We start from the raw sequence: 57671 nt of genomic DNA, 5'->3' as shown, positions 1-57671 counted from the left end.
ACCCCCTCCCCAAACCACACCTTCGAGGGAAGATCGCACGATCATGGACCTTCAGCACTGGCTCCGCGAAGCCGCCCGTTCCCAGCAGCGGTGGGCGGACGGCTTCGGCCCGTACGCGACGCATCCGTCACTCGCCGTGGACGACACCCGATTCGCGGAGGTCTTCGGCGAGTTCACCGAGCGGCTCAGGGACAACTACCCCTTCTTCCATCCCCGTTACGCGGGCCAGATGCTCAAACCCCCGCATCCGGCCGCCGTGGTCGGCTACACCACGGCGATGCTGATCAACCCCAACAACCACGCTCTGGACGGCGGTCCGGCGACGGCGGAGATGGAGAAGGAGGTCGTCCGGCAATTGGCGGCCATGTTCGGCTTCACCACCCATCTGGGACATCTCACCACCAGCGGCACCGTCGCCAATCTCGAAGCCCTCTTCGTCGCCCGTGAACTGCACCCGGGCCAGGGCATCGCGTACAGCACCGAGGCCCACTACACCCATGGCCGGATGTGCTCGGTCCTCGGCGTCGAGGGCCATGCCGTACCGGTGGACGACCGGGGCCGGATGGATCTCGACGCCCTGGAGGAACTGCTGCGCACGGGCCGGGTCGGTACCGTCGTCCTCACCGCGGGCACCACGGGCCTCGGCGCGATCGACCCGGTCCACCGGGCGCTGCCCCTGCGCGAGAAGTACGGCGTACGGATCCATGTGGACGCGGCCTACGGCGGGTTCTTCACCCTGCTGGCGGGCGCGGAGGGCCCGGCCGGGCTGCCGGAGGCCCCCTGGCGGGCCGTCGCGCGGTGCGATTCGGTGGTGGTCGACCCCCACAAGCACGGGCTCCAGCCGTACGGCTGCGGTGCGGTGCTCTTCGCCGATCCGGAGGTGGGCCGCTTCTATCTCCACGACTCCCCCTACACGTACTTCACCTCCACGGAACTCCACCTCGGCGAGATCAGCCTGGAGTGCTCCCGCGCGGGCGCCTCCGCCGCCGCTCTGTGGCTGACGTTCCGGCTGCTGCCGCCCACGCGGGACGGCCTCGGCCAGGTCCTCGCCGCGGGCCGCCGGGCGGCGCTGCGCTGGACGGAGCTGATCGACGCCTCGGAATTGCTGGAGGTCTACCAACCCCCCGAGCTCGACATCGTCTCCTTCTTCCCCCGTGTGGAGCCGGCCGCGCTCTCCACGGTCGACGCCGCGTCGGAGCGGATGCTGCGGCAGGGCATGTCGGAGGACGACCCGGTCTTCCTCTCCACCCTCCGGGCGTCGGCGGGGGCCTTCGCCGCCCGCCATCCGAAGGTCACGGCGGACGCGGACGGGGGACGCGTGCTGCGCAGTGTGCTGATGAAGCCGGAGTCGGAGCACCGGGTGGAGTGGCTGCACGAGAGGGTGGAGATACTCGCGGGCAACCCGGAGTAGGGAAACCCGGCCGGGCACAGGCGGACATACGGGTGCCGGTTACCCGGACCACCCACCTGCGGGGTGCCGACCCGCGCCCCCTTTGAGGCATCCGGACATCAACAGACGGGACCGGCGCCCAAGAACCGTCCCCTGGAGAACCCGGTCCGGGCCCCGCAAAACCGGCAACCCGGACCACGCCCCGGGAACAGCTCGCGCTCCCCGCCTCCCGGGGCGGGGAGCCCGTCGTTCACGCCCTGCCGGTCGCCCGGTCAGTCCTGCCGGCCCTCTCAGTCCTGCTTCTTACGGCGGGTCCCGAACACGATCTCGTCCCAGCTCGGTACCGCCGCCCGGCGGCCCGGACGGACACCGTCCGCCTCCGCCTGGCGGTCCGTCGTACCGGTGAGGCGATCACGGTGACCCGCCACCGACCTCGGCATCAGGACATCCGCGTACGCCGAACCCGCGCCCGCGGAGGCCGCCGGGGCGACCGGTTCCTCCGCCTCGGGCTCCTGAACCGGCTCCGGCTCGGGCGGAGCCGGTCGCTCCGGTACCACCATGTCACCGCGGAAGCTCGGAACGGCCTCCAGCAGACTCGTCAGGGAGTCACGCTCCCCGCCGGGACCGGGATCGTCACCGCCGCCCGGAGGAGCACTCGCTCCACCGCCGGGCGCCGGACGGTCCGACGGCCGGTCGAGAGCGCGGTCCAGCGGCCGGTCTCTGGGCAGACGCGCGATCCTCGGCACAAAGGGAACGCTCGGTTCCTGCGCCTCGATCGTGTCGTCCGTCTCGCCGATGAGCGCGCGCGCCTCGTCGTCGACGGCCTTGACCAGCCTGCGCGGCGGATCGTAGGTCCAGCACGCCGAGTGCGGTTCACCGGCGACCCGGTAGACCAGCAGGACTTCCCAGGTGCCGTCGTCCCGGCGCCAGGAGTCCCACTGCGCGGTGTCCTTCTCGGCGCCGCGCAGCGTCAGCCGCTCGTGCACCGCCTCACCCAGCTGCGGTCCGGTGTTCTCACCGGGACGTCGTACAGGGGTCTTCCGGGCGCGCTCCGCCATGAACGCACGCTCCGCGAGCACCGGCCCCTCGAATCGGCGCACCCGCTCGACCGGGATCCCGGCGAGCTGGGCGACCTCTTCGGCGGACGCACCCGCACGTATGCGGGCCTGGATGTCCCGGGGGCGGAGGTGGCTCTCCACCTCGATCTCGATCTGACCGAGGCGGGCGCGGTCGTTGCGTACGGCCGCACGCAGCCGTTCATCAATCGGAAGGGTGTACTCCGTGCTGTCCGCAGCCTTGAGCACCAATCGTGTGCCGTCGTTGGAGACGGCCACGACACGCAGTTCGGGCATGGGGACCTCCCGGGTGGTGCCTGCCGACGTCACCTGTGCGTCGCTGCTTCCGCTAGTCGAGTGTGGCCTGCCCGGGTGCAGCCTGCCACAACCTTGCCGAGTTGCCCGGCGTGTCGGGCACAGGCCCTTGTTCGCCGTTATGGCACGGTTACCTGTTGGCCACCCAGTGTGACGACTCAGTCACTCTGCGTGCAGATACCCGTGCGGTATCACGGCGCCGCCGGTTCGAGCGCCGCTTCGGGCCCCCATCCCAAGGCCCGGACACCCGCGAGGGAGCCCAGGCCCAGGGCTCGCCACAGTACTCCATTCGGGCCATCGGGGTGGACTGCCGCGCCATTCAACTTCTCTGCGGGCACAGCAGTTCGCCGCCGGGGCTGGGGTTACGGGTGTTCTGATTCACAGAATCTTCCCAAAGGGAACTAATCAGATCGCTCATTTGTCCCTCATGGGTGCAAGCAGGGATGAAGGGCAAGCAGGGACTGAAGATGCATCAGAGGCCGGATACCGGAGCAGACCAGGGTGACCGGGACCGGGACGAGCGACCGGAACAGCGGGAGCGCCGTATCGATCTGAGCGTCCCCCAGGTCGCCGGCAGCGCCCTCGCGGCGGTCGCGGCGGCGGTGCTCGCCTCCCGGCTCGGTGTCTACGGCACGATCATCGGGGCCGGTGTCGTCAGCGTGGTCGCCACCTGCGGCGGCTCGGTGTTCCAGCATCTCTTCAGCCGTACCGGCGATCAGCTGCGCGAGGCCACGGCCCCGGCCCGGCCGAGGGACCGCCGGGTCCCGGCTCCGTCGGCCACACACCCGATGCCTCACGGGGACACCCCCACCCGGGCCCTCCTGGCGCCCGGGACGCCTGGGGCTCACGGGACGCACGGTGTCTTCGGCGAGGCCACGACCCACGGCACCCGGGTCCGCGGCTGGAAGCGCCCGGTCATCGCCGCCGGGGTCGTCTTCGGCGTCGCGATGGCCGGGATCACCGGATTCGAGCTGCTGTCGGGCTCCGGGCTCGACGGGGGCAAGGGCACCACCGTCGGCTCGGTCGTCCGGGGCGGCGACGACAAACCGGCCGACGACCCCTCGCGGTCTCCCGACCACCGGCCGGAGCCCGAGCGGACCGGTACCCCCGGTCAGGGCGGCGACCGCTCCCCGGCCCCCGGGCGGGACCAGGGCGAGAAGCCCGCGGACCCGGCGCCCAGCCCCTCCCGTCCCGCCGGGCCCGAGACCGGTCCGACCGGGCCGGGGCCGACGGATCCTTCCGGCCCTTCCGGCCCGACCGGCCCCCAGGAGCCGTCCGCGCCCGCCGTACCGCCGTCCGCCCCCGCGACCGGCGGCACGGGCCCGGCTCCCGGTACGACCGGGAACCGGTGAGCTCCGTCAGTCGCCGAGCACCCGGCGGAGGTAGTCGTTCCCGAAGCGCCGGTCCGGGTCGAGCCGGTCCCGCAGCCGGGTGAACTCGCCGAACCGCGGATAGAGACCGGAGAGGTACTCCGCGTTCCTGGTGTGCAGCTTGCCCCAGTGCGGCCGGCCGCCGTGCGCGATCATGATCCGTTCCACGGCGGTGAAGAACGCCCGCTGGGGTGTGCCTTTGTAGAGGTGCACGGCGATATAGGCGCTCTCCCGCTCCGAGGCCGTGGACAGCGGAATGTCGTCGGCGGGTGTGGTCCGTACCTCCACCGGGAAGCTGACCCTGAGCGGTGAGCGCTCGATCATCGCCCTGATCTCCCGCAGGGCTTCGATGCATGCCTCACGCGGCAGCGCGTACTCCATCTCCACGAAGCGCACCCGGCGCGGCGAGGTGAAGACCTTGTACGGAATGTCCGTGTACTGACGGGTGGAGAAGGAGCGGCCCGCGAGCCGGGCGATGGCCGGTATCGCCGGGGGCACGGCCCGGCCCACCGAGTTGGCCACCTGGAACAGGCCGTTGCCGAACAGTTCGTCGTCGATCCAGGCGCCGAGTCTGCCGAGCGGCTCGGCGGGGCCCGCGCTGCGGTTGTTGCGCTTGGTGCTGCAGCTTTCGGTGTGGGGGAACCAGAAGAACTCGAAGTGCTCGTTCTCGGTGTGCAGCGCGTCGAACTCCGAGGTGACCTCGTCGAAGGTCATCGGTCTCTCGTCCGCGGTGAGCAGGAAGAGAGGTTCCACGGCGAGGGTGACGGCGGTGATCACCCCGAGCGCGCCGAGCCCGATCCGGGCGGCGGCGAAGATCTCCGGGTTCTCCGAGGCCGAGCACGTCAGCAGTGAGCCGTCGGCCTTGACCAGCTCCAGCGCGGTGATCTGGGCGGCGATCGAACCCGACTCGCGTCCGGTTCCATGGGTGCCGGTGCTGACGGCCCCCGCGACCGTCTGCACCATGATGTCGCCCATGTTGGTGAGCGACAGGCCCTCGCGGGCGAGGGCCTGGTTCAGCCGCCTCAGGGGCGTCCCGGACTCCACGGTCACGGTCATCGCCGTACGGTCGATCGCCCGGATACCGGTGAGCAGATCGGGACGGATCAGCACGCCACTGGTGGCGGCTATCGCCGTGAAGGAGTGACCGGTCCCCACCGTCTTCACCGTGAGGCCGTCCTCGGCCGCCCGCCGTACGGCGTCGGCGACCTCGTCCGGGGAGGCCGGAGAGACCTCCCGGACCGGACGGGCGGTGATGTTCCCCGCCCAGTTACGCCAGGTTCGCGCCGTGCCTGTCGTGCTGCTCCCGCTCATCGCTCCGCTGCCCCTCCCTTGTCGGCACCGGCCTGCTCAGCCGGCGGTACCCCAGCAACGCCACCACGACCGCGACCGCTCCGGCGACCGTCGGCACCGCGTACCCCGCCCTGGCCCCGGCCGCGTCGACCACCCACCCCGCCGCCGCGGAGCCGAGCGCCACCCCGACCGCGAGCCCGGTACTGGTCCAGGTCATGCCCTCGGTCAGCTGGGCGCGCGGTACATGCGTCTCGACGAGGGCCATCGTGGTCACCATCGTGGGCGCGATGGACAGCCCCGCGACGAAGAGCGCGACGGCCAGAACCGTGAGATTCCCGGCCAGTTGGAGGGGGATCATACTCACGGCCATCGCACATACGCCCACCAGCCACCGCCGTCCGGCCGCTCCCTTGAGGTGGAGCAGGCCGAAGACGAGCCCGGCGAGACAGGATCCGAGGGCGTAAACGGCGAGGACCAGGCTGGCGGCGGCCTTGCGGCCCTGCTCGTCCGCGAAGGCCACGGTGACGACGTCGACCGCGCCGAAGATCGCGCCCGTCGCCACGAAGGTCATCACCAGGACCTGGAGTCCCGGGGAGCGCAGCGCGGAGGCGCCGGGGTGGTGCTCGCGCGGAAGCGGAACGGGCTCGGTGGAGCGCTGGGCGGTCAGCCAGAAGACGCCGATGAGCAGGAACACCCCGGCCAGCACCGGACCCGCGGCCGGGAACCAGGCGGTGGACAGCCCGATGGAGATGATCGGGCCGAAGATGAAGCACGCCTCGTCGACGGTCGACTCCCAGGCGTACGCGGTGTGCAGTTCGCGCGGCGATCCCCGGTAGACCGCGGCCCATCGGGCGCGGATCATCGACCCGACGCTCGGCACACAGCCGACCCCGGCGGAGAAGACGAACAGGGTCCAGTCCGGGGCCCGGGTCTGGGCGCAGACCACCAGGCCGGTGACGGCGGCGACCGATGCGAGAGTGGCGGGCCGCAGCACCCTGGCCTGACCGTGCCGGTCGACCAGCCGCGAGATCTGCGGGCCGAGGACGGCGGCCGACAGGGCGATGGTCGCGGAGAGCAGTCCGGCGAGGCCGTAGCGGCCGGTGAGCTGGGAGATCATTGTGACGACGCCGATGCCCATCATGGACAGGGGCATCCGGCCGAAGAATCCAGCGGCGGAGAACGCCTTGCTGCCGGGGGTGGCGAAGATGGCGCGGTAGGGACTGGGCAACAGGGACTCCGGTAAGGCGTATGGATGGCGTTGACAGATTACGTCCCCTTCGGTGCCCCGTACACGGGTCCGGGCTGCTGTCTGGGAGAGACCGGGGGAGAGTTTCCAGGTCGGGGCGGCCGGGGCCCGCCGGCGGCGGGGTCCGGGGCGGCGGGCGGAGGCGTGCGGGAACGGGCGGTGTGCTTCCCCGCGCCCCGCGGGTGGCAGGATCGGTGTCATGTCCGATGTGCGCGACCCAGCCCCCTACGACGCCCTGCTGCTGCTGTCCTTCGGCGGCCCCGAGGGCCCGGACGACGTGGTCCCGTTCCTGGAGAACGTGACGGCCGGCCGGGGCATCCCGAAGGAGCGGCTGCGGGAGGTGGGGCGGCACTACTACCTGTTCGGCGGGGTCAGCCCCATCAACGGCCAGAACCGGGCGCTCCTGGACGCCCTGCGGAAGGACTTCGCGGAGCACGGCCTGGACCTCCCGGTCCACTGGGGCAACCGCAACTGGGCACCGTATCTGACCGACACCCTGCGCGAGATGGCCAAGGAGGGGTATCGCAGGATCGCGGTCCTCGTGACCAGCGCGTACGCCTCGTACTCGGGCTGCCGCCAGTACCGGGAGAACCTCGCGGACGCGCTCGGCGCGCTGGCGGCGGAGGGGATCCGCCCGCCCCGGGTGGACGTGCTGCGGCGCTACTTCAACCACCCCGGTTTCGTCCGTCCCATGGCCGACGGCGTGCTGAAGGCGCTGGCGGACCTCCCCGAGGAGGTGCGCTCCGGCGCGCATCTCGCCTTCACCACGCACTCCGTCCCCGTCTCGGCGGCCGACGCGTCGGGCCCGGTGGAGGGGCACGGGGACGGCGGGGCGTATCTGCGGCAGCACCGGGACGTAGCCCGGCTGATCGCCGCGGCCGTGGCCGAGGAGACGGGTGTCGAGCACCCCTGGCGGCTCGTCTTCCAGTCGCGCAGCGGCGCCCCGCACATTCCGTGGCTGGAGCCGGACATCTGCGACCACCTGGAGGAGCTGCACGGCTCCGGGGCCCCGGCGGCCGTGATGATTCCCATCGGGTTCGTCTCGGACCATATGGAGGTCCTGTACGACCTGGACACGGAGGCCGCGGCGAAGGCCGCCGAGCTGGGGCTGCCGGTACGGCGGTCGGCGACGGTGGGCGCGGATCCGCGGTTCGCCGCGGCCGTGCGCGAGCTGCTTCTGGAGCGCGCGGCCGCCGAGCGCGGGGAACCGGTCCGGCGGTGTGCGCTCGGCTCGCTGGGGCCCTCGCACGACGTCTGCCCGGTGGGCTGCTGTCCGGCCCGGGTCGTCAGGCCCGCGGCGGCGGGCGCGGACAGCCCGTTCGTATGACGGCCGTGTGCGACCGTGGGTGACATGACCCGGGTGACCACCGCCGGGTGACCGTGTGTGACCGACCGTGCGCCCGACGGGTGCGTGGACGACAGGGCCGTACGCCCCCGGTGTGCCGTACGGAGTCCGGTCCGCGCCCCCGTCCCCGCGCCGGGATCCGACCGCGTGAGGAATCGCCGTGACAGCCGTGAACGACCCGTTTCTGACCGAGGACCCGCTCCTGTCCGAGCTGCTCGCCCTGGCCCTGGAGGCCGCGGAACGGGCGGGCGGTCTGCTGCGGAACGGCCGCCCGGACGATCTCGGGGTGGCCTCGACCAAGTCCAGCCCCATCGACGTGGTCACCGAGATGGACATCGCGGCGGAGAAGCTGATCACCGGCTTCCTGGCCGAGCACCGTCCGCACGACGGCTTCCTCGGTGAGGAGGGCGCGGCCACGGCGGGCACCAGCGGGGTGCGCTGGATCATCGACCCCCTGGACGGCACGGTCAACTATCTGTACGGCCTGCCGACCTGGGCCGTCTCCATCGCCGCCGAGCGGGACGGTGAGACGGTCGTGGGGGTGGTCGCGGTCCCGATGCGCGGCGAGACCTGCCGGGCGGTGCTCGGCGGCGGCGCGTACGCCGGTGACAAGCGCCTCAGGTGCCGTCCCTCGCCCCCGCTGGAGCAGGCCCTGGTCTCCACCGGCTTCAACTATGTGACGGCCGTACGCGGCCACCAGGCGGATGTCGCACAGCGGCTGATCCCCCGGGTGCGGGACATCCGCCGAGGGGGTTCGGCGGCCGTCGACCTCTGCGATGTCGCGGCGGGCCGGCTGGACGGCTACTACGAGCGGGGGCTCCACCCCTGGGATCTCGCGGCCGGTGATCTGATCGCCCGGGAGGCCGGCGCGGTCACGGGCGGACGGCCGGGGCTGCCCCCCTCGTACGACCTCACGGTGGCGGCGAGCCCCGGGGTCTTCGGCCCGCTGCGGACGCTGCTGGACGAGTACGGCGCCTGGCACGACTGAGCCGCCGTCGAGCCCGTCACCGGCGGTCAGGGGCGCCTCCCGGGCGTTCCCGGCCCGGAGGCGGACACGGACGGCGTCCGGAGCGCGGGGCCGCGGGACGGCCGGGTACGGGCGGGAGGCCGCGGGCGACAGACGGTACGGCGCATTCCCGCCCCGCTCGGTACCGAAGGGCGGAGAGTCAGCGGCTCAGCAGATCGGCACGCGGGAAAGCCCCCGCGCCGCAGGGGACGGCACGGGGGTCCTGGGTGGTTCTCGGTGGATGGTCGTGGGCGTCCGGCGTCCGTGGGGTCGTCCGGCGCCCGTGAGGCCGTCCGGCGTCCGTGGGCCCTCAGCCCTGGGCGGCGCCGACCTCCACGCCGTGCTCGGCGGCCAGACGGCGCAGGTCGTCCAGTTCGGCCTGCTCGACATCCGCCAGGAAGTCGTCGCCCGTCTCGCGGGCCATGGTGAGATCGGTCTCCGTGGACTTGATGCGCTGAAGCAGTCCTGCGGTGAATGCGTCCATGTGCGCCCCCTCGTCGTGGGTCGGTGGCACGGGGGTGTGCCGTGGGGATCCCTCTGCCGCAGCAGGGAAACGGGGTGATCACTCCTGCCGGTCGGGCCGGGGAGCCGGCCGTGTGGCGCATACGGGGTGTGCCACGTACAGGGCGTGATCCCGGGTGTCTTCTCGTCCTCCCCAGGGCTTCCCTCAGAGAAACCTCAAGTCGTCCGGGAATCCTGTTGATTCCCCGGCGCCCGGCAGTACGCCCGCTCCGGGGGCCGGGGAGGGCGGATCGCCTTACAGCCGGTTTACCCGCGCAACGGGCAGGATGGAGGCGCACAGCAGTGCGCACCATCTGCCCTGCTCAGCAATGACGGGCTTCGGAGAAAGGAATTCGCGACGTGCGTGTACTCGTCGTCGAGGACGAGCAGCTGCTCGCCGATGCGGTGGCCACCGGACTGCGCCGGGAGGCCATGGCCGTCGACGTGGTGTACGACGGCGCGGCCGCCCTGGAGCGCATCGGGGTCAACGACTACGACGTGGTCGTCCTCGACCGTGACCTGCCGCTCGTCCACGGTGACGACGTGTGCCGGAAGGTCGTCGAGCTGGGGATGCCCACCAGGGTGCTGATGCTGACGGCGTCGGGCGACGTCTCGGACCGGGTGGAGGGCCTGGAGCTGGGCGCCGACGACTATCTGCCCAAGCCCTTCGCGTTCACCGAGCTGACCGCCCGGGTGCGGGCGCTCGGACGGCGTACGACCGTGCCGCTGCCGCCGGTGCTGGAGCGCGCCGGGATCAAGCTCGACCCCAACCGGCGCGAGGTCTTCCGCGACGGGCGGGAGATCCAGCTCGCGCCCAAGGAGTTCGCGGTGCTGGAGGTGCTGATGCGCAGTGAGGGCGCGGTCGTCTCGGCCGAGCAGCTGCTGGAGAAGGCGTGGGACGAGAACACCGACCCGTTCACCAATGTCGTACGGGTCACCGTGATGACCCTGCGCCGCAAGCTCGGCGAGCCCGCCGTGATCGTCACCGTGCCCGGCTCCGGTTACCGGATCTGATCCGTGGCCTCCTCCCCCACGCCCCCGGCGCCCCCGCCGAAACCGACCTGGGACCCCCGGGACCCGGTCCGCCCGCTGCTGCGCCCGACGATCCGGATACGGCTCACGCTCCTGTACGGCGGGATGTTCCTGATCGCGGGGATCCTGCTGCTGTCGATCATCTATCTGCTCACGGCACAGGCCCTGCACTCGGGCAGCAGCCTGCCCTTCAAGCTGCTGCCCGACAGCAGGGTCCAGCTGACCAACAACTCCTGTCCCGCCCTGGAGCGCGGGCTGTCGGCCGACGAGGCCAACGCGGCGCTCAAGACCTGCTTCGCGCACCAGCGCGAGGTCGCCCTGGACGATCTGCTGCGCCGGTCGCTGTTCGCCCTGCTCGGTCTGAGCATCATCGCGTTCGCGTTCGGATACGCGATGGCGGGCCGGGTGCTGTCCCCGCTCGGGCGGATCACCCGGACCGCCCGGCAGGTGGCGGGCTCGGACCTGTCCCGGCGGATCGAGCTGGACGGCCCGGACGACGAGCTGAAGGAGCTGTCGGACACCTTCGACGAGATGCTGGACCGGCTGGAGCGGGCGTTCAGCGCCCAGCAGAGATTCGTGGCGAACGCCTCGCACGAGCTGCGGACGCCGCTGGCGATCAACCGCACCCTGCTGGAGGTCCATCTCTCCGATCCGGGCGCGCCGGTGGAGCTCCAGCAGCTCGGCAAGACGCTGCTGTCCACCAACGAGCGCAGTGAGCAGCTGGTGGAGGGTCTGCTGCTGCTGGCGCGCAGCGACAACCAGATCGTGGAGCGCAAACCGGTGGATCTGGCGGAGGTCGCGACCCGGGCGGTGGACCAGACCCACGCGGAGGCGGACGCCAAGGGCGTGGAGATCCGCGGGGAGCGCGCTCCGGCCGTCGTCCAGGGCAACGGTGTGCTGCTGGAGCGGATCGCGCTGAACCTGGTGCAGAACGCGGTCCGGTACAACGTTCCCGAGGACGGCTGGGTGGAGGTGCGGACGGAGACCGAGCCGGGACAGGCAATCCTGGTGGTCTCGAACACGGGCCCGGTGGTCCCCGCGTACGAGATCGACAACCTTTTCGAGCCGTTCCGGCGGCTGCGCCAGGAGCGGACCGGCAGCGACAAGGGTGTCGGTCTGGGGCTGTCCATCGCCCGGTCGGTGGCGCGGGCCCACGGGGGACGTATCATCGCGGAGCCCCGCGAGGGCGGAGGGCTCGTGATGCGCGTCACCCTCCCGGTCTGAGGAGGTGCTCGGCACCACACACGCCGTTCGCTTTACGCGGAATTTTCGGGACCTGCTCCCGGGTTGAACGTGTGTGATCGATCACAAAGACGATTTTCGGACCGTCGACTCTCCGTGACCGCGCGCCCCTCCGGAAAGCTGGGAAAAGTCCTGGTTTCCAGGGGCCGGGGTCACGGGAAGTACACGGGGTGGCGCCCGTGAGCTGCGGCATTCGGATCGTGTACGGTCCCCATCGCCATCCAACCCGATCACTCTTGGAGGATCCGGTTGGGTGTCGATTGAGTAACAGACCTTGATGTGAGGCAAAATCTCCGCCTCAGGTCGGGCACAAGTCCGGCCTCTCACGCGTTACGTGCGCTGGAGACACCGCAACCACACCCAGAGGGGGAGAGCGACATGGCAACGGACTACGACACCCCACGCAAGACCGACGACGACGTCGATTCGGACAGCCTTGAGGAACTGAAGGCCCGCCGGAACGACAAGTCCACCTCGACCGTCGACGTCGACGAGTTCGAGGCAGCCGAGGGCATGGAGCTGCCCGGAGCCGACCTCTCCAATGAGGAGCTGGCCGTCCGGGTGCTGCCCAAGCAGGCCGACGAGTTCACCTGCATGAGCTGCTTCCTCGTGCATCACCGCAGCCAGCTGGCCGGCGAGAAGAACGGTCAGCCGATCTGCCGCGACTGCGAGTAGGGTCCGGTCGGCCGTGGCAGGCGAGACACCGTCCAGGAAGCGGCGTTTCCGGCGTCTGAAGCCGTCGGAGACGCACCAGGGCGGTACGGGACCGTCGGATGGCGCCAGGCCCTCCGGCGAGCACTCGTCCGCCCTCCTGCCCCATGGCGCGGGAGACGACGACGGGCGGGGCCCCTCGGCCTCGCTCGAAGCACTCCCCCGCGAGGGGCCGGACCGGACCGTGGCCCCGGCCCCGGCCCGTCGTCTGGCAGTGGTCCGCCAGGGCGTCCGCAGAAGCGGGGAGAGCGCCAGGGCGGCCATCGGCTACCTCGCCGACCGGATCATCGAGATTGCGCCCCGCGTCAAAGTGCGCGATCTCGCGACTCTCCGCCGGCAGTTCCCCGGTCTGGGCCCCGAGCAGCTTGCCGACAAGCTGGTCGCGGGCGCGGCCAACGCCACCGCCACGGTGGGCGCCGGCATCGGCGCCGCCGCGATGCTGCCCGTACCGCCGGCCATGCCCACCGAGCTGGCCACGGAGATCACGGGAGTCGCGACGATCGAGCTGAAGCTCATCGCCGAGCTGTACGAGGTCTACGGCCAGCGGCCCCCCGGGAGCCTCAAGGAGCGCAGCTCCGTCTATCTGGCCACCTGGTCGGAAGAGCGCAGCATCGATGTGACCAGGCCGTCGACGTACAAGAACGCCGCGCTGAGCGGCGGGATCAAGCGCGAGCTGCGCCAGCAGATCATGAAGCGCATGATCCGGAATCTGCCGAATCTGCTGCCGTTCATGGTCGGGGCGGCCGTCGGGGCCGTGATCAACCGCCGGGACACCCGGCAGCTCGCGGAGCGCATCCGCAAGGATCTGCGCACCCGGCAGGTCCCCTGGGACGCGCTGCCCGCGCTCCCGCCCCTGGAGCCGCCCGAGGACCCGCTGGAAGCGGTCCGTCCGCCGCGCGAGCTGGAGCGCTGACCCCGGGGCTCCCGGCCCTGTCAGCTCCCCGGGCCCGCCGGGTCGGCTCCCCTGCCCCGTCGGCCGCCCGCCCACGCCGGGCCGGCTTCCCGCACCCGTCAGCTCCCCAGCGCGGCGACGAGAGCCTTCGGGTTCCGCGTCGACACATAGACGTACGGGGTGGGGTCCGCCGGATCCGTGACCTTGATCCTGACCGCCGTGGGGACATAGCTGCGCAGCAGCATGAAGGCCCGCGGATCGGCCTTGTACGACCGCCAGGCGCGTGCCTGCTCGGCGTCCAGCGCCTCGGGCTCGCCGAGCGCCGACAGCGGAATCCGGGCGTCGCCCGCGACCAGGGAGTCCGCCACCACGCGGACGCGCGCGGAGCCGTACGCGCTGACCCCCGCGCCCGCGAGCGCGGCCACGAAGATCACCGACGCGAGCATCGGCAGCAGGCCCAGCGGCAGCGTGAGCAGACCGCCGGAGAGCCCGAGGAGGACGGCGATGGCCCACCACAGCGGAGGGGCGGTCAGCCGTTCGTCGTAGCGCGGCGTGGAAGCGGGTGCGGAGGGCTGCATACGGTCAAGCTTGGCACGGTGCGATCGAGGGGGAACCGCGCGGGTAAGGTCTGCGCCTGTGAGTACCGCGAATTCCCGGGGGGCGAACCCCGGCCCCGCCCCCGACGCGCAGGGGGCGTGGAGGGAACACCAGCCCCGGGCCTCGGCCCTGACCCCTCCGGCCGACGCCGTACCCCCCGTCCGGCACCCCGACGCCCCCGCGCCCGGTGAGCTGCTCGGCGCGCACTACAAGCACTGCTTCGGCTGCGGCGAGAACCAGCCCCACGGGCTGCACCTCCAGGCGCGCGCCGGCGAGGGGGTGAGCATTACGGCCGAGTTCACGGTGAAAACCGGCCATCAGGGCGCTCCCGGCCTGGCGCACGGCGGAGTGCTGGCCACGGCGCTGGACGAGACGCTCGGCGCGCTGAACTGGCTGCTGCGCACGATCGCCGTCACCGGCCGGCAGGAGACCGATTTCGTGCGGCCCGTGCCCGTGGACACCGTGCTGTTCCTCCAGGCCTCCGTCACCGCCGTGGCCGGGCGGAAGATCTACTCCTCCGCCGTGGGCCGTATCGGAGGCCCCGACGGCCCCGTCGCCGTCCGTGCGAACGCCCTGTTCATCGAGGTCAAGGTCGATCACTTCATCGACAACGGCCGTCCGGAGGAGATCCGGGCCGCCATGGCCGATCCCGACCAGATCCGGCGCGCCCGCGCCTTCGAGGTGAATCCCTGATGACCCCCACCCCCGGTACCCCCGGCCCGGTCGACGTACTGATCCGCCGGGTGGACCCCGAGGTGCCCCTCCCCGCGTACGCGCACCCCGGTGACGCCGGAGCCGACCTGGTGACCTGCCGGGCGGCCGAACTGGCGCCCGGCGAGCGGACCGTCCTGCCCACCGGGATCTCCATCGCGCTCCCCGACGGATACGCCGCCTTCGTGCATCCGCGCTCGGGACTGGCGGCCCGCTGCGGAGTAGCCTTTGTGAATGCCCCCGGGACGATCGACGCCGGGTACCGTGGGGAAATCAAGGTGATCGTGGTCAATCTCGACCCGCGCGAAAGCGTGCGGTTCGAGCGTTTCGACCGCATTGCCCAACTGGTCGTCCAGCAGGTCGAGAAGGTGCGCTTCCACGAGGTGGCGGAGCTTCCCGGCTCGGCGCGGGCCGAGGGGGGCTTCGGGTCCACCGGCGGTCATGCCGCGGTGGGCGGCTCGGCGCAAGATTCAACGGGTGGGAATCGATACGCTTCCGTCGTATCCGATCGGGAAGGACAGTGACGTGTTCGGACGTCGCAAGAAGAGTGGTTCCGCGGAGGACGCGGACGCAGCGGGCGAGGCCGAGCAGGTCGTCGACGAGACCGAGGAGGAGGAAGACGCCCCTCGCCGGGTGAACCTCCCTCCGGCGCCGCGCCCCGACGGCCCCTGGGACGTCTCCGAGGTGACGACGCCGTCCGAGGGCAGGGTCGACCTCGGCGGTCTCTTCGTGCCCGGGGTCGAGGGCATGGAGCTGCGGGTCGAGGTCGCGGGTGACGCGATCGTCGCCGCGACGGTCGTCCTGCGCGACAGCGCCGTACAGCTCCAGGCGTTCGCCGCGCCCAAGAAGGAGGGCATCTGGGGCGAGGTCCGCGAGGAGATCGCCTCCGGCATCACGCAGCAGGGCGGTGTCATCGACGAGGTCGAGGGCCCCCTCGGCTGGGAGCTGCGGGCCCAGGTGCCCGTACAGCTGCCCGACGGCACCGGCGGGGTGCAGCTGGTGCGCTTCATCGGCGTGGACGGGCCGCGCTGGTTCCTGCGCGGGGTGATCTCCGGGCAGGGCGCGGTGCAGCCCGAGGCGGCCGGTCTGCTGGAGCAGATCTTCCGGGACACCGTCGTCGTACGCGGCGACGGCCCGATGGCGCCCCGCGACCCGATCGTCCTCAAGCTTCCGGAGGACGCGCAGATGGTGCCCGAGGGTGTCCAGCAGGAGGAGCAGGAGAACTCCCGCTTCTCCGGCGGCATGGGGCAGCTCCAGCGCGGCCCCGAGATCACCGAGGTGCGCTGACCCGGGCCACCGACCCAAGCGTGAACCGGTCACCGACCCGGTCACGAACCCGGGCATGAACCGGTCACCGACCCGGGCATGAGCCCGGTGGGCCGCACTCCCTCTCGCCGGGGAGTGCGGCCCACCGCTGTTTGCCCGTACTGTGCCGGGGCATGCCGACGCACTTCTGTACGAGGGGGCCTCATGACACAGAGCACCGGAGCGGGCAGCGGCACGGCCGTGGCGGACGTCCCGGGGTCCGGGCCGATGGTGCGGGTGGAGAATCTGCACCGCTCGTACGGCTCCGGGGCGACGGCGGTGCACGCGCTGCGGGGAGTCTCCTTCGAGGTGCCGCGCGGTGAGCTGGTCGCGCTCAGGGGCCGGTCCGGGTCGGGCAAGACCACGCTGCTGAATCTGGTGGGCGGGCTGGACACGGCCGACGAGGGCCGGGTCACCGTCGACGGTACGGATCTCGCCGGGCTGGGCGAGAACGGTCTGCTGGAGCTGCGGCGGGACCGGATCGGGTTCGTCTTCCAGTCCTTCGGGCTGATCCCGATCCTGTCGGCGGCGGAGAACGTCGGGGTGCCGATGCGGCTGCGGAAGGCGGATCCGCGGGAGCGGGAGGAGCGGGTCGAGCTGCTGCTCTCCCTCGTCGGGCTCGCGGACCACGCGGCGCAGCGTCCCGGTGAGCTGTCCGGCGGCCAGCAGCAGCGGGTGGCCATCGCCCGCGCGCTCGCCAACCGCCCGTCCCTGCTGATCGCGGACGAACCCACGGGGCAGCTGGACGCCGAGACCGGGCTCGCGGTGATGGAGCTGCTGCGGGCGGTGGTCCGGGCGGAGGGACTCACGGCGCTGGTGGCGACGCACGACGCCCAGCTGCTGGGGCTGGCGGACCGGGTTCTGGAACTCGCGGACGGCGAGATCGTACGGGGGTGAACGGCCGGCGGTCCGCCCGGTCCGTCCTCGAACACCGGCGGACCAGGAATCAGGAATGCGGCCCTTCGTACCGTGTACGGACTCCGGCGCGCCTCCGCCCTCGGACACCGGACGGGCCGGAATGGCCCCGTACCCGCAAGGGCGCGGGGGATCGCTGCCGGGGACATCAGAATCGCGTCAAATAAGGGACGGGCTGACACCCCATGCCCTGAATGCCCGAATGCTGCACCGTATCGTCGTCCCAGCGTGAACAGCTGTTTCTGAAAGACAATGAGGCCATGGGACGCGGCAAGCTACGGATCTACCTCGGCGCGGCACCGGGCGTCGGCAAGACGTACGCCATGCTGTCCGAGGCACACCGCCGGGTGGAGCGTGGCACGGACTGTGTCGTGGGCTTCGTGGAGCATCACGACCGGCCGCGCACCGAGGTCATGCTGCACGGGCTGGAGCAGATCCAGCGCCGGGAGCTGGAGTACCGGGGCGCGGTCTTCACCGAGATGGACGTGGACGCGGTCCTGGAGCGGCGGCCGGCCGTCGCCCTGGTGGACGAGCTGGCCCATACGAACGTCCCGGGCTCGCGCAACGCCAAGCGGTGGCAGGACGTCGAGGAACTGCTCGCCGCGGGAATCGATGTCATATCGACGGTGAACATCCAGCACTTCGAGTCGCTGGGCGATGTCGTGGAGTCGATCACGGGCGTACGGCAGCGGGAGACGGTTCCGGACGAGGTGGTACGGCGGGCGGACCAGCTGGAACTGGTCGATATGGCGCCACAGGCGCTGCGCCGCCGGATGGCCCACGGGAACATCTACAAACCGGACAAGGTCGACGCCGCGCTCTCCAACTACTTCCGGCCGGGAAATCTGACCGCGCTGCGGGAGCTGGCGCTTCTGTGGGTCGCGGACCGGGTCGACGAGTATCTCCAGCAGTACCGGGGCGAGCACAACATCCGCTCCACCTGGCAGGCCCGCGAGCGGATCGTCGTGGGGCTCACGGGCGGCCCCGAGGGCCGCACCCTGATCCGCCGGGCCGCGCGGATGGCGGCGAAGGGCTCGGGCAGCGAGATCCTGGCCGTCTACATAGCCCGCAGCGACGGACTGACCTCCGCGTCCCCCAAGGAGCTGGCGGTCCAGCGGACCCTCGTCGAGGATCTGGGGGGCACGTTCCACCATGTGATAGGGGACGACATCCCGGCCTCGCTGCTGGAGTTCGCCCGGGGGGTCAACGGCACCCAGATCGTGCTGGGCTCCAGCCGCCGCAAGGCATGGCAGTACATCTTCGGGCCGGGCGTGGGCGCGACCGTCGCCCGGGATTCGGGGCCCGATCTCGACGTCCATATCGTCACGCACGACGAGGCCGGCAAGGGCCGGGGGCTGCCGGTGGCGCGCGGCGCACGGCTTGGGCGGTCGCGGATCATCGCGGGCTGGCTGGTCGGGGTCGCCGCGCCCGTACTGCTGTCGCTGCTGCTCTCCGCGCTCGACGACTCGCTGGGGCTCGCCAATGACGTCCTGCTGTTCCTGTTCGCCACGGTGATGGCCGCGCTGCTCGGCGGACTGCTGCCGGCGCTCGCGTCCGCGGCGGTGGGCTCGCTGCTGCTGAACTACTACTTCACGCCGCCGGTGCACACGCTGACGGTGTACGACCCGAAGAACATCGTCGCCATAGTGATCTTCTTCGCGGTGGCGGTGGCGGTGGCCTCCGTGGTCGACCAGGCCGCCCGCCGCACCCATCAGGCGGCCCGGCTGCGGGCGGAGTCGGAGATCCTGTCGTTCCTCGCGGGGAGCGTGCTGCGCGGGGAGACCACGCTGGACGCCCTGCTGGAGCGGGTCCGGGAGACCTTCGGCATGGAGTCGGTGGCATTGCTGGAGCGCAAGAGCGACGTCGAGCCTTGGACCACGGCGGGCAGTGTGGGCCCGAGTTCGGTCGTACGCCCCGAGGACGCCGATGTGGACATGCCCGTCGGCGACGACATGGCGCTGGCGCTCTCCGGCCGGGTGCTGCCCGCCGAGGACCGCCGGGTGCTGGCGGCGTTCGCCGCGCAGGCCGCCGTCGTCCTGGACCGGCAGCGGCTGGTCGGGGAGGCGGAGGAGGCCCGCAGAATGGCGGAGGGCAACCGGATCCGTACGGCCCTGCTCGCCGCCGTCAGCCACGATCTGCGCACCCCGCTCTCCGCGATCAAGGCGGCGGTCACCTCGCTCAGGTCGGACGATGTGGCGTGGTCGGACGACGACGAGGCGGAACTGCTCGCGGGGATCGAGGACGGCGCCGACCGGCTGGACCATCTCGTCGGCAATCTGCTGGACATGTCCCGGCTCCAGACCGGCACGGTCACCCCGCTGATCCGGGTGACCGATCTCGACGAGGTGGTGCCGATGGCGCTGGTCGGCGTGCCCGACGACAGCGTGGAGCTGGATATTCCGGAATCGCTGCCGATGGTGACGGTGGACCGGGGGCTGCTGGAGCGGGCGGTCGCCAACATCGTGGAGAACGCCGTCAAGTACAGCCCGGACGCCACACCCGTGACGGTGGCCGCGAGCGCGCTCGGCGAGCGGGTGGAGGTCCGGGTGGCCGACCGGGGGCCCGGCGTCCCCGACGACGAGAAGGAGCGGATCTTCGAGCCGTTCCAGCGGTACGGTGACGCTCCCCGGGGTGCCGGTGTGGGTCTCGGTCTGGCGGTCGCCCGCGGCTTTGTGGAGGCCATGGGCGGCACGCTCTCCGCCGAGGACACCCCGGGAGGGGGCATGACCATGGTCCTGACCCTCAAGGCCGCCCAGCGGGCCGAGCCGGCGGCACCCGACCTCCCCGCCGAGGTCACCTCCTGACCCCGGGGGCGGGGAGACACCCCGCCGTACGGACCGACACGGAACGCCGGACGGCAGACGGCAGACGGCAGACGGTGAGCGCGCGGTCGAAGGCGCCGGCGGACAGCGGCGTACGGCAGAACAGGCATAGACGCAGTACCAGCAGCACCAGCAGTACTGGCAGCACCGGCAGGACCGGCACGACCGGCGGCCGGACGGACATGAAGGACAGAAAGGCGGGCCGGGGATGACCAGGGTGCTCGTGGTCGACGACGAGCCGCAGATCGTGCGCGCCCTCGTGATCAATCTGAAGGCGCGGAAGTACGAGGTGGACGCGGCCCCCGACGGCGCGACCGCGCTCCAGCTGGCCGCCGCCCGCCATCCCGACGTGGTCGTCCTCGACCTCGGTCTGCCGGACATGGACGGCGTGGAGGTGATCAAGGGGCTGCGCGGCTGGACCCGGGTACCGATCCTGGTCCTCTCGGCGCGTCAGACGTCGGACGAGAAGGTCGAGGCGCTGGACGCGGGCGCCGACGACTACGTCACCAAGCCCTTCGGCATGGACGAGCTGCTGGCGCGGCTGCGGGCCGCGGTCCGCAGGGCGGAGCCGGTGGGCGGCGGGGACGACGACGTCGTGATCGTCGAGACCGAGGGCTTCACCGTCGATCTCGCGGCCAAGAAGGTGCACCGCGACGGGCGCGATGTGCGGCTGACCCCGACCGAGTGGCATCTGCTGGAGGTGCTCGTACGGAACACCGGCCGGCTCGTCAGCCAGAAGCAGCTGCTCCAGGAGGTCTGGGGCCCGTCGTACGGCACTGAGACCAACTATCTGCGCGTGTACATGGCACAGCTGAGGCGCAAGCTGGAGGCCGATCCCTCGCACCCCAAGCACTTCGTCACCGAGCCCGGCATGGGCTACCGCTTCGAGCGGTAGCGCACGCCGGTCGCTTCACGCGGTGGTGAACGCTTGTGCGGGCCCGGTCCGCTGTCGGCGGTCGCCGGTACCCTTGCGTCATGAGTGCACCCCATTCCGGAAAACGTTCCGGTTCAGGGCAGGCCGGCAAGGCGGGAAAGCCTTCCGGCCGATTCCGCCGCATGCTCGACCGGCTGTCCACATCGCGCCAGGATCTGGAGTCCGAGGAGCTGAGGGAGGACATACAGGTGTCCGGGTGCACGCGCATCGCCGAGTGCGGTGACCGCCAGATAGTCAGGGTCACTGGTACCTTGCGCACGGTCACCCTGCGGCCGAGGGCCGGAGTGCCCGCGCTGGAGGCGGAGCTGTTCGACGGCACGGCCCCGCTGGACGTCGTGTGGCTCGGCCGCCGCTCCATCGTGGGCATCGAGCCGGGACGCAGGCTCATCGCCTCCGGCCGCATCTCCATGAGCCACGGCCGCCGGGTGCTGTTCAACCCCAAATACGAACTCCGACCACTCGGACAGGAGTAGCCGGTGACGTCTGTCGACAAGCCGACCACCACAGCAAGCGATCAGCAGCGGCAGGACAGCGGTGATGTCAAGGCGGTGACCGAGGCCGCCCTGTTCGAGGCCTTCGGCGGCGTGCGCGGTCTGATCGAGACGGTCGTGCCCGGACTGCTGTTCGTGACGATCTACACCGTCAACAAGAACCTGCACGCGGCGGCCATCGCGGCGCTCGCGGTCTCGCTGCTGCTCGTCGCCGTCCGTCTGGTCCTCAAGGACACCCCCAAGCACGCCTTCAGCGGTGTCTTCGGGGTCGCCTTCGGTGTGGTCTTCGCGATGATGACCGGCAATGCGAAGGACTTCTACCTCCCGGGGATGATGTACACCCTGGGCCTCGCCCTGGCGTACATCATCACGGCGATCGCGGGCGTCCCGCTGATCGGGCTGATCCTGGGCCCGGTGTTCAAGGAGAACCTCTCCTGGCGCACCCGCAACCCCGGCCGCAAAAAGGCGTACACGAAGGCGAGCTGGGCCTGGGGGCTGATCCTGCTCGCGAAGTCCGCGATCCTGTTCCCGCTGTACTGGTGGGCGGACACCACCGAACTGGGCTGGGTGCTGATCGCGCTGAAGATTCCGCCGTTCCTGCTGGCGGTCTATCTGACCTGGGTGTTCCTCGCCAAGGCGCCGCCGCCGATCGATGTCTTCGCCGAGATGGAGGCGCAGGACAAGGCCGAGAAGGAACGGGAGGCGGCCGCCCGTCAGGGCGAGGCATAGGCACCCCGCCCCGCCCCGCCCCTCAGGGCGAGGCACGAGCACCCCGCGAGCCGGGGCGCGCGGGGTGCCGTCCGTCCGCGATGTTGCCCTCGCCCGCCACGCAGGCGAGCTGCCGGCGCTCGGCCGCCGGGACGCACCGAACACCGCCGCGGCGACCACCAGGACGCGTACGCCCGGCGGGGAGCCCGGCCCCGGCGCCATGGCCGCCCCCCTGCCGTGCCGGTTACTCCCCGGTACGGGCAGCCGCGTCCCGCATGACACCTATGTGACGGATTCCGGTGCTCTGGCACCGGAATCCGGTCACGATCTCATCAAGTCATCACGCGAACGTTCACCCGCCCAGGTGGCCTCTGCAAGCATTCCGCTCCGAAAGGGCTTTCGGGAGGCGCCCGCTCAGGGGCAACAGGGGGAGACCGGTGGCGGCGTTTCTGTTTCACCGCGCGCGCGGTCACCGCTTGCTGCTCGCCGCCGCGGCGCTCGCCGTCCTGCTGACCACGGCCGTCCTCACCACGCTCGCCGCCTTCGCCGGCTCCGTCGGCGACGCCGGGCTGCGCCACGCGCTGGCGACCAGGGACGCCGCGTCCGCCTCCCTGGTCATCACCTCCGAGAGCCCCGCCGAGGACCGCGCCGCCGTCACCGAGGCCGCCCGGCGCGGGGCCCAGCGTTCCTTTGACGGGCTGCCGGTCACCCTGCGGCCGTTCGAGCGCTCGGGGCCGTTCGCGCTGCCGCGCTCCCTCCAGCCGCCCGCGGCGCGCACGGGCGAGCCGGATCTCACCACCCTCGCCGCCGTGGACCGTACGCGGGTCCGGCTGACGGAGGGCGCCTGGCCCACGGCCGGGCGGCCGGACGTGACCGAGGTCGCCCTGCCCGAGACCGCGGCCGGACAGCTGAAGCTCGCCCCCGGGCCCCGGGTGCTGACCCTGGGCAGCAGGCTGGGCGGTCCTCCCGTACGGATCCGGATCACGGGTGTCTACCGCCCGGCCGACCGCGATGATCCGTACTGGCAGCTCGACGAGCTGGGCGGACGCGGGGTCCGCAAGGACGTGTACACCACCTACGGCCCCCTCCTCGCCGACCCGGCCGCCTTCGGCCCCGGACGGGTTCCCCGGGCCGCTCTCGCGTGGCTCGCCACGGCGGACTTCGGCGCGTTCGGCACGGACCGGATCGACGCCCTGCGCTCGGTGTCTCGGCAGAGCCAGGCGTTTCTGAGCGCCGAGCCCGGACTGGAGCGCGGGACCGTCGTCAAGACCTCGCTGCCCGAGGTGCTGAGCCGGCTGGAGCGGGCACTGCTGGTGTCCCGCGCGACCCTGTTGATCGTCTCCCTCCAGCTGGTGCTGCTCGCCGGATACACGCTGCTCCTGGTGGCCCGGCTGCTGGGCACCGAGCGCGAGGGCGAGTCCCGGGTGCTGCTGGCGCGCGGCGCCTCCCGGGGGCATCTCGCCCGGCTCGCCGCCCTGGAGGCGCTGCTGCTGGCGCTGCCCGCCGCCGCCTGCGCGCCGCTGCTCGCCGGACCGCTGACCCGGCTGCTGGCCGGACAGGGGCTGCTGGCCAGGATCGGGCTGCGGATCGAGGGCCCGGCGGGCGGCCCCGGCCTCCAGGTGTGGCTGATCGGCGCGGCGGCGGCGCTGGCCTGCGCGGCGGCCGTCCTCGCCCCGGCGCTGAGCGCGGCCCGCACCGCCCGTGGCCGCCGGCGGACGCTGCCCGCGCCCCTGCGGGCGGGGGCCGACCTCGCCCTGCTGGCGATCGCCGCGGTCGCCTACTGGCAGCTGGACCGGCGCACCTCGGGCAGCGGGGCGCTCAGCGGCGACCGCGAGGGGCGCCTCGGCATCGATCCCCTGCTGGTGGTGGCGCCCGCGCTGGCGCTGCTCGCCGCTACGGTCCTCACCCTGCGGCTGCTGCCCCCGGCGGCGCGGCTCGCCGAACGCCGTGCGGCCCGCGGGCGCGGGCTGACGGCCCCCCTCGCAGGCTGGCAGCTCAGCCGCCGCCCGATGCGCGGCGCCGGCCCGGTCCTGCTGCTGGTGCTCACCGTCGCCATGGGCATGCTCGCGATCGGGCAGGGCGCCTCATGGGACCGTTCACAGGACGACCAGGCCGACTTCCGCTCGGGCGCTCCGATACGCGTACTGGGCAGCCGCACCCCCCAGTTCGGGCAGGGCGGGGTGTACGGAACGATCCCGGGCGTCACGGCCGCCGCGCCCGCCGCCCGCAGCGACCTCGGCCTCTCGGGCGGACGCCAGGCCACCGTCCTGGCGCTGGACACCGGCCCCGCGGGCGTGCGGCCGGCGATCCGGGACGACCTCGCCGACGGCGACCCCCGGCGGCTGCTGGCGTCACTGCGGCCCGAGCGGACACCGCGGCCGGGCGTGGTGCTGCCCGACGGCACCGAACGGCTCCTGCTCGATCTCACCCTGCGCCCCGCGAAGGACGGCCCGTACGGCACCTCCGCGCTGGACCGAATGACCCTCGGCGTGGACGGGATCGACGTCACCGTCACCGTCGAGGACCGGTTCGGCATCCCGTACCGGATGGCGCTGGGCAGTGTGCCGGCGGACGGCAAGGCGCATACGGCGACCCTGGATCTGGCGAAGGCCGCCGACGCCCCCGTGGGCCGGCCGGCCGGTCCGCTGGCGCTGACCGCGGTCGAGTTCGACGAGGCGGGCTATCCGGACCGGATCGCCGCCAAGGGGTTCACGATCGGCGCTCTGCGGGCCGTCGGCACGGGCGGCACCGCCCGGGCGGTCGCCGTACCGGAGGGTCTGGCCTGGCGGGCGAGTGCCACGGTGAACACCGAGCCGGTGCCGGGCGACCGGCGCGAGGCCCCGCCCGCCGTCACCACCGTGACCTCATCGGCGAAGGTGCCGCTGCGCCTCGGCTATCACACGGGCAGGGCGGTCTTCGACGACCCCTGGGGCCAGGCGCGGACGGTCACCGTACGCGCCGCCGCCGAGCGGGCCCCGGCCGCCGTACCGGCCGCGCTGGCGACCCCGCGCTTCCTCGACTCCAGCGCCGCGAAGGTCGGTTCGCTGATCGAGCTGCCCATGGCGGGCGGCAGCATGAAGGTGCGGATCGCGGGGGTGCTGGGGGCGGTACCGACGACCGGCGCCGAGGACGTCCGGGAGGGGACGGGGCCCGCGCAGGACGGCGGGGCGCTGCTGATCGACCTCCGGGCCGTGAACCACGTGCTCGCCCAGCGTCCGGACGCCTCCCTCACCCCCACCGAGTGGTGGCTGTTCACCGGGCCCGGGGCGGCGGACCGGGTCGCGTCCGCACTGCGGGCCCGGGCCGAGATCGACCCCTCCCAGATCCGGGTGCGCGACGAGCTGGCGCGGGAACTGCACGACGATCCACTGGGCGCGGGCCCCCAGTCGGCGCTGCTCGCGGTGACGGCCGTCGCCGCCCTGCTGGCCGCGGTGGGATTCGCGGTCACCACGGCGGGGGCGCTGCGGGAGCGTTCGGCGGAGTTCGCGGTACTCAGGGCCCTCGGCGCGCCCCGCCGCCAGCCCGCCCGGCTGCTGGCCGCCGAGCAGTCCCTGCTCATCGGGGTCGCGCTGCTGATCGGGCTCGGGCTGGGCGCGGTGCTCACCCGTGCCGTCGTCCCGCTGATCGTGCTGACGGGTCAGGCCACCCAGCCCGTTCCGGAGGTCCTGGTGCATCTGCCCGCCGGACGGGTCGCCCTGCTCCTCGCGGGGGTCGCCGCCGCGCCCGTCCTGGTGGTGGCCGCGATGACGCTGCGGCGGAGCGATCCGGTGAGCGCGCTGCGCGCCCAGGGAGGTGAGTGAGGTGAGGGCCGTCGCCCCCTGGGTCCGTACCCGGCTGCGGGCCGCACCCCTGCCCGCGCTCGCCCTGACGGTCCTGGTGCTGGTCACCTCGTTCCTCGCCGCCGCCTTCCCGCGCGCGGTCGAGGCGTACGAGGGCGAGGGCCTGCGGCACGAGATGGAGATCGCCCCGCCCGAGCTGAGCGGATTCCGCTTCACCGACATACCGGAGGACTTCGGGGGCACGGACACCGCCGAGCGGGCCGCCTCGCTGAGCCCCGACACGCTCGCGGCGCGGTACCGGAAGATCGTGGCGGCCCTGCCGCGTCCGCTGCGCGCCGACCCCGGACAGTCGGTGCACGGGGTACGCACCCCCGCTCCCGTGGATTCCCTGGACCCCTGGCTGACCCAGCTGGACGGCGGGGCCCCGGTGTTCACGCTGAGCACCAGGTCCGGGCTGGCCGAGCACACCACCGTCCGTTCGGGACGTCTGCCGAGGGGCAGGGCCACCGAACCGGACGCCGCCTCGGTGGAGGGCGTGGTCACCTCTGCCACCGCCGAGGCCCTGAACATCCGGCTCGGTTCGACCGTCCGGGTACCGAGGGCGGGCGCCTCGGCCCCGCTCGTCGTCAGGATCACGGGCATCGTCGAGCCGGTGCGCCCGGCCGGCGGCTACTGGTCCGTCGAACCCGTGCTCGGGACCCCGGTCCGGCTCTACACCGCGCCGCCCTCGCCCCAGCCGTACTGGCACGGCGCGCTGCTGCTGCCGCCTCAGGCCGCGCCCGCGCTGCTGTCGGTCGCCACCGACAGCGAGGCGTACTGGCGGATCGCCCTGGACGCCGGCGGGCTGCGCGTGGGCGATGTGCCACGGGTCCGCAAGGCGGTGGCCTCCCTGGAGAACGGCCCGGCGCGGACGGCCCTGCGGACCTCGGTCGCCCCCGGTCTGGACATCGAGTCCGGACTGGACGACATCCTCGCCGACGTCGAGGGCGTCTTCGCCTCCATCGGCCCGGTGGTCTCGGTGGCCGCCTTCGGCGCCGGGGGTGTGATGGTGGTCGTCCTGCTGATGTCGGGCGGTCTGGCCGCCGCGCGCAGACACACGGAACTCGCCCTGCTGCGCTCGCGCGGCGGCTCGGTGCCCGGCATCGCGGGGCGGCTGCTCGCGGAGAGCGCCGTTCCGGTGGTGCCGGCGGCGGTGGCCGGGTGCGCCGCCGCGTTCCTCCTCGTACCCGAGGGACGGCCGCTGCCGCCGGTGCTCGCGTCGGCGGCGGTCGCCCTGATCGCCTGCGCGGCACTGCCGCTGCGGGCTGTGTTCCTGGCGTTTGTGCACCGCAGGCCACGGCTGCACGGTGAGCGGGACGATGTCGTACGGGCGAGGCCGTCCCGGCGCCGTGCGGTCGCCGAGCTGACCGTTCTGGTCCTCGCGGTGGCCGCCGTCGCCGCGCTGCGCCGGCGCGGCACCTCCGACGGCGGTGACCAGCTCATCAGTGCCGCCCCGATCCTGGTGGGCGGGGTCGCGGCGCTGGCTCTCGTACGGATCCATCCGCTGCCGCTGCGGATCGCGGCGCGTGTCACGGCACGGCGGCGGGGTGCCGTCGGCTTTCTCTCGCTGGCCCGCGCGGGCCGCTCCCCCGCCACGGCCGCGCTGCCGCTGCTGGCTCTGCTGCTCGCCCTGACGACCGCGGCCTTCGGCGGTTCGGTCCTCACGGGGGTCGCCGATGCGCGGGACCGCGCCGCGCTGATCACGGTGGGCGCGGACGCCCGGGTCGAGGCCGCCGAACAGCTGCCGGAGGGGCTCGCCGGCATGGTGCGGGCGCTCGACGGCGTACGGGACGTGGCCGTCGTCCACCGCGACTGGGACCTGGACCTGAGGGACAGCGGGCGGGGCACCGACAGCGTCGCCCTCCTCGCCGTCGAACCGGACGCCTACGCCCGGCTGGCGCGCGGCACCGGAACCGGCGGCTTCCGCGCGGACGAACTGCGCGGGCCCGCGGCGGGGCCGCTCCCCGCCATCGCCTCGCCCGCCGTGGCGGAGCGGCTCGGGGAGCGGGAAGCCGTGATCGGGCCGCCGAGCGCGCTGTTCACCGTACGCGTGACGGCGGTACGGAAGACCACTCCGGCCCTGGAGGGCGGCGAGTTCCTGATCGTGGACGCCTCCCGGGTGCCCGGCGGGCGGGCCGCGAACATCCTGCTGATCACCGGCTCCGGTGTCGCGGCCGGGGACCTCGGGGCCGCCGTCCGCGAGGCCGACGCCTCCGGGACCGCGGTCCGGCTGCGCTCCGCCGAACGGGACGCCTTCACCGAGTCCCCGGTGCAGAGCGGTGCCGAGCGGGTCTACGCGGTCGCCACGGTGACCGGCGCCGGATACGCCGTACTCGCCCTGCTTCTCTCGCTGCTGCGCTCCGCGCCCGAGCGGGTCGCGCTGCTGGCCCGGCTGCGCACGATGGGGCTGACCCGCCGCCAGGGCCGGCGGCTGCTGGTCCTGGAGAGCCTGCCGCAGACGCTGCTGGCGGCGGTGGGCGGTGTACTGGCGGGCTGGGCGGCGATCCTGCTGCTCTCCCCCGGTATCGACCTGGACCGGCTGGCGCTGGCCGCGAGACGGCTCTCCTCACCCGTGCCGGTGCGGCTGACCGCCGATCCCTGGAGCCTGCTGCTGCCCGCGTTCGCCGTGGTGGTGATCGCGGCGGGGGTGGCCGCGGCGCAGGCGTGGGTGACGACCCGGCGTACCTCGACGACCGAACTCAGGGCGGGAGACACACGATGACCGAGTCCACGGCATCCGCGACCCTTCAGGAGCTGGAGCGGCGGGCGGCGCACCGGCGCGAGGGTCCCCGCTACGGCGACGACGCCCTGATCACCTGCGACCGGCTGGTACGCATCTTCTCCACCGACGGCGTCGAGGTGCAGGCCCTCCAGGGGCTGGACCTCCTCGTCCGCGAGGGCGAGCTGATGGCCCTCGTCGGCGCGTCCGGCAGCGGCAAGTCCACGCTGATGAACATCCTGGCCGGTCTGGACGAGCCGACGGCGGGCGCGGCGAAGGTGGCGGGCTGCGATCTGCTGGCCATGGGCGCGAAGGAGCGGCTGCGCTACCGGCGCCGGGTGGTCGGGTTCGTCTGGCAGCAGACCGCCCGCAATCTGCTGCCGTATCTGACCGCCGCACAGAACGTGGCCCTGCCGATGCAGCTGGGCGGCCGGGTGCCGGGGCTCTCACGCAGACGCCGGACCGAGCGGGTGGAGTCCCTGCTGGACCTCCTGGAGATCGCCGACTGCCGCGACCGCCGTCCGTACCAGATGTCCGGCGGCCAGCAGCAGCGCGCGGCGATCGCGGTGGCCCTGGCGAACGAGCCCTCCGTACTGCTCGCGGACGAGCCCACGGGGGAGCTGGACTCGCACACCGGTGAGCAGGTGTTCGCGGCGTTCCGCCGGGCGAACGAGGAGCTGGGTACGACGATCGTGATCGTCACCCACGACCAGACGGTGGCCTCCGAGGTCCGCCGCACGGTCGCCATCCGCGACGGCCGCACCTCCACGGAGATCCTCCGCCGCACGGAGGTCGACACCACCACGGGCCAGGAGTCCGTCGTCGCCCGCGAGTACGCCATGCTGGACCGGGCGGGACGTCTCCAGCTGCCGTCCGAGTACACGGCGGCGCTGGGCATGCGCGACCGGGTGATGCTGGAACTGGAACCGGACCACATCGGCATCTGGCCGGACGCGGAGGAGGAGTAGCCGGGGGGTGTCGCTCGCGGGGCGCCCCCGGGGGCGCGCTGTTGTCGGGTCCCACAACCAGCCCCGCCGCCGATCGAGGCGCCGGGCCCGGGACAGAACCCGCACCCGGGAACCAAGCACCCACCCCGCCAGGGGACCCGCAACCAAGCACCGGACCAGACGGCGCGGACACCCCCGGCGCCCCGGGGCACCGCCGACGCCGCGGCCATCCCGGCCCCTCCGCGACCGCCAAGGTCGCCCCCGCAGGGGCCAGGGGAACGCCAAGGTTCCCCTAAGCCCCCTCGTTGCGGAGGGACAGCAGGTCCTCCAGCTGCTCCTCCCGCGCCTGCGCCGCCACGAACAGCAGCTCGTCCCCCGCCTCCAGCGTCTCCTCCGGGCTCGGTGTCAGCACCCGCGAGCCGCGGATGATCGTCACCAGGGAGGTGTCCTCGGGCCAGTCCACATCGCCGACCTGGGTGCCCGCGACGGCGGACTCCGGCGGCAGGGTCAGTTCGACGAGGTTCGCGTCACCGTGGCTGAAACGGAGCAGCCGGACGAGATCGCCCACGCTCACCGCCTCCTCCACCAGCGCGGACATCAGCCGGGGTGTGGAGACGGCGACATCGACGCCCCAGGACTCGTTGAAGAGCCACTCGTTCTTGGGGTTGTTGACCCGGGCGACCACCCTCGGCACGCCGTACTCCGTCTTCGCCAGCAGCGAGACGACGAGGTTCACCTTGTCGTCACCGGTCGCCGCGATGACGACGCTGCACCGCTGGAGCGCGGCCTCGTCGAGCGAGGTGATCTCGCACGCGTCGGCGAGCAGCCACTCGGCCTGCGGCACCCGCTCCACCGAGATCGCGGTCGGCGCCTTGTCCACGAGGAGCACCTCATGGCCGTTCTCCAGCAGTTCCCCCGCGATGGAGCGGCCCACCGCGCCCGCGCCCGCAATTGCCACCCGCATCAGTGACCGCCTTCCTCGGGCCCTTCGGCGAAGGCCGCCTCGACCTTCTCGATCTCGTCCGTACGCATCATCACGTGGACGAGGTCGCCCTCCTGCAGCACGGTGTGCGAAGTAGGCAGCACCGGTTCACCCAGTCGGGTGAGGAAGGCGACCCGTACCCCGGTCTCGTCCTGGAGTCTGCTGACCTTGTGCCCGATCCAGGAGGGCGAGGTGTGGACCTCGGCGAGCTGGACCCCGCCGCTCGGGTCCCGCCACAGCGGCTCCGCGCCGGACGGCAGCAGCCGCCGCAGCATCTGGTCGGCGGTCCAGCGGACCGTGGCGACGGTGGGGATACCGAGGCGCTGGTAGACCTCGGCCCGCCGGGGGTCGTAGATGCGCGCCGCCACGTTCTCGATGCCGAACGTCTCGCGCGCCACCCGGGCGGCGATGATGTTCGAATTGTCCCCGCTGCTCACCGCGGCGAAGGCCCCGGCGTCCTCGATCCCCGCCTCGCGCAGGGTGTCCTGGTCGTACCCGACTCCGGTGACCCGGCGTCCGCCGAATCCGGAGCCCAAGCGACGGAAGGCCGTGGGGTCCTGGTCGACGACGGCGACCGTGTGCCCCTGCTGCTCCAGGGTCTGCGCGAGAGCGGCTCCGACTCGCCCGCACCCCATGATGACGATGTGCACGACCGTCCTTCCGGCTGCAATGTCTTTTCTGTTCTGTTTCTTTACCCACCGAGCGTCACCCGGGCCCCGTGCCCGGAGTATCACTCAGCGACCTTCGCCCGGATTCTTTGCCCAGATTTAAGGATTCTGGGATTAAAGACTGTCAGACAGCGGCCCAAGCTACATGCGCACGGTCGACCCGGTGTCCCCCGCCCCCTACGGAATCGGATATTCAGGGGCTCCGGGGGGTGGTGGGTGGGCCTGTCTCATATCGAACGCTTACGATCCTCTGCGTGTCCAAACTGACCGACCTGCCCAAACGGATTCTGATCGGCAGGGCCCTCCGGAGCGACAGGCTGGGAGAAACGCTCCTGCCCAAGCGCATCGCGCTGCCTGTCTTCGCGTCCGACCCGCTGTCCTCAGTGGCGTACGCACCGGGCGAAGTCCTCCTTGTGCTCTCCATCGCGGGCGTGTCGGCCTACACCTTCAGCCCCTGGATCGCCGTCGCGGTCGTCGTCCTGATGTTCACGGTGGTCGCCTCGTACCGCCAGAACGTGCACGCCTACCCGAGCGGCGGCGGCGACTACGAGGTCGCGAACACCAACCTCGGCCCCAAGGCCGGTCTCACGGTCGCCAGCGCCTTGCTGGTCGACTATGTGCTGACCGTGGCCGTTTCCATCTCCTCGGGTGTGGAGAACCTGGGCTCCGCGATCCCGTTCGTTGTCGAGAACAAGGTTTTCTGCGCGATCACGATCATCGTGTTGCTGACGCTGATGAATCTGCGCGGAGTGCGTGAGTCCGGCAAACTCTTCGCGATCCCCACCTATGTGTTCGTCACGGGTGTGTTCATCATGATCGCCTGGGGCGCGTACAAGGGTCTGATCGCCGGTGACACCCTCAAGGCCCCGACCGCCGGTTTCGAGATCAAGGCCGAGGAGGAGGGGCTCGCGGGCTTCGCGCTGGTCTTCCTGCTGCTGCGGGCCTTCTCCTCCGGCTGTGCCGCGCTCACCGGCGTGGAGGCGATCAGCAACGGCGTACCGGCGTTCCGCAAGCCGAAGTCGAGGAACGCGGCCACCACCCTGGCGCTGATGGGCGCACTCGCCGTCACCATGTTCTGCGGCATCATCGGTCTGGCGATGGCCTCCGACGTACGGATGGCCGAGCAGCCGGCCCACGATCTGCTGAGCAACGGTGTGCCCGTCGGCGCAGACTATGTCCAGGACCCGGTGATCTCGCAGGTCGCGGCGGCCGTCTTCGGTGACGGCACGTTCTTCTTCGTCCTCCTCGCGGCGGCCACGGCCCTGGTGCTGTTCCTGGCCGCGAACACCGCGTACAACGGCTTCCCGCTCCTCGGCTCGATACTGGCCCAGGACCGCTATCTCCCCCGCCAGCTGCACACACGCGGCGACCGGCTCGCCTTCTCCAACGGCATCGTGCTGCTCGCCGGGGCCGCCGCCCTGCTGGTCTGGGTCTACGGCGCCGACTCGACCAAGCTGATCCAGCTCTACATCGTCGGCGTGTTCGTGTCGTTCACGCTCAGCCAGACCGGCATGGTGCGGCACTGGAACCGGCTGCTGAGGACCGAGAAGGACCCCGCCAGGCGCCGTCATATGATCCGCTCCCGGGCCATCAACACCTTCGGCGCCTTCTTCACCGGTCTGGTGCTGGTCGTGGTGCTCGCCACCAAGTTCACGCACGGCGCCTGGGTGGCGCTGCTGGGCATGGTGATCTTCTACGCCATCATGAGCGCGATCCGCAGGCACTACGACCGGGTCTCGGAGGAGCTGGCGGCCCCCGACGAGCCGACCGACGACAGCGTACGGCCGTCCCGGGTCCACGCGATCGTGCTGGTCTCCAAGATCCACCGGCCGACGCTGCGCGCCCTCGCGTACGCCAAGCTGATGCGCGTCGACAAGCTGGAGGCGGTCAGCATCAGCGTGGACACCGCCGAGACGAAGGCGCTGCGGGAGGAATGGGAGCGGAGAGGCATCAATGTGCCGCTGAAGATCCTCGACTCCCCCTACCGCGAGATCACCCGCCCGGTGATCGAGTATGTGAAGGGGCTGCGGCGCGAGAGCCCGCGCGATGTCGTCAGCGTGGTCATCCCCGAGTACGTGGTGGGGCACTGGTACGAGCATCTGCTGCACAACCAGAGCGCGCTGCGCCTCAAGGGGCGGCTGCTGTTCACCCCAGGGGTGATGGTCACCTCGGTGCCGTATCAGCTGGAGTCGTCGGAGGCCGCGAAGCAGCGGGCGCGGCGGCGCCAGGAGTGGAACGCGCCGGGTTCGGTACGGCGCGGCCCGGTGCACGAGGAGCAGCCCCGGGAGCCGACGGGGCGGGGGGACTGACGTCGGTTCGCGCTCCGGAGCGCGCGTAGACTGGTGGGCTGCCCCCTCCGGCCGCCCGTCCGCCCCGGCGGCGGTCGGCCACCGGCCCCGCCGGGGCATCCGCACCTCGACCTCTGGAGTCACCCCGCCATGCCGAACGTTTCCGATTCTTCGCTGGTCGGGGAGGAGTACGAGGTCGAGATCGGGCCCGTCGCCCACGGCGGGCACTGCATCGCCCGTACCGACGAGGGCCGGGTCCTGTTCGTACGCCACACCCTGCCCGGCGAGAAGGTCGTCGCCCGGGTCACCGAGGGCGACGAGGGCTCGCGCTTTCTGCGCGCCGACGCCGTAGTGATCATCGAGGCGGCGAAGGACCGTATCGAGGCCCCCTGCCCGTTCTCCGGGCCGGGCCGGTGCGGCGGCTGCGACTGGCAGCACGTCAAGCCGGGCGCTCAGCGGCGCTTCAAGGGGGAGGTGATCGCGGAGCAGTTGCAGCGGCTCGCGGGCCTCACCCCCGAGGAGGCCGGCTGGGACGGCACCGTCATGCCCGCGCCGGGCGACAAGCTCCCCGCCGGCGAGGTGCCCGCGTGGCGCACCCGGGTGCAGTACGCCGTCGACGGGGACGGCCGCGCCGGGCTGCGCCGGCACCGCTCACACGACGTCGAACCGGTCGACCACTGCATGATCGCCGCGCCCGGGGTGAGTGAGCTGGGCATCGAGAAGCGGGCCTGGCCGCAGATGGCGTCGGTGGAGGCGATCGCGGCCACCGGCTCCCACGACCGGCAGGTCGTCCTCACCCCGCGTCCCGGCGGGCGGCTCCCTCTCGTCGAACTCGACAGGCCGGTCTCGGTCCTCCGTGTCGACGAACGCGACGGCGCGGTCCACCGCGTCCACGGCCGCGCCTTCGTCCGCGAACGCGCCGACGGCCGCACCTACCGCGTCGGCAACGGCGGCTTCTGGCAGGTCCACCCCCAGGCGGCCGACACCCTGGTCCAGGCGGTGATGCAGGGCCTGATGCCCCGCAAGGGTGAGACCGCCCTCGATCTGTACTGCGGCGTCGGCCTGTTCGCGGGCGCCATCGCCGAACGCGTCGGCGAGCGCGGCGCGGTCCTCGGCATCGAGTCCTCCAAGCGCGCGGCCGAGGACGCCCGGCACAACCTCCGCGAGCTCGACCGGGTCCGCGTCGAACACGGCAAGGTCGACCAGGTCCTTCCCCGCACCGGCATCACCGAGACCGATCTGATCGTCCTGGACCCCCCGCGCGCGGGGGCGGGCCGCCAGACCGTCCAGCACCTCGCCTCCCTCGCCGCCCGCCGTATCGCCTACGTCGCCTGCGACCCGGCGGCCCTCGCCCGCGACCTCGCCTACTTCCGCGAGTCGGGCTACCGCTCCCGGACCCTGCGGGCGTTCGACCTCTTCCCGATGACGCACCACGTGGAGTGCGTGGCGATCCTTGAACCGGCCGCAAAGGGCGTCTGACCTTCGATTTTACTGATGTGCAATATGCGACGAGCTGCCAATCGGACCAGGAGTGGTCGAGCTGCCGGTGCATCAGGGCCGTACCGGCCCAGACCGCGAACACGTGGGTGGAGCCGACCTCGTCGTGGGCGGCGGCGATGTGGGGGGGGCGGCCGTGTCGTCGGTGGTGAGGTCGCCGCCGAGGTCTTCCCATGCGGTGCTCTCCGTCCGCATACGGTGCCACAGTCTGTGACCGGCGACGGCGAAGAGGTCACGTTCCGTCGTGGCGAAGGCGGTAGGGCGAGGGGCGACGTCGGAACGTCGGCCCTCGGAGAGCTGCCTGCGGAGAAGCGTCCACTGCTCTCCCGCAGGGAGCGGGTCGGTCGCCGCGGGCCGCGCGGCGAGCGGGTCGGGCAACGTCCACGGGGTCCAGCCGTGGCCGGCCGCGTCCCCGAGGACATCGATCGCCGACGACATCACCGGCTCCGCCGCCCGCCTCGGCACCGGCCTCTTCGAGGAGCGTGTCGAGGGCCCCGTCACGGGCCGCCGCGAAGAGCCTGTGCTTCGTCCCGCGACCGCTGTCCAGGGCGAGGAGCTCGATCCGGCCGGGGCCGGAACGCACGACGGTCAGCCAGCCGGTGCGCTCCGGCACTCCGGGCGAAGGCCATGGCCGGCCGAGCGAGTGCCACGCGCCCCAGCGGCCTCGGAGCGCGTCGGGGGGCGTCGTGCGCGTCCTGTGCCATACACCGCCGTTACCGTCGCCGACGAACAGGTCAAGGCGGCCGGGGGCGGCCGAACAGGCGGTGAGCGCGGTCACCGTAGAGCCCCGGCATGGGACGTCACCTCATCCGGCGGTCACAGCGTCTGGTAGGCGGGCTTCCCGGACCCCTGTACCTCCCGGATCGGTTTGGCGGACGCCGGCGCGGCGCCGGGCGGGAAGCCGACGGCCATGCGGCCGTAGAACCACTGCACGAGGTCGATGTAGTAGTCCCACGGGAAGTACGGACCCGGGTCGGTGTGGCTGTTGTTGGGCACGTTGTAGTGTCCGCCGAAGCCCGTGAACCAGTCGCGCTCGTTCGGGGCGAGCGGCACCTCGACCGGGATGGCGTACGTGTGGCACAAGTACGCCGACAGCTCCGCCGAGGACTCCATCATGTCCGTGGTCCAGTCTTGGGGGCCGGTCGCGCCCGTGTACCCGTACTCGTGCTCGATGCCGATGTAGCGGGTGTTTCCTCCCTTGCAGTGCCAGGCCGTGTACCGCCCGTCCCGTGGGCCGTTGGTGTCGGGGTCGGGCAGCGGGACCATCTGGATGCGCCGGCCGTCCCTGGCGACGATGAAGTGCGCCGAGACCTTGGACGCGGAATTCTGGAAGTGGCCGATGGCTCCCTCGTACTTGCCCTGGGTGTAGTGGACGACGATGCCCTGCGGGACCAGCGGACCATACGCGTCACGGTTCGGACTGTTCGTGTACGGAATACCAAGGCTCCGCAGGTTGCCCAGGTCCTGATGGAAGGCCAGACCCGATTGCTCGGGCGCCTCGCCGTCCGTCTGCACGGCGTACGTCGACACCTCGCCGCAATTCGGGCAGGTGAACTGCATGTTCTTGATGGTCATGTCACTACTCCGGAGACTGATTCGGCTCGGGGAGATGCCCTCCACACAGGGGAGGAGAATCATCGTGATGTGACAACCTCTCAGCCGTGACGGACGATTCCGGTCCGCACTGGGCTTTCTCCCTCCATACTCGTACGCATTCAGCAACCGCTCAACCGGGGAGCCGTGGGCGAGCGCGCGGGAGACGAGACCGCACCGCATGAGCGAACGATCCGGTGAGTACGGGACGGTGTTCCGGAGGCCGTCGTCGAAACGACGACGGCCTGGCGGCCCTATCGGGCGGTGCCGGCAGCGACCTCTGACGGCGCTGCTGGTCGCCTGAGGCAAGCACCCCCCGCATCCTCATCACCGCATTCGGCGCCACCACATGATCCGTGGCGAGGTTCCCTCCAGTTAAGCCCCGTCGCAGCGATCGTGAGAGGGCCCGATCCCGATGCTGCCGTCGATGGCCAGCCGGAAGATCCTCTGCACACACCCGCAGCGCCTCCCCGAGCCGATGAGCGTCTGTGCCCAAGTACCGCAGTGGGACTGCCGTACGACACCACCACGACGCGAGCCGCGGTGGCCGGCTACACGGAGCGGGTCGACTCCCCATGCAGATTTGTACAGCATGGCTGACACTGGTGATTGAGAGTTGAGGAGCCGGGCCCCGGCCCGGGAACTATGAGTTCTTCGACGGGGGACCAACGAAGTGACCAGCCGTACCGACATCCGGTGGTACTTCCTACCGCAGGCGGCGGGCTTCGACGGCTGAGCCGGCGCGCGTGCCGATCCCGCCGAGGCGGTGAACTGCAAGGCATGACGGGACGAAAGTCGTGTAGCGATGAAAACATCCAGTACTGAAGTGCCGCGTGTGGTGGCCACGATCCCTGTGGGGGCGAAGCCGGTCGGGGTGGCGGTGGACGTTCATGACCATGTCTTCGTCGCCAACAGCGGTTTGGTTTCCGAGACCTCAATCGCGGTGCCCGATCGCACATCGTCGTGACCGCGCCGCCACCGGGCTACCGGATTGGTCCCGTGAGGCTGTACGACGCCCGAGTGCGCGCGACGATCACCGCGAACGGCGATCTGCGAGTCGGATTCCACTACTTCAACTCTGAGGCGGATGCTGTTTATGCCGCCGAGGTCGCGCACAAGGCCCTTGTGACATCCACCTGAAAGCTCCCGCTCCCGGCTCCCGCCGATGCTGCCCGGCTGCCCTGTCTGCCGATAGTGCTGAGCTGCTCCGTGAGAGCCGGGAGCGGGTACCTCTGAGCTTGACTCTGTCGGGGATCTCGGAGTTGCCGAGGTCAGGTGCCGAGGGTTCGCCGGGACTTCGGCCGGGGGATCTCGTACTGGTAGGTCCGGAAGGCGGTCGGTCGGCGGCAAAGGGGGGTCTGACCTGGAGTTTTACTGATACCGAAGGGCCGGGATCCCGATGTCCCGGTCCTTGATCGGCAGCAGGCGTAGCAGCGCGAGCGCGTTTACTCACGCCCGGGTAGGCCGGTCACAGCAGCGTGGGCGATCACAGCCGGGCTGATCGGCTTCAGCGCAGGAAGCGTCCCGGAGTGAGCGCCGACCGCGAAGGCCGTCCCCCTCCTCCCACCGGCATGGATGAGGTTGTCGGCAAGGACAGCGCTCCCGCCGGCGGCGATGCCGTCGATCCGCTCCGGCGGCCCGCCGGATGCTCACCGAACTGCTCGCCGGTCGGAGCGAGTTGCCTGCCGGACTCCGGGAAACCGGCTCACCCGTGCTGTCGGTGCGCAGGAGCAGCCAGGGCTGAGGAGGCCTCCCGGTCCGGCCGTCCGATGGCGGCGAACACCCGGGCCGCGGCCCCGGGATCGTGTTCCGCGCGGAAGGCGCGGGCGCGTTCCCGGGCCGAAGCGCGGTGGGAGGGGGTGTCGAGGAGTTCACGGATCGCGGCGGCGATCACCTCGGGCGGGGAATCACGGCGCAGTCCGCGGCCCGAGCCGAGTTCCTCGATCCGGCGGGCGCTGTTGAACTGCTCCTGGAACGAGGGGAAGATGATCGACGGCACACCCCACAGCAGGCTGCGCGTCGTCGTACCGAAGCCGCCGTGGTGGAGCACCAGGCCGGTGCCCGGCAGACGTTGCTCCAGGGGGACGTAGCCGTGCGCGGTGACGTTGGGGGGCAGCTCCCTGCCGGGGGCGAGGACCCCGCCCAGGAACTCGAACTCCGCGTCCCCGACCAGGGCGGCCGCCCGCACCAGCGAGTCGACCAGCAGCGCCTCCTCGGGCTGCTCCGTGGTGGAGAGGCTGACCAGGACGCGACGCAAAGGACCCGTCGGCGGGCCGGGCGGCTCTCGGGGAGGTTCGACCTGGGGGCCGATGTAGTGGACGTACGGCGGGACGGACGGGGCCGCCGGGTCGAAGGACGGGTGGCAGGTGACCACGACGGCGTCCGCGCGCTCGTACTGTTCCTGCGCGGTCGCGAGGACGGGCAGGCCCGAGGCGGCACGAACCCGGTTCAGTTCGGGGAGCCCCTGAGCCAGCATGCGGGTGAAGAGATAGGTGAACGGGCCGCTCCGCGCGGCCCGCAGGCCCGACAGCGTCGGAGTGGGCAGCGGGTAGATGGTGTTCATGAGGACCACTTGCGGCAGGCCGAGCCGCTCGGCCGCGACCAGGGACCCGAAGAGCGTGTAGTCGGCGGCGAGCAGATCGGCGCCGCACTCCCGGGCGGCCCCGAGAGTGTCCTGGCACAGGGCGTCCGCCGGCCCGAACATGACCCGGTCCCGGATGAGCCGGGAGGCCTCGGCCGGCGACCGGGCCTCCCAGAGCTTGAGGACGTCGGTCTCACGGGTACGCGGATCGTGCCGCGGACCGAGCCGGAAGGGCGTGAAGTCCAGGCCCGCCGCCCGCACCCGCTCGGCCACGGAGTCGTTCGACAGCACGGTGATCCCGGCACCGCGCCGCGCGAGCCCGCGCAGCAGGAGCAGGGTGGTGGCGACGTTGCCGCCGCCGTCCCACAGGGCGTAGAGCAGCCGGCGGCCGCCGAGCGGTTCGTCGGGGCCGGTGGTCATGCGCGGCTCATTCCGCGTTTCACCGCGGTCGCCGCCCAGGCGAGCATCAGCGCGGCGAATCCCGTACCGACCCCGACACCGACGGCCAACTGCCCGGCGTCCCAGCCGTCGTTGAGCAGTCCGCGCATCGATTCGAGCAGATAGGTCGCCGGGTTCGCCGCCGAGGCCACCTCGATCCAGCCCTTCAGCTCGGAGGCGGGCATCAGGGCGGGCGAGATGAACAGCAGCGGGAAGAAGATCAGCGTGGCGGCCTGGGCCGCGGCCGCGTTGCCGGTGATCACGGCGGTCGCGGCGGAGTAGCCGGCGATCCCGAGGCCCCACAGCAGGGCCAGGCCGAACACCGCGAGCAGGCCGGCCGGTCCGGTCTCGGGGCTCATGCCCAGGGTCAGGCTCAGCAGCGTCACGATGACCGCCTGGGCGAGGACCATGATCGCGCCGATCGCCGTGAACGAGGCCATCAGCGCGGTGCGCGACAGCGGCATCGTCAACTGGCGTTTCAGATGGCCGGCTTCGATGTCCTGGACGAGGGTCAGCCCGGCGGCGCCTCCGGACAGCGAGGTGAACAGCAGGATCGTCGGCAGCAGGAAGTTGGCGTAGTTGCCGCCGCCGGACGCCTGGGCCGCCGGGGAGCCGCCGAGGAGACCGTCGTAGACGAAGAGGAAGAACGTGCCGATCATCAGGTTCGGGGCGGTGGCCCCGGGGTTGCGCAGGGCCTCGCGCAACAGCCGGCGCAGCAGCAGCCAGGTCTGGGTCAGCGGCGGAGCGGCCGCGCGGGAGCCCGGCGCGGCGTCCCGTCCGGGTGCGGTGGCCGCGGCGGTCAGACTGCGCAGCCGCTCCGCGGTCGGGGCGGTCTGGTCCCCGGGGTCCGGCTCCGTGCTCGTCTCGGGGGCGATGCCGTGGCCGGTGAGGGCGATGAACACATCGTCGAGACTGGGCCGACTGATGCGCAGGCCGTGGTGGCGGACGGACCGGGTGTGCAGGGTCAGCAGCAGTTCCGGGACGGCCGAGTCGGGGTTGCGCACGGCGTAGGCGATGCGGGGCCCCGACGCCGTGCCCGGCTTGCCCTCGACCAGGACGTCGGCGGCGAGCGAACGGGCGGCCTCCTCGTCCGCGAGGACGAGTTCGACGGTGTCGGCACCGTGCGCGCGCTTGAGTTCGTCGGGGGTGCCCTGGGCGACGATCCGCCCGCCGTCGATGACGGCGACGCGGTCGGCGAGCTGATCGGCCTCCTCCAGGTACTGGGTGGTGAGGAGGACCGTCGTACCGGCGTCCCGCAGGGCCCGCACCTGGTCCCAGACGCGGCGGCGGGCGACCGGGTCCAGTCCGTTGGTCGGCTCGTCGAGGAAGAGCACCTCGGGCCGGTGGACAAGGGCGAGAGCGAGGTCGAGACGGCGCTTCATCCCGCCGGAGAACGTCTTGACCAGGCGGTCCGCGGCCTCTTCCAGGCCGATCAGCTCCAGGAGTTCGGTGGCCCGCGCGTCGGCCGCCCCGGTGGCCATGCCCCAGAGCCTGCCGGTCTGGCAGAGCGCCTCCCGGGCGGTCATCAGCTCCGCCAGTCCGGTCTCCTGGAGCGCGACGCCGATGCTGCGGCGCACCGCCTCACCGTCGGTGGCCGTGTCGTGGCCGGCGATTCGGGCGCTGCCCGCGGTGGGCGCGGCGAGCGTCGCCATCAGCCGGACGGTGGTGCTCTTGCCCGCGCCGTTCGGGCCGAGCAGACCGAAAATCTCCCCGCGGCGGACCCGGAAGCTGACGCCGGTCAGGGCGTGGACCCTCTCGCCTCCCTTCGCCGGGTAGTCCTTGGCCAGGTCCTCCACCTCGATGACGGCGTCCGTGCCGGTGGCCGGTCCGGTCGCGGTGAGCGGTTGAGCCGCTGTCATGACATTCCTCGCTCTTCCCCGGCAGCGGGGGCCGCCGGTGGTTCGGTGGCCGGCCTGTGGGGGGTCAGCAGGTCGACGAGTGGTCCGTGACGGAGGGGATCCGTCACGGCGAAGTGATCGCCCGGCAGTTCCTCGACGCGGACTCCTGGCGGCACCCGGCTCCAGTGGTCGGTCAGCGGCACGAGGCCGGCGAAGCCGTCCGGGGCGCTGTCCCGGAAGCGCACGGCGAGCACCCGGATGCCGTCCGGCTCGGCGGGCCGGTGGGTGAGCAGCGCCCGGTAGTTCGCCAGATAGGCGTGGTACGGCTCGCGCAGCTCCCGCGGTACGGACGCGGTCCGTGGGGGGTGTCCGCCGTGCGTGCCCCCGTGCAGGTCGGCGAGGAAGGCCCGTTCGGCGGCCGGGCCCGTGTGGACGAAGGTGCCGGGCGCGGCCGCGACGTAGCTGTCGACGGCGACGACGTCGGTGACGTCCAGGGGGCCGCCGCGCAGCAGCCTGGCGGTCTCCAGGGCGAGCACGCCCCCCATCGACCAGCCGGCGAACACGGCCTGGCCGGAGCCCAGTTCCGTGCGCAGTTCGGCCGCGTAGCGCGCGGCGAGCGTGCTCACCCCGTCCTCCCCGGCACATGCGCGCACTCCCTCGCCGGGGCCCCCGCCGGGCGCGGGGGGCGGCGACTGGACGCCGATGACATGGCGGGCGCCGGGCAGTGCGGCGACCAGTTCCCGGTAGCAGAGCAGGCCGCCGCCGACAGGGTGGAAGAGCACGAGTCGGGGTGCGCCCACCTCGCCGCGCAGGACCGCGGTGCACCGGGCGGAGTAGGTGTCGGCCTCCTCCACCAGCCGGGCCTGTCCGGCGAGGGTGGGATGCCGGAAGAGTCCGGACAGCGGGGGACGTACACCGAACGCGGTCTCGATGCGGCCGACCATGCGGGCGGCCAGCAGCGAGGTGCCGCCGAGGGCGAAGAAGTCCGCGGCCCGGTCGCTCACCCGTGCTCCGAGCACCGCCTCCCAGATGGCGGCCAGTACGGTCTCCGTGCCGGGGAACGGTGGCCGGCCCTCCGGCCGCCGGGCGGTGGCCGGCCCGGCCGAGCGGCGCAGCGCGCCGCGGTCCACCTTGCCGTTGGCGGTGACCGGCAGCGCGTCGAGCAGCACCACGTCGGCGGGCACCATGTACGGCGGCAGCGTCTCGCGGGCCGCCTCGGCGGCCTTCTCGGCGAGACCGGTCCGCTCCGCCGGATCGCAGGCCACGAACAGGGCGAGGCGTTGTTCGTCGGGCCGCTCGCCGAGGACGTCGGCGACGGCCGCCCGGACGCCGGGCAGGGCGAGGGCCACGGAGGCGACCTCGGCGAGCTCGATGCGGTGGCCGCGTACCTTCACCTGGGTGTCGGCGCGGCCCAGGAACTCCAGGGTCCCGTCGGGGCGGTAGCGGGCGCGGTCGCCAGTGACGTACATCCGCTCGCCGGTCACCGGGTGGTGGCGGAAGGCGGCGGCGGTCTGCCCGGGTGCGTTGTGGTAGCCCCGGGCCAGTCCGGTGCCGGTGATGACGAGGTCGCCGGGCACCCAGTCGGGCGCGTGCCCGGCCTCGCCGTCGAGTACGTGGAAGCCCTGATTGGCCAGCGGGGTGCCGTACGGGACGCTGGTCCAGCCGGGCAGCGGGCGCTCGCCCGGCAGATGGATGTTCGACCAGATGGCGGCCTCGGTGGCGCCGCCCAGCGCGGCGACCACGGCATCGGGGGCGAACTCCCGTACCTGCGCGGGAAGTCCGATGGGAATCCAGTCGCCGCTGAGCATCACCAGGCGCAGGGAGTCCAGCCGGTCGCGGGGGCCGCCGGCGTGCAGGGCCATGTCGAGCAGCGCCGGAACCGAGTTCCAGACCGTGACGCCGTGCCTGCGGACGAGGGACGTCCATTGAGCCGGGTCGGGCGGTCCGCCGTCGGTGGGCAGGACCAGCGTGCCGCCGGCCGCGAGGGTGCCGAAGACGTCGAAGACGGACAGGTCGAAGCCCAGGGAGGACAGTTGCAGGGTCCGGTCGCCGGGGCCGATGGCGAAACGGTCCAGGAGGTCGTCGATAGTGTTCATGGCGGCGCGGTGCTCGATGGCCACGCCCTTGGGCTCGCCGGACGTGCCCGACGTGTAGATGATGTACGCCAGGTCGGAGGGCAGGGACCGGTGCACGGGGGCGACGGCCGCGTCGGGTCCCGGTGCCGTGCCGGTCGTACGGAGGTCGACCACCGGGACGTCCGGGTCGGCGGCGAGCCCTCCGGGATCGTCGGTGAGGACGAGCCGGATGCCCGCGTGCCGGATCACCTTGGCGAGCCGGCGGGGCGGGACGGAGGGGGCCAGGGGCACATAGGCGCCGCCCGCGTAGAGGACGGCGAGGACCGCGGCGATCTGCGGGCGGCTCTTCGCGGCCCGTACGGCGACGAGGTCACCGGGACGGACGCCCTCGGCGGTCAGGCGCCGCGCGAGCGAGATCGCCTCGGTCCCCAGGCGGCCGTAACTCACGTGCTCCGTACCGCAGATGAGGGCGGTGCGCTCGGGACGCAGCCGGCGCTGTTCGTCGAAGCCGTCGTGCAGCAGTCGGGCGGGGAGCGGGCGGGTGGTGCTGTTCGCCGCGCGGCGAGCGGCGAGCAGACGGCCGGGCAGCCGTGGGCGTACCGGCTCGTCCCAGTGGTCCTCGGCGTCGGTGAGCAGGTCGAGCCACTGGCGGTAGGTGTCGATGAACGCGTCGGGGAGGCCCTCGGGGAAGACGTCCTCCACGAGGTCGACGGTGCAGCCGATCGCGGGGCCGTCCTCGTGGACCTGGTGGTCGATCCAGACCTGGGGGGTGTGCAGGGCGCCGCCGAGGGGGCGGGCGCCGGGAAGGCCGTCGGCGGCGGGCGGCTCCTCCTGCTCCGGTGCCGTGTCGCCGCCCGGCGAGCCGATGCTGCCGGCGAAGACGACGGGCAGGAGTTCGGGGCTGTTCCCGCCGCGGGCCTTCATCCGGCGCAGCACCTCGATGCCGGACACGGCGGAGTGTCCGTATGCCTCGTGCAGCCGTTCCTGAAGGCGCCGGGTGCGCTCGCCGAAGGACGCTCCGGGGGCCGCCGGGACGGCGAGGGCGACGGTGGTGCCGTGGTTGCCGATGACGTCGGCGTGGCGTGCGGTGGCCGGGCGCCGGGAGGCGAGCACGGTCAGGGTGAAGCTGTCCCGGCCGCAGAACCGGGCCAGCACGGCGGCGTACGCGGAGCACATCACGGCGTTGACGGACAGGCCGCGGGCGCGGGCACGGGCACGGAGCCTGGCGGACCGTTCGGCGGACATCATCCAGCCGTGGCGGCGGAAGGAGGTGGAGCCGGCGGGCGGGGCGCCGGCCGCGAGGGGCAGTTCGGGCGGGCCGGGCAACTCCGCGAGCCGCGCAGCCCAGTACGCCTCGGCTTCCCGCCTGGCCCGGCCGGCCCGGCGCTCCTCGCGGCGGGCGAAGTCGAGGAAGGACTCCTCGACGGGCGGCAGCCGCAGGGCCGGGTCCCGGTAGAAGCTGCCGAGGTCACGCAGCAGGATGCCGACCGAGGCGGCGTCGAAGACGAACAGCCGCAGGACGAGGGTCAGCCGGACCGCGCCGGGCATCCGGACGGCAACCGCCGCGAGCGGCGGCCCGTCCGCCAGCGACGGCAACGCGTCCAGCGCCTCGTCACGGACGATCCGCCACCGTGTGTCGGGGCCCGGCGCCGGGGCAGCCGCCGCCGTGGGAGCCGGCGCCGGGGCAGCCGCCGCCGTGGGGCCCGGTGCCGTAGCAGTCGCCGTCGGAGCCCCCTGCGCCGGGGCGACCGCCTCTGGAGCGACCGGCACCGTGGCGGGCGCGCCCGCGGCCGGGGGTGTGGTGATGTCCCGTATCAGGAGAGGTATCGGGGTGCCGGCGTCCACGCTCTGGGTGCCGTCGGGGCGGACGCGTGCCCTGAGCATGGGGTGGCGGGCCGAGCAGGCGTCCAGGGCCCGGCGCAGGGCGGTCTCGTCGAGTTCGGGCAGTTCGAGGTCGAGTCGGAGCCGGGCGGGGACGGAGAGGTCGTACGCGCCCTGCTCGCCGACCCAGTAGGCGTGCTGGAGGTCGGTGAGCGGTGCGCCGTGGTCCGCGTCGGTGGCGGAGGGCGTCACCATGCCGGCCTCCCCGCGGCCGCCTCGCCCTCCGGGACGGCGAGGTAGGCGTGGAGGGCGGTGACGAAGGCGTCGTACCGGCTGTTCTGCAGGAGCAGCCGGACGGGGATCTCCTCGTCCAGGTCCTCGGAGATCCCCGAGGTGACCATGGCGGCCTGGAGCGAGGTGCAGCCGACGGCGAAGAAGTCGGTGTCGGGGGCGGGCGGCGTACCGTCCCGGGAGGCTGTCCGGGTCCACCATGCGCGGGCGACCGCCTCGATGTGGTCCCGTTCAGCCATGAGCGGCCTCCGCACCCGCGTCCAGCTCGACCTTGACCGGGTGCCCCGCCGTCAGGAGCGCGGCGACCGGGGAGCGGCGTACGGCCTCGCGCACCGTGTCCCGCCAGTCCTCCGCCCTCGCGGTGGCGGCGTCGAGGGGAGTGACCTCCAGGGTCAGCCGGTGGACGGGGACCGTCGGGTCGTCGCCGATGTCGAACAGCCCCCGGATGTCGACCTGTCCGGTGGCCCGGACCCGCCAGGGGTGCGGGGGGCGGCCGGGCCGTGCGGACAGTTCGGCGACCCGTCCGAGGACGCAGGAGGCGAGCGCCATGAGGAGGTACTCCTGGGGGTTGGGCCCCCAGTCGACACCGGCCAGCTGCTTGGGCTGGTCGACCCTGAGCTCGGCCGGGTCCCCGTCCGTGGTGGCGACGAGCTGGACGCTGTACGACCAGGTCACCGTGGCCGAGACGGGCAGCCCCCGGCCGGCGGCGGGGGCCGTCGGCGCGGGCACCGGTTCCCCGGCTCCGTCGAGGACGAGCGTGAGGGGCTGGGGGTCCACCAGGGTCCGGTGGTTGGGGCTCCGCTCCTCCACACCGGCCAGCACCTCGGCGAGGTCCACTCCCCCGGTGTCGGCCCGGACCGTCAGGGTGTAGGTGAGGTCGGTGATCCGGCCGGAGGTGCCGTCGCGGACCTGTTCGGCGCCGAGGGCGAGCCGCAGGGACTCCAGGGTGACACCGCGCGCGCTGGCGCCGCCGATGAAGGTGGTCAGCGCGCAGGCGCCGAGCGCGGTGAGCGCGAGCCGGACCGGGGTCGGGCCGCCGCCCCGGCCGGGGTCGTTCTCCTCGGCGACCGCCAGTTCGAAGCGCCGGGGCGATTTCACGGTGCCGAGCACGGCCGGTTCGTTGCGGGCACGGATGCCCCGGCCCGTGTGCCATTCGGCGGCGGCGCCGTAGCGGTAGACGGCCTCGTGGGGCTCCGCCTGGACCTCGTGGACGACTTCGCTGACGCCCGCGATGTTCATTCCGTTGCGCACGGGTCCTCCTCTTCCGGCCCGTCGAGGGCGGCGTGCAGGTCGGCGACGAGGTCGGAGAGCTCTTCGATGCCGGCCGAGTAGCGGATGAGCCCCGGGCGGATCCCGACCGCGGAGCGCTGGGCCTGGGTCAGCGAGCTGTGTGAGGTGTTGAAGGGCATGCTGACGAGGGACTCGACCCCGCCGAGGCTGGTGGCGACCCGGGGCAGGCGCAGGGCGCGCATGACGCGCAGCGCCGCCGCGTCCCCGCCGGCGACCTCGAAGCTGACGACGCCTCCGTAGCCGCGGGCGGACTCGCGCAGATGCGGGTAGGGGTAGTCCGGCAGGCTCGGGTGGTGGACGGCCGCGATGCGCGGGTGGGCGGCCAGGGCTCGGGCGATACCGGTGGCGTTCTCGTCGTGGGCGCGCATGCGCACGGCGAGGGTCTTCAGTCCGCGCTCCAGCAGGAAGCAGGAGAAGGGCTCCAGTGTGCCGCCGAGGCGCAGGGCCTGTGCCCACACCCGGTCCACGAACTTGCGCGACCCGGCGACGGCTCCCGCGGTCAGGTCGCTGTGTCCGTTCAGATATTTGGTGGCGCTGTGCACGACCAGGTGCGCGCCGAGGTCGAGCGGGCGCAGACAGGCCGGGGACAGAAAGGTGTTGTCGACCACCAGGAGGATGTCGTGCTCGCGGGCCAGCGCGGCGAGTTCGGCCAGCGGCGGGGCTTTGAGCAGCGGATTGGTCAGGCCCTCCACGAGCAGCATCTGCGTCTCGGGGCGGATGGCCGCGGCGACCCGGACCGGGTCGGCGGCGTCGACGAAGGACACCTCGCGGCCCAGGGCGTGCATGTCCTCGCGCATCAGGTTGTACGTGCCGCCGTAGACGTCGTACGCGGTGATGATGTGCCCGCCCGGATTGGTGAGCGCGAGCACGGTGGTGGAGATGGCGGCCATCCCGGACGAGGTGACCAGGGCGCTCTCGGCGCCTTCCAGGAGGGCGAGTTTCTCCTGGACGCTCCACTGGGAGGGGTTGCCGTAGCGGGTGTAGATCGGCACGTCCCGGGTGACGCCCTCGAAGAAGGCGTCGTAGCTGGTCTCGTCGAGCAGGAAGGTGCTGGTCTGGAAGATCGGGGTGCCGACGGCCCCGGTGGTGGGGTCGCGGTAGGTGCCCCCGTGCACGGCCGTGGTGGAGTCTCCGGCCGGCCCGTCGACGGACTGCTGGTGCGGCATGCGCGGCCCCGCGGTCCGTTCGCGGCGCAGGTCGTTCATCCACTCGGCGTCGGCGCGGGCCCGGGGAAAGGAGCCCAGGGCGGTGCCGTCCCGCTCGCTCATGGGACACCTTCACAATCTCGGCGGTCAGCCGGGGAGTTGGTCGCGGACCTTGCGGGGCAGCTTGGCGACCACGATGGCGTAGGACTCGTCCACCCAGTCCAGGGTCAGTTCGACCGGGACCCCGCCGTCGTAGTAGACGGTGTTGGTGAGGCGCTTGTTGGAGTAGTAGCCGGGCTTCACCGACGGGTAGGTGGCGCGCAGTACGAGGGACTCGTCGGGGTCGTACGAGAAGGTCGCGTACTGGGGGTCCGCGTCCTGGCCGACCATCAGGAAGATCTTGTTCGCGATGCGGTAGCAGGTGGTCTGGGGACCGAAGACGTGGTCGAACGTCACTCCGGGCTTGGCGAGGCAGTGGGCGTGCAGCACATCGGACGGGAGCGGGCCGGTTCCGCCGGGGGACGCTGCCCCGGGGGCCGTTCCCGGGGGGTCTGTCGCCTCGGGGGCCGTGCCCGTCGTGTGCTCGGGCTCGGACGGCTGCTCGGACGTGGTCATGTGGTGCTCCCGTGGGCGTGGTACTCGGTGAGATAGGAGATCCGGGGCTGTGTGTCCCCGTCCCCGTGGACGGCGGGCGGCAGCCACTCGCCGGAGATCCGGGCTACGAGTCCGGTCAGCGGCTGGGTGACCGGGGTGTCGTCGGGGACGGCACTCGACCACCTTGCCAGCGCCTTCATGATCATGGGGTCGAACGGCACCCAGGTGCCGTCGAGGCGGATGTCCGCCCAGTGGTGGGGGGTGGAGAACGGCTCCGCCACGATCAGGCCGAATGAGCGCCGTGCCACGTAGCCGAGGCGCTGCGCGCCCTCCAGCAGAAGGGTGGAGCTGCCGCCGCAGTCCGCGATGCCGCAGGAGCGCATGAAGTCGGCGTCCCAGCGGATCGACTCGGCCAGCAGAAAGAACCGCAGCGCCGCGATCTCGTGGCACAACGCGGCCAGATCGTCGGGCAGTCGCGGCGCGGGCGGGGGCGGGGTGCTCTCCAGGGTGACGGCGGGCGGCTCGTCGAGCGGGCCGAGGGTCAGCTCGTGCCGCCGGCCGCCCGGCAGGACGAACCGGTAGTGGCAGGGCCCCTCGTGGCCGGGTTCCGGGCAGGCGGGAACATAGCGCAGCACATGGCGTCCGGGGCCGCGGCGGACGCGCGCCCAGGTGCGGCCCCAGGACCGGATGGCCACCCGCTGGACCGAGGAGAGCCCGAGGTGGAGGGCGAGGTTGCCCAGGTCGAGGCCGTCGAAGTGCGGCTCGCCGTCGACCTCCCGGCTGCTGAGCCCGGCGCGGGTGAGACGGTCGAGGAGTTCGGCGCCGATGCCGTGCTGGGTCCTGGCCTCCCAGGTGCCGCAGGTGTACGTGCGGTGCTCGTCGGGGATCCGGGCGACATCGGCCATCAGCGCGCCGATCAGCGCGTCGGACGCCGCCGGAAGCCCCGCGGCCGTGGCCGTCACGGTTCGAGCACTCCGCTGATGCGCAGTGTGACGTCGAGTCCCTCGTCGCCGGACCTGCTGATGCGCACGTCGCCGCGGACCCGGCGGTAGATCTCCGTGCCTCCGGTGACGGCGAGCAGCCCCAGCTCGTTCTCCACGAAGCCCTGGGCCGTGACGCAGCCGCCGGGCAGTTCCATCGTCACGTTGAGCTGGTAGCTGCGGTCGGAGGCGAGGGTGCACAAGCCGGCGTCCCGGCCGACCTCGCGCCCCTCGGAGTCCTTGAGGATGTCGTGGAAGACGAAGTGGTCGCCCAGGCTGGTTTTCCCCTCCTCCTGGGCGAAGAGCTTGAAGCCCTGCCCCACGGACAGATAGCGCAGTACGCGCTCCTCGGTCGACGGCGGTGTCCCGACGGTCATCTGCACTCTCCCCGCAGCCTTTTGACATGCGCCTCTGCACTGGACGCCACAAACATAACCATCGCATTGACTATAGTCAATGCGCCTTCTAGGCTGCCGCTGACAACAGTTGAAGGGGGGTCATTCATGCAGCTCAGTGCCGCGAGACTCCAGGTCGTGGGCTTCGGGCCCGCCGCTCTCGGCATCCCGGTCGCGGCCGACCGCGCCGACGTCGTCGACGACCTGATGCGGGACGGCTGCGTCTTCCTCGACCGGCGCGCCCGCGACGAGTGGCGCAGCCTCGACTACGACATCCCCTCCAACTCCGCGGCCGGCGACTTCCTCGGCGGACTCGCCCCGGACGGCCGGCTGCGCGCGCCGCTGCACTCCGCCGAGGGCCGCACGCTCATGGACAACTCCGACCGGCCGGTCCCCCTGCGGCTCGCCGCCCGCTTCCTGGCCCGCACCGCCCGTGAAGTCGCCGACTACACCGTGCGGTTCAACCGGGCGCACGCGCTCTTCTCCACCCCGGTCGACCATCTGTACGTCGACCGGGACGGGCTCTTCCACAGCCGCGACGCCCGGCGGCGCACACTCGCTCTCTCCCGCAGCGCCGTGATCGCGGTGGGCGCCCGCCCCCGGACCGGACACGGCACCCCGCCCCGGACGGTGACCTCGGAGGGCGTACTGCGCCGCGAATGCGACGCGGTGTGCGCGGAGGCCGCCGGCACGGGTGCCGCGATCCGGGTCCTCGGCGGTTCGCACAGCGCCTTCTCGGCGGTCGGGCTGCTGCTGCGCGAGTGGGGCCGGGAACTCCGCCCGGGACAGATCCGCGTCGAGACCCGAAGCAGGGTGCTGGTCCACCACCCCAGCCGGCAGGCCGCGCACGCATCCGGCACCGCCGTCGCCACCGTCGACCCCGAGACCGGGGAGATCAACCGTTTCGCCGGGCTGCGCGGTGAGTCGGAGGAGCTCTACCACGCGGTTCTGCGCGGCGCCGAGCCGCGCGTCCGGCTGCTCCGGCACGGAGAGCGGGCTCCGGGCCCGGTGCCCCGGCTGACCATCGCCGCCATCGGCTACCGCGCTCGCCGCCTCCCGGTGCTCGGCCCGGACGGGCTCGCGCTGTATCCCCCGGACCGTGTCACGGTGGACTCGGACGGACGGGTGCTGGGCCACGAAGGCCGCCCCGTACCGGGCCTGTTCGGGATCGGGCTCGGTCACTGCGGGCCGGAGTCCACAGCGGCGGGTGACTATCCGATGGCTGCGGTGAACATCTTTCACGGCCGTGTCGCAAGCCGCATCGTCGCCCAGCTGTGATTGATAGCGTGACGGACGGTTACCCGGCGAAAGGAGCGTCTGTGCGCTGCAGCTATGTGCGTCTGATGGTGGAGGACTACAAGGCGTGCTTCCTGTTCTACCGCGACGTGTGCGGATTCCCGGTTCTGTACGGTGACGAGGACAGCCGGTACGCGGAGCTGGACATGGGATCGGGCACGCATCTGGCCCTCAACAAGCGCGAGGTCATGGCCCAGGCGCTCGGCACCACGCGCGAGCCGGCCGGTCTGCCGGGCCAGGACCGCTTCGCACTGATCCTCGAGACCGACGACGTGGACGCCACCGCCGCCCGGCTGCGGGCCGCCGGCGCCCAGCTGGTGAAGGAGGTCCAGGACTGGCCGGGCTGGGGGATCCGGGCGGCGCACTTCCGGGACCCCGACGGCTATCTGATCGAGGTCAACACACCGCTCGCACCCGCCGGCTGACCGTACACCACCGCCCGGCGCTGGGGCAGGCGGTCAGCGGCCGGTGAGGGGGCGGTCCTGCACATACGGCAGGCCCAGCCGCAACGCCGTCTCGGCCTTGGCCAGTTCGGCGCCGAGATACCCCGCGTGGCTCAGCTCCCCGGGCCCGATCAGCTCATGGCCGATCGCGCCCAGCAGCAGGGCCTCCGCGCTGTGACCGGTCAGCTCCCGGTAGTCCGTGAGGTCCTTCGCGTAGTGCCGCAGCACGACGAGCCGCCGCGCCGCGTCCACCGTCACCACGAAGAACCCGGTGCCCGCCGTGCTCAGCGGGCGGCGCCGGCCGCCGGGGGAAAGCCGCACCACGCGGGGCCCGCTCCCCGCCAGTTCCACGGCCAGCTCCGCCGTCCGGGAGGGATCCCGGCCGGCCGCCGCCGCGCGCGGCTGGGCGTCGAGCGCCGAGACGAGCCGGGCCTCGTCCGCACAGCCCCGCAGGTCGACCACGGTCACCCGGCGGCGGAACTCCGCCACCACACCGGGCCGCAGGGTTCGCAGATACGGTTCGTGTCCGAGCGCGCCGATGATCCGCCCGCTGTCGTCGACGCCGTTCGCGGCCAGCGCGAGCAGGCTCTGGCCCGGTCGGAACAGCCGTGATTCACGGCCCGCCACCACGAGCCGGCGGACACCATCGTGGGCCACCACGGCACGTACCAGTTCCTCGATGCCGACGTTCGCCGTGGCGAGCGGGCCCGCGGCGGCGACCCGTGGATGCGTGGCCGCACGGGCCGCCAGCCGCCGGTCCGCCAGCGTGCACACCGCCAGGTCCGGTCCCTGCTCGGCGGCGGTCCCGGCCGCCGCGGCGTCGTCGGGCACGGCCGCGGGCCCGTTCACCATGTCGGCGCGCCGCCGTTGTAGCTGCGTGGGGCGCCGCCCGGCTCCGGTACCGGCAGGGTGGAGCTGATCTCCGCGACGTCCAGGCCGAGCCGGTGCAGTCGCATCCCGGTACGCAGTTGCCTGCCGCGGATGTCGTCGATGCAGCGCCGGAACCGGTCCTCGATCTCCTGGACCTGGCGCCGTCGCTTCGCCGCGTCGAGCCGACCGGACAGCACGTCGTCCAGATTCTCCATGAAGAAGGCGTGGTTGGCCGCGCCCATCTCCTGCCGCCGCGCGTGCAGGAAGTCCTTGAAGTCGTCCAGTTCGGCCATCGCCCCGGCTTCCCGGTGGAAGCGCCGGTAGAGCCGGGACACGAACGTCTGCACCACCACGTTGAACGTCTCGAACTCGAAGACCGCCGACTGGTCGGTGATCACACCGCGCTCGTGGTAGTCGTCGTTGTTGTAGAGCGAGGCGTAGTACACCGCGAGCCGCTGCACCCGCTCGTCCTTGAACCGGTAGTCGTAGGGGTCCAGCGTCCTGCGGTAGTCGTCCCCGAGCAGCCCGTCGGCCGCCATCTTCGTCTCGATGGAGGTGCCCGGGTACACCTCGAGACGTTCGGTGAGCCGGCGCAGGTTGTGGCCGGCGTGCGCCCGCAGGAACCCGGCGTTCTCAACCAGCGTCTCCACCGTGGCGTACGGGTGGAACGGGATGAAGCCCATCGCGAGATAGATACCGTGCTCGCGCAGCATCCGGATGACGGTGACGTTGTCCTCGACCGTGGCGCGCTTGTCCCAGAGCAGCAGTTCCTCCGCGACTCCGGACTCGATGCCGACGTTGACCTTCTCCAGGCCGCTGCGCACCATGAGGTCGAGGAGGTCGTGGTCCTCCGGGGTGTCGTGCCAGTTCTCGGCGCGCATGCAGACGTTGTAGTAGATGTCCAGGCCGCGGTCGAGGATGCCCTGCGCGATCGCGCGGACGCGCTTCTTGCCGACCCGGCCGCCGTCGGGGTCCTCGAAGGTGGAGTCGACGAAGTCCAGGGTCCGGAAGTGGTGTTCCCTGACCAGGTGTTCGACCTCGTCGACCACGGATTCTGCGCTGCGGCCGCGCCACGCCTTGCCCGCCTGGACCCGGTTGCCCAGGTTGGGTGCCGAGCAGAAGGTGCAGCGGGCCACGCAGCCGCGGCTGGTGCTGACGCGGACGTACTCCAGTTTGTTGCCGTGCGCCCTGAGCTGGTCCCTGGCGGGGTACGGCAGCACGTCGAGGTCGTGGACGAGGGGCCGGGGCGCGTTCTGGCGCAGTGCCCCGTCCGGCCGGCGGTAGGCGATGCCCGGGCAGTCGTCGACGCTCTCCCCGAGCACGAGGCGCTGCACCAGGTCCAGGATGAGGGGTTCCCCCTCCCCCACGGCGACGATGTCGGCGTACGGGTTGCCGCGCAGGACGTCCTTGCCGGTGAACGTGCCGGCCGGGCCGCCGCAGGCGATCATCACGTCCGGGAGCTCATGGCGCAGGGCCCGGGCGAACTCCACGCAGCTGGGCACGTTCAGGCTCATCAGGGTGAAGCACACCAGGTGCGGGCCGAATCCGGCGATCTCCGCGACCGCCTCGCGGTGGCTGCCGTGCTCGACCTCGCGTATCTCGCAGGTGAATCCGACCTGGCGCAGTACGGCGGCCATGTAGGCGACGCCCAGGTGTTCGGGGGACATCACGAGGTCGCCGTCGAGCAGGATGACGAAGCTGACCCGGAAGGCTCCCGGGTCGGTGATCCGTTCGTCCAGTTCGATGGTGAAGTCGCCGGGCCGGGTCCTGCGGACCGGCTCGATCGGAAGCGAAGTGATCGCGTCTGTGGTCATTCTGCGGTCCTCTCGGTGCCGGCGCCCGCGGAGGCCGACGTGTCCGCCCCCCGGATGTCGCGGCCCTCCATCGAGGGCGCGGGGGCGATGCCCAGGCCCGCCAGGACGGTGGGCATCACATCGCGCATCTCGACGACGCCGCCGCCCCGGTCGCCGCGGCACCAGAAGGTGGCGCCGTCCCGGGTGTGCGTACCGGTGAACGGCCCCGGGACGACCGGCTCGTCGGTGGACCAGGCGCCTCTCAGCTGTACGCCGGGAGCGGGCATCGCCACCAGGTCGGGGGCCCGGTCGCGGACCGGCCCCGCGTAGTGTTCGGCGCCGTACAGCACCTCGGCGACCAGCGGCCGGCCGGGACCGTCCTCGCGGATGCTGCCGTCCCCGGCGCGGCGCAGGGCGGTCAGCCTGCGGGCGATCTCCTCGGCGGTGCCGGGGGCGATGTCACGTCCGCGGGGGCGCCGTCCCCGGAGGTTGAGGTGGATGCGGCCGGGGTCGAGCGCGAAGGCCGTGGTGCGTTCGTCGATCTCGGTGAGGGAGCCGGCGTCCGCGGGGAGGGCGAGGTATCCGGCCTCGCGCAGCCAGGCGTTGAGGTAGAACTGGGTGTCGGCGGGGCCGAAGCCGTGGTCGCTGACGAGGGTGAGTCCGCCGTCGCAGGCGTGGGGCACGAGTGCCGCCACGGCCTCGTCGACCTCGCGGTAGAAGTCCATGATCCGTCCGTGCAGCGGTGCCGCCGGATCGACCACCTGCTCCCACAGGAAGTGGTGGACGCGGTCGGTCTCGGTGAACACGCAGATGGCGAGCGCCCAGGGCTCCTCGTCGAGCAGCCGCAGGAACGCCCGGCGGCGGGCCCGGAGGGCTTCGAGGGCTCGGTCGAGGAAGCCGCCGGGGTCGCTCGCCGCGTCGCCGACCTCGACGTCGAGCCGGTAGCCGGCGTCGCGCAGGGTGCCGCGCAGGCGGGGCGGTGAGACGGCGCGGTCGAAGTCGGGGGCGACGAAGCCGGAGACGAGGGCGCCGTGCACGGGCGGGGCGGGGTAGCTGCCGGGCACGTTGAGCACCAGGGCCGGGACGCCGGCCGCGGCGGTCACCTGCCAGACGGGGGTGGCCGCCAGGTCGTCGACATTGGGGAAGTAGGTGCGGTAGCCGCCGGGTTCGGTGTCGATGAACCCGTAGATGCCGTGCCGTCCGGGGTCGGCGCCGGTCAGGAAGCTCGCCCAGGAGGTGGAGCTAATCTCGGGGACCGGAGCGCGCAGCGGCCGCAGGGTGCCCTGCGGCAGCAGCGCCGCGGTATGCGGCATCACGCCCGCGTCCGCCAGGTCCCGCAGCAGCCGGTACGGCATGCCGTCCAGCCCGATGACCAGGGAGCGCGGTGTCACGGGGGTGCTCATGCGGACTCCTTCCCGGCTCCGGGGCCGGTGCGCTCGACGCGGTCCACGACGCCGAGGGCGAGGGCGCGGCCGTCCCGGTCGCAGAGCATGAAGCGGCCGAGCGGGGCGCAGTCGCGTACGGCGTCGGCCGGGGCGGCGCTGTCGAGGCGCAGCGTCAGTTCGGCGAACTCGGTGAAGCGCACGGGGCCCTGGTCGGTGACGGGTTCGAGGGTGGCGCTGTTCCACCGGCGGGCGATCCGCTCGACGTAACCGGTTACCGATGCGGCGGCGTACCGGACGACGCAGCGGTCGCCCTCGGCGATGACGGCCGTGTCGGCGGTGGACAGGACGCGGGTCCGCCAGGTCCTGCCGGTGGCCGGCGGTGCCTCGGGCGGCGCGAGTACGGCGCCGGGCGCGGGCTCTGCCCCGTCGAGGCGCAGGCCCACGCTGTCGCCCGCGGTGGCCTCGTCCAGCGCGTCCTCCCCGAACCGTTCGACGGTGCGCACGGTGCCTCGCGCGCCCTCGCCGTCGACGAGGACCTGGCCGGGGCGCAGCGTGCCGCTCTCGACGCGTCCGGCGACCCGGCGGTCGCCCGGCCCGCCGACGGTGGCCTGGACGACGAAGCGCAGCAGGGAGCCCCGGGTGCGCTCGAGGCCCACGCCGTGCAGGGTGTCCAGCAGCGGCTGCCCGGTGTACCAGGGGAATGCGGCCGGAGCGGGCGCGGCGATGTTGTGTCCGGCGATGGCGCTGACCGGGACGGTGGCGGCCAGTCGCAGTCCGCACTCGGCGGCGAGGGCGGCCATCTCGTCGGCGACTCGCAGCCAGCCGTCCTCGCAGTAGCCGATGAGATCCATCTTGGTGACGGCGCAGACCACGGTGGTGACGCCGAGGAGTTCCAGGACCCGCAGGTGGCGGCGGGTCTGATCGGTCGTACGGGCGAGGCAGTCCACCACGACGACGCCGATCTCGGCCCGGGAGGCGCCGGTGGCCATGTTCTTGAGCAGGGCGAGGTGGCCGGGCACGTCGATCAGGACGTACCGGCGGGCCTCGGTCTCCAGCACGGCCTGGGCGGTGTCGAGGGTGAACAGGTCGGCGCGTTCCTCGCTCAGCCCGTCGAGCAGGAAGGCCAGTCCGCCGTCCTCGATGCGGGTGCCGAGCCGGTCGGCGGTGATCGCTCCGGTGTCGTGCAGCACCCTGCCGAGGAGGGTGGACTTGCCGTGGTCGACCTCGCCGACGAAGGCCACGTGCAGCGTGTCGGCCGGTGCCAGGCCGTCTCCGGTGGCCGGCGCGGTGGTTCGCGGGGTTGTCATGCGGTCTCGATTCCGGTCGGTTCGGGTACGGCGAGGCGGTGGGGTCCGGCGGGTGGGCCGGGGCTGCGTCACATGTAGCCGAGGGCCCGCAGCTTCTGCATCGCGGCGGCGTCCTCCTTGTCCTGGGCGCGGCCGGCGCGTTCGCCGTCACGGGCGTGGCGCACTTCGAGGACGACGTCCACGACGTTGCCCGCCGTGCTGCTGACCGGGGTGCAGCAGCAGGCGCAGCCGATCGAGCGGTAGCGTTCGTTGTCGCGGGCGAAGTAGAGCCCGGGTACGGGGATGTTCTCCGCCTGCACGTACTCCCAGATGTCGATCTCGCGCCAGCGCAGCATGGGGTGGACCCGGATGTGTCCGTCGTCGGTCACGGCCGTCTCGTGCAGGTCCCAGAACTCGGGCGGCTGGTCCTGGTAGTCCCAGGAGAACGACGCGTCGCGGGGGCTGAAGATCCGCTCCTTGGCGCGGACTCCGTGCTCGTCGCCGCGGATTCCGGCGATGACGGCGTCGTACCCTCCCCGGGCGATGGCCTGCTTGAGGGCGTCGGTCTTCAGGGCCGTGCAGCAGTCGAGTTTGCTGCCCCGGGTGGGGCCCATGCCCGCGGCGAGCGCCGCCTCGTTGCGGTGGATCCTGAGGTCGAGCCGCCACTCCTCGGCCATCCGGTCACGGAACTCGTACATCTCCGGGAACTTGTAGGAGGTGTCGATGTGGATGACCGGGAAGGGCACTTCGCCGAAGAACG

47 protein-coding genes (2 of these 47 cut by a window edge) are annotated in these 57671 nt (G+C 72.3%); 24 read left to right on the top strand and 23 right to left on the bottom strand.

Annotation, left to right across the window (positions count from 1 at the left end):
• Window position 1 carries a 1-nt sliver of a glutamine synthetase family protein gene (locus ACIBCM_RS22960; protein WP_399246010.1) on the top strand. It extends 1682 nt beyond the left edge of the window, so only 1 of the gene's 1683 nt is visible here; the start codon falls outside the window, past its left edge; the stop codon is cut by the window's left edge — 1 of its three bases falls inside, at window position 1.
• A gap of 42 nt (window positions 2-43) precedes the next feature.
• Entirely contained in the window at window positions 44-1411 is a 1368-nt protein-coding gene (locus ACIBCM_RS22955; RefSeq protein WP_399246008.1) for a pyridoxal phosphate-dependent decarboxylase family protein, read from the top strand.
• A gap of 269 nt (window positions 1412-1680) precedes the next feature.
• On the opposite strand, the gene sepH is transcribed toward ACIBCM_RS22955, so the two are convergent.
• Complete coding sequence (sepH, locus tag ACIBCM_RS22950) at window positions 1681-2742, bottom strand: septation protein SepH (RefSeq protein ID WP_399246006.1); 1062 nt, start codon at window positions 2740-2742, stop codon at window positions 1681-1683.
• A gap of 485 nt (window positions 2743-3227) precedes the next feature.
• Here sepH and ACIBCM_RS22945 point away from each other — a divergent pair, with 485 nt between their 5' ends.
• A complete protein-coding gene (locus tag ACIBCM_RS22945) occupies window positions 3228-4112 on the top strand; it encodes a hypothetical protein (RefSeq protein WP_399246004.1) in 885 nt (294 codons plus the stop codon).
• A gap of 6 nt (window positions 4113-4118) precedes the next feature.
• On the opposite strand, the gene ACIBCM_RS22940 is transcribed toward ACIBCM_RS22945, so the two are convergent.
• Window positions 4119-5441, bottom strand: coding sequence for a D-arabinono-1,4-lactone oxidase (locus ACIBCM_RS22940; protein ID WP_399246002.1), 1323 nt, complete (start codon window positions 5439-5441; stop codon window positions 4119-4121).
• Window positions 5398-6648, bottom strand: a complete 1251-nt coding sequence (locus tag ACIBCM_RS22935; RefSeq protein WP_399246000.1) for an MFS transporter — start codon at window positions 6646-6648, stop codon at window positions 5398-5400. Before ACIBCM_RS22935 ends, ACIBCM_RS22940 begins: the two co-directional genes overlap by 44 nt.
• A 217-nt stretch (window positions 6649-6865) precedes the next feature.
• Between ACIBCM_RS22935 and ACIBCM_RS22930 the strand changes: the two genes are divergently transcribed.
• Together ACIBCM_RS22930 and ACIBCM_RS22925 are read left to right on the top strand one after the other, a co-directional pair.
• Window positions 6866-7993 (top strand): ferrochelatase, encoded by a 1128-nt coding sequence (locus ACIBCM_RS22930; protein WP_399245998.1) that lies wholly within the window; start codon window positions 6866-6868, stop codon window positions 7991-7993.
• Window positions 7994-8180: 187 nt separating this feature from the next.
• Entirely contained in the window at window positions 8181-8999 is an 819-nt protein-coding gene (locus tag ACIBCM_RS22925; protein ID WP_399246092.1) for an inositol monophosphatase family protein, read from the top strand.
• A gap of 328 nt (window positions 9000-9327) precedes the next feature.
• On the opposite strand, the gene ACIBCM_RS22920 is transcribed toward ACIBCM_RS22925, so the two are convergent.
• Complete coding sequence (locus tag ACIBCM_RS22920; protein ID WP_399245996.1) at window positions 9328-9501, bottom strand: hypothetical protein; 174 nt, start codon at window positions 9499-9501, stop codon at window positions 9328-9330.
• Window positions 9502-9878: 377 nt separating this feature from the next.
• Between ACIBCM_RS22920 and ACIBCM_RS22915 the strand changes: the two genes are divergently transcribed.
• From ACIBCM_RS22915 to ACIBCM_RS22900, 4 genes are all read left to right on the top strand, one after another.
• The gene (locus ACIBCM_RS22915; RefSeq protein ID WP_389269224.1) at window positions 9879-10532 is read left to right on the top strand and encodes a response regulator transcription factor; all 654 of its coding nucleotides are present in this window, start codon (window positions 9879-9881) and stop codon (window positions 10530-10532) included.
• Between the two features lie 3 nt (window positions 10533-10535).
• Window positions 10536-11774, top strand: coding sequence for a sensor histidine kinase (locus tag ACIBCM_RS22910; protein WP_399245993.1), 1239 nt, complete (start codon window positions 10536-10538; stop codon window positions 11772-11774).
• Between the two features lie 396 nt (window positions 11775-12170).
• On the top strand, window positions 12171-12467 hold the full coding sequence (locus tag ACIBCM_RS22905; RefSeq protein WP_389269220.1) for a DUF4193 domain-containing protein: 297 nt from the start codon (window positions 12171-12173) through the stop codon (window positions 12465-12467).
• Between the two features lie 13 nt (window positions 12468-12480).
• Window positions 12481-13416 (top strand): hypothetical protein, encoded by a 936-nt coding sequence (locus ACIBCM_RS22900; RefSeq protein ID WP_399245991.1) that lies wholly within the window; start codon window positions 12481-12483, stop codon window positions 13414-13416.
• 98 nt (window positions 13417-13514) lie between these two features.
• Here the strand turns inward: ACIBCM_RS22900 and ACIBCM_RS22895 are convergent, their stop codons facing one another.
• Entirely contained in the window at window positions 13515-13973 is a 459-nt protein-coding gene (locus ACIBCM_RS22895) for a DUF3093 domain-containing protein (RefSeq protein ID WP_399245989.1), read from the bottom strand.
• 148 nt (window positions 13974-14121) lie between these two features.
• Here ACIBCM_RS22895 and ACIBCM_RS22890 point away from each other — a divergent pair, with 148 nt between their 5' ends.
• The 5 genes from ACIBCM_RS22890 to ACIBCM_RS22870 all read left to right on the top strand — a co-directional run bounded on the left by ACIBCM_RS22890 (window position 14122) and on the right by ACIBCM_RS22870 (window position 19727).
• On the top strand, window positions 14122-14685 hold the full coding sequence (locus ACIBCM_RS22890) for a PaaI family thioesterase (protein WP_399246090.1): 564 nt from the start codon (window positions 14122-14124) through the stop codon (window positions 14683-14685).
• Window positions 14685-15227 carry a dUTP diphosphatase gene (gene dut, locus ACIBCM_RS22885; RefSeq protein WP_399245987.1) on the top strand — a complete coding sequence of 181 codons (543 nt, stop codon included), beginning with the start codon at window positions 14685-14687 and terminating at the stop codon, window positions 15225-15227. Before ACIBCM_RS22890 ends, dut begins: the two co-directional genes overlap by 1 nt.
• A gap of 1 nt (window position 15228) precedes the next feature.
• A complete protein-coding gene (locus tag ACIBCM_RS22880) occupies window positions 15229-15990 on the top strand; it encodes a DUF3710 domain-containing protein (protein ID WP_399245985.1) in 762 nt (253 codons plus the stop codon).
• Window positions 15991-16173: 183 nt separating this feature from the next.
• Window positions 16174-16905, top strand: coding sequence for an ABC transporter ATP-binding protein (locus tag ACIBCM_RS22875; RefSeq protein WP_399245983.1), 732 nt, complete (start codon window positions 16174-16176; stop codon window positions 16903-16905).
• A gap of 278 nt (window positions 16906-17183) precedes the next feature.
• Window positions 17184-19727 (top strand): DUF4118 domain-containing protein, encoded by a 2544-nt coding sequence (locus ACIBCM_RS22870; RefSeq protein WP_399245981.1) that lies wholly within the window; start codon window positions 17184-17186, stop codon window positions 19725-19727.
• Here the strand turns inward: ACIBCM_RS22870 and ACIBCM_RS22865 are convergent.
• Entirely contained in the window at window positions 19717-19929 is a 213-nt protein-coding gene (locus ACIBCM_RS22865; protein WP_399245979.1) for a hypothetical protein, read from the bottom strand. The genes ACIBCM_RS22870 and ACIBCM_RS22865 overlap by 11 nt on opposite strands.
• A gap of 24 nt (window positions 19930-19953) precedes the next feature.
• Here ACIBCM_RS22865 and ACIBCM_RS22860 point away from each other — a divergent pair, with 24 nt between their 5' ends.
• The 6 genes from ACIBCM_RS22860 to ACIBCM_RS22835 all read left to right on the top strand — a co-directional run bounded on the left by ACIBCM_RS22860 (window position 19954) and on the right by ACIBCM_RS22835 (window position 29383).
• On the top strand, window positions 19954-20640 hold the full coding sequence (locus ACIBCM_RS22860) for a response regulator (RefSeq protein ID WP_399245977.1): 687 nt from the start codon (window positions 19954-19956) through the stop codon (window positions 20638-20640).
• Window positions 20641-20801: 161 nt separating this feature from the next.
• Window positions 20802-21152, top strand: a complete 351-nt coding sequence (locus ACIBCM_RS22855; protein WP_389269288.1) for an OB-fold nucleic acid binding domain-containing protein — start codon at window positions 20802-20804, stop codon at window positions 21150-21152.
• Window positions 21153-21155: 3 nt separating this feature from the next.
• Entirely contained in the window at window positions 21156-21899 is a 744-nt protein-coding gene (locus ACIBCM_RS22850; RefSeq protein WP_399245975.1) for a DUF3159 domain-containing protein, read from the top strand.
• Window positions 21900-22315: 416 nt separating this feature from the next.
• Entirely contained in the window at window positions 22316-25678 is a 3363-nt protein-coding gene (locus ACIBCM_RS22845; protein ID WP_399245973.1) for an FtsX-like permease family protein, read from the top strand.
• A complete protein-coding gene (locus ACIBCM_RS22840; RefSeq protein WP_399245972.1) occupies window positions 25671-28418 on the top strand; it encodes an FtsX-like permease family protein in 2748 nt (915 codons plus the stop codon). The genes ACIBCM_RS22845 and ACIBCM_RS22840 overlap by 8 nt, the downstream gene beginning before the upstream one ends.
• Entirely contained in the window at window positions 28415-29383 is a 969-nt protein-coding gene (locus ACIBCM_RS22835; RefSeq protein ID WP_399245970.1) for an ABC transporter ATP-binding protein, read from the top strand. The genes ACIBCM_RS22840 and ACIBCM_RS22835 overlap by 4 nt, the downstream gene beginning before the upstream one ends.
• 271 nt (window positions 29384-29654) lie before the next feature.
• On the opposite strand, the gene ACIBCM_RS22830 is transcribed toward ACIBCM_RS22835, so the two are convergent.
• Window positions 29655-30326 (bottom strand): potassium channel family protein, encoded by a 672-nt coding sequence (locus ACIBCM_RS22830; RefSeq protein ID WP_399245968.1) that lies wholly within the window; start codon window positions 30324-30326, stop codon window positions 29655-29657.
• A complete protein-coding gene (locus ACIBCM_RS22825) occupies window positions 30326-30994 on the bottom strand; it encodes a potassium channel family protein (protein ID WP_399245966.1) in 669 nt (222 codons plus the stop codon). Before ACIBCM_RS22825 ends, ACIBCM_RS22830 begins: the two co-directional genes overlap by 1 nt.
• Before the next feature lie 272 nt (window positions 30995-31266).
• Here ACIBCM_RS22825 and ACIBCM_RS22820 point away from each other — a divergent pair, with 272 nt between their 5' ends.
• Window positions 31267-33321, top strand: coding sequence for an APC family permease (locus ACIBCM_RS22820; RefSeq protein ID WP_399245964.1), 2055 nt, complete (start codon window positions 31267-31269; stop codon window positions 33319-33321).
• Window positions 33322-33450: 129 nt separating this feature from the next.
• Window positions 33451-34779, top strand: a complete 1329-nt coding sequence (locus tag ACIBCM_RS22815) for a class I SAM-dependent RNA methyltransferase (protein WP_399245962.1) — start codon at window positions 33451-33453, stop codon at window positions 34777-34779.
• 834 nt (window positions 34780-35613) lie between these two features.
• On the opposite strand, the gene ACIBCM_RS22810 is transcribed toward ACIBCM_RS22815, so the two are convergent.
• The 10 genes from ACIBCM_RS22810 to ACIBCM_RS22765 all read right to left on the bottom strand — a co-directional run bounded on the left by ACIBCM_RS22810 (window position 35614) and on the right by ACIBCM_RS22765 (window position 49820).
• On the bottom strand, window positions 35614-36372 hold the full coding sequence (locus tag ACIBCM_RS22810) for an N-acetylmuramoyl-L-alanine amidase (protein ID WP_399245960.1): 759 nt from the start codon (window positions 36370-36372) through the stop codon (window positions 35614-35616).
• 1723 nt (window positions 36373-38095) lie between these two features.
• Window positions 38096-39391, bottom strand: a complete 1296-nt coding sequence (locus tag ACIBCM_RS22805; protein WP_399245958.1) for a glycosyltransferase — start codon at window positions 39389-39391, stop codon at window positions 38096-38098.
• On the bottom strand, window positions 39388-41268 hold the full coding sequence (locus tag ACIBCM_RS22800) for an ATP-binding cassette domain-containing protein (RefSeq protein ID WP_399245956.1): 1881 nt from the start codon (window positions 41266-41268) through the stop codon (window positions 39388-39390). Before ACIBCM_RS22800 ends, ACIBCM_RS22805 begins: the two co-directional genes overlap by 4 nt.
• A complete protein-coding gene (locus tag ACIBCM_RS22795; protein ID WP_399245954.1) occupies window positions 41265-45398 on the bottom strand; it encodes an amino acid adenylation domain-containing protein in 4134 nt (1377 codons plus the stop codon). Before ACIBCM_RS22795 ends, ACIBCM_RS22800 begins: the two co-directional genes overlap by 4 nt.
• Complete coding sequence (locus tag ACIBCM_RS22790) at window positions 45392-45673, bottom strand: acyl carrier protein (RefSeq protein WP_399245952.1); 282 nt, start codon at window positions 45671-45673, stop codon at window positions 45392-45394. Before ACIBCM_RS22790 ends, ACIBCM_RS22795 begins: the two co-directional genes overlap by 7 nt.
• Window positions 45666-46685, bottom strand: coding sequence for an OsmC family protein (locus tag ACIBCM_RS22785; protein WP_399245950.1), 1020 nt, complete (start codon window positions 46683-46685; stop codon window positions 45666-45668). The genes ACIBCM_RS22790 and ACIBCM_RS22785 overlap by 8 nt, the downstream gene beginning before the upstream one ends.
• Complete coding sequence (locus ACIBCM_RS22780; protein WP_399245948.1) at window positions 46670-47992, bottom strand: trans-sulfuration enzyme family protein; 1323 nt, start codon at window positions 47990-47992, stop codon at window positions 46670-46672. The genes ACIBCM_RS22785 and ACIBCM_RS22780 overlap by 16 nt, the downstream gene beginning before the upstream one ends.
• Window positions 47993-48016: 24 nt before the next feature.
• Complete coding sequence (locus tag ACIBCM_RS22775) at window positions 48017-48484, bottom strand: MmcQ/YjbR family DNA-binding protein (protein ID WP_399245946.1); 468 nt, start codon at window positions 48482-48484, stop codon at window positions 48017-48019.
• Window positions 48481-49425, bottom strand: coding sequence for a transglutaminase domain-containing protein (locus tag ACIBCM_RS22770; protein ID WP_399245944.1), 945 nt, complete (start codon window positions 49423-49425; stop codon window positions 48481-48483). Before ACIBCM_RS22770 ends, ACIBCM_RS22775 begins: the two co-directional genes overlap by 4 nt.
• Complete coding sequence (locus ACIBCM_RS22765; protein WP_399245942.1) at window positions 49422-49820, bottom strand: hypothetical protein; 399 nt, start codon at window positions 49818-49820, stop codon at window positions 49422-49424. The genes ACIBCM_RS22770 and ACIBCM_RS22765 overlap by 4 nt, the downstream gene beginning before the upstream one ends.
• A gap of 126 nt (window positions 49821-49946) precedes the next feature.
• On the opposite strand from ACIBCM_RS22765, the gene ACIBCM_RS22760 reads away from it, so the two are divergent.
• Together ACIBCM_RS22760 and ACIBCM_RS22755 are read left to right on the top strand one after the other, a co-directional pair.
• Window positions 49947-51116, top strand: coding sequence for a hypothetical protein (locus tag ACIBCM_RS22760; protein ID WP_399245940.1), 1170 nt, complete (start codon window positions 49947-49949; stop codon window positions 51114-51116).
• Between the two features lie 41 nt (window positions 51117-51157).
• On the top strand, window positions 51158-51559 hold the full coding sequence (locus ACIBCM_RS22755; protein WP_399245938.1) for a VOC family protein: 402 nt from the start codon (window positions 51158-51160) through the stop codon (window positions 51557-51559).
• A gap of 33 nt (window positions 51560-51592) precedes the next feature.
• Here ACIBCM_RS22755 and ACIBCM_RS22750 read toward each other — a convergent pair whose 3' ends face one another.
• The 5 genes from ACIBCM_RS22750 to cysD form a co-directional block, all read right to left on the bottom strand.
• The gene (locus ACIBCM_RS22750) at window positions 51593-52429 is read right to left on the bottom strand and encodes a hypothetical protein (protein WP_399245936.1); all 837 of its coding nucleotides are present in this window, start codon (window positions 52427-52429) and stop codon (window positions 51593-51595) included.
• Window positions 52423-54261, bottom strand: coding sequence for a B12-binding domain-containing radical SAM protein (locus ACIBCM_RS22745; RefSeq protein WP_399245934.1), 1839 nt, complete (start codon window positions 54259-54261; stop codon window positions 52423-52425). Before ACIBCM_RS22745 ends, ACIBCM_RS22750 begins: the two co-directional genes overlap by 7 nt.
• Window positions 54258-55643 (bottom strand): alkaline phosphatase family protein, encoded by a 1386-nt coding sequence (locus tag ACIBCM_RS22740; protein ID WP_399245932.1) that lies wholly within the window; start codon window positions 55641-55643, stop codon window positions 54258-54260. Before ACIBCM_RS22740 ends, ACIBCM_RS22745 begins: the two co-directional genes overlap by 4 nt.
• Window positions 55640-56932, bottom strand: coding sequence for a GTP-binding protein (locus tag ACIBCM_RS22735; protein WP_399245930.1), 1293 nt, complete (start codon window positions 56930-56932; stop codon window positions 55640-55642). Before ACIBCM_RS22735 ends, ACIBCM_RS22740 begins: the two co-directional genes overlap by 4 nt.
• Window positions 56933-57000: 68 nt before the next feature.
• Window positions 57001-57671, bottom strand: partial view of a sulfate adenylyltransferase subunit CysD gene (cysD, locus tag ACIBCM_RS22730; RefSeq protein WP_399245928.1) — the 3' portion only. It continues 136 nt past the right edge of the window; 671 of the gene's 807 nt are visible here — the last part of the coding sequence; its start codon lies off the right edge, out of view — the gene reads right to left on this strand; its stop codon occupies window positions 57001-57003.

Origin of the sequence: Streptomyces sp. NPDC051018 (assembly GCF_044456085.1) — a bacterium.
In the GTDB taxonomy this organism is placed as follows: Bacteria; Actinomycetota; Actinomycetes; order Streptomycetales; family Streptomycetaceae; genus Streptomyces.
Note: the sequence above shows the minus strand (reverse complement) of the source record. Positions and strands in the feature narration are given on the sequence as shown.

What these genes read in the sequence shown, in the direction of transcription:
- ACIBCM_RS22955 (WP_399246008.1), top strand. Translation starts at nt 44, where the DNA reads ATGGACCTTCAGCACTGGCTCCGCGAAGCCGCCCGTTCCCAGCAGCGG.
- sepH (WP_399246006.1), bottom strand. Translation starts at nt 2,742, where the DNA reads ATGCCCGAACTGCGTGTCGTGGCCGTCTCCAACGACGGCACACGATTG.
- ACIBCM_RS22945 (WP_399246004.1), top strand. Translation starts at nt 3,228, where the DNA reads ATGCATCAGAGGCCGGATACCGGAGCAGACCAGGGTGACCGGGACCGG.
- ACIBCM_RS22940 (WP_399246002.1), bottom strand. Translation starts at nt 5,441, where the DNA reads ATGAGCGGGAGCAGCACGACAGGCACGGCGCGAACCTGGCGTAACTGG.
- ACIBCM_RS22930 (WP_399245998.1), top strand. Translation starts at nt 6,866, where the DNA reads ATGTCCGATGTGCGCGACCCAGCCCCCTACGACGCCCTGCTGCTGCTG.
- ACIBCM_RS22920 (WP_399245996.1), bottom strand. Translation starts at nt 9,501, where the DNA reads ATGGACGCATTCACCGCAGGACTGCTTCAGCGCATCAAGTCCACGGAG.
- ACIBCM_RS22905 (WP_389269220.1), top strand. Translation starts at nt 12,171, where the DNA reads ATGGCAACGGACTACGACACCCCACGCAAGACCGACGACGACGTCGAT.
- ACIBCM_RS22895 (WP_399245989.1), bottom strand. Translation starts at nt 13,973, where the DNA reads ATGCAGCCCTCCGCACCCGCTTCCACGCCGCGCTACGACGAACGGCTG.
- dut (WP_399245987.1), top strand. Translation starts at nt 14,685, where the DNA reads ATGACCCCCACCCCCGGTACCCCCGGCCCGGTCGACGTACTGATCCGC.
- ACIBCM_RS22875 (WP_399245983.1), top strand. Translation starts at nt 16,174, where the DNA reads ATGACACAGAGCACCGGAGCGGGCAGCGGCACGGCCGTGGCGGACGTC.
- ACIBCM_RS22870 (WP_399245981.1), top strand. Translation starts at nt 17,184, where the DNA reads ATGGGACGCGGCAAGCTACGGATCTACCTCGGCGCGGCACCGGGCGTC.
- ACIBCM_RS22865 (WP_399245979.1), bottom strand. Translation starts at nt 19,929, where the DNA reads ATGTCCGTCCGGCCGCCGGTCGTGCCGGTCCTGCCGGTGCTGCCAGTA.
- ACIBCM_RS22860 (WP_399245977.1), top strand. Translation starts at nt 19,954, where the DNA reads ATGACCAGGGTGCTCGTGGTCGACGACGAGCCGCAGATCGTGCGCGCC.
- ACIBCM_RS22855 (WP_389269288.1), top strand. Translation starts at nt 20,802, where the DNA reads ATGCTCGACCGGCTGTCCACATCGCGCCAGGATCTGGAGTCCGAGGAG.
- ACIBCM_RS22835 (WP_399245970.1), top strand. Translation starts at nt 28,415, where the DNA reads ATGACCGAGTCCACGGCATCCGCGACCCTTCAGGAGCTGGAGCGGCGG.
- ACIBCM_RS22830 (WP_399245968.1), bottom strand. Translation starts at nt 30,326, where the DNA reads ATGCGGGTGGCAATTGCGGGCGCGGGCGCGGTGGGCCGCTCCATCGCG.
- ACIBCM_RS22815 (WP_399245962.1), top strand. Translation starts at nt 33,451, where the DNA reads ATGCCGAACGTTTCCGATTCTTCGCTGGTCGGGGAGGAGTACGAGGTC.
- ACIBCM_RS22810 (WP_399245960.1), bottom strand. Translation starts at nt 36,372, where the DNA reads ATGACCATCAAGAACATGCAGTTCACCTGCCCGAATTGCGGCGAGGTG.
- ACIBCM_RS22805 (WP_399245958.1), bottom strand. Translation starts at nt 39,391, where the DNA reads ATGACCACCGGCCCCGACGAACCGCTCGGCGGCCGCCGGCTGCTCTAC.
- ACIBCM_RS22800 (WP_399245956.1), bottom strand. Translation starts at nt 41,268, where the DNA reads ATGACAGCGGCTCAACCGCTCACCGCGACCGGACCGGCCACCGGCACG.
- ACIBCM_RS22795 (WP_399245954.1), bottom strand. Translation starts at nt 45,398, where the DNA reads ATGGTGACGCCCTCCGCCACCGACGCGGACCACGGCGCACCGCTCACC.
- ACIBCM_RS22790 (WP_399245952.1), bottom strand. Translation starts at nt 45,673, where the DNA reads ATGGCTGAACGGGACCACATCGAGGCGGTCGCCCGCGCATGGTGGACC.
- ACIBCM_RS22780 (WP_399245948.1), bottom strand. Translation starts at nt 47,992, where the DNA reads ATGAGCGAGCGGGACGGCACCGCCCTGGGCTCCTTTCCCCGGGCCCGC.
- ACIBCM_RS22775 (WP_399245946.1), bottom strand. Translation starts at nt 48,484, where the DNA reads ATGACCACGTCCGAGCAGCCGTCCGAGCCCGAGCACACGACGGGCACG.
- ACIBCM_RS22765 (WP_399245942.1), bottom strand. Translation starts at nt 49,820, where the DNA reads ATGACCGTCGGGACACCGCCGTCGACCGAGGAGCGCGTACTGCGCTAT.
- ACIBCM_RS22760 (WP_399245940.1), top strand. Translation starts at nt 49,947, where the DNA reads ATGCAGCTCAGTGCCGCGAGACTCCAGGTCGTGGGCTTCGGGCCCGCC.
- ACIBCM_RS22750 (WP_399245936.1), bottom strand. Translation starts at nt 52,429, where the DNA reads ATGGTGAACGGGCCCGCGGCCGTGCCCGACGACGCCGCGGCGGCCGGG.
- ACIBCM_RS22745 (WP_399245934.1), bottom strand. Translation starts at nt 54,261, where the DNA reads ATGACCACAGACGCGATCACTTCGCTTCCGATCGAGCCGGTCCGCAGG.
- ACIBCM_RS22740 (WP_399245932.1), bottom strand. Translation starts at nt 55,643, where the DNA reads ATGAGCACCCCCGTGACACCGCGCTCCCTGGTCATCGGGCTGGACGGC.
- ACIBCM_RS22735 (WP_399245930.1), bottom strand. Translation starts at nt 56,932, where the DNA reads ATGACAACCCCGCGAACCACCGCGCCGGCCACCGGAGACGGCCTGGCA.